The following is a 41,515-nucleotide window of genomic DNA, read 5'->3' on the forward strand; positions in this document are numbered from 1 at the left end:
AGGGTTTCGCGCGCGAGACGCGCCCAGAAGCCTTCGTAATCGCGTTCGGCTTCGGCGCAGAGCGCCTTGTATGCCTCCATGCCGGACACCGTGGCGCCAGCCACCGTTTGCTCGGAAGGCGCAAAGACGCGGCGTTCCTGAAGAACCGATTCAATCGCAGACATCGACAACCCCTTGGTGAAGATGAAACGTCAAACTCGTGGACACGCCCGAGCATCTTCAATGCCCGTGCGCGCCGTCTCCGTGCGCCGCCGCTCATTGCGAACGCGGCGCTGTTTGCTTGCACTGCGCAGCGCCGTTGCGGCGTCGCAGCATGCATGGGCGCTCCTTGCTTCGCCCCGAAGCGATCACGCGTTCGAGGCAAACCACCCATGCGGCAAGGTTAAGCGTAGCAACTTACCAGCCACTTACGCGCGCACGCGCGCATGGCGTTGCCGCGGCACGCAATGGCACCGTGGTAAGCAGACATTTAGAATGCTAACTGAACTGCGCACCTGGATTCCAGCTTGAATCGCTATTCCCTTTTTCTCGTCGCCTCGATGCTGCTCGTGGGCAGCAACGTGGGCATCGGCAAGTCGATCGTCGCCTTTCTTCCCGTTCCGCTCTTCGCGCTGCTGCGCTTCGTGATCGCTCTCGCGGTGCTCGGGCCGCTCCTGCGCCGCACGAAAATGAGGCGTGTGAAGCGCGGCGAATGGCTCAATCTGTTCCTGCAGGCATTGTTCGGCACATTCGGGTTTACGCTGCTGATGCTAGGCGGCGTGCATCGCACGAGCGCGGTCGCGGCCGGCGTCATCACGAGCACGATCCCCGCCGTGGTCGCGCTCTTCTCGTGGCTCTTCCTGCGCGAGCGCCCCGACGCGCGCGCGCTCGCCTCCATCGCGCTCGCGATCGCCGGCATCGCCGTCATCAATCTCGCGCACGCAGGCACGAGCGGCAGCGCCGAGGCGGGCGGCTCCTTCGCCGGCAACCTGATGGTGCTTGGCGCGGTGTGCTGCGAATCGCTCTATGTGATCCTCTCGCGCCGCCTCACGCAAACGCTGCCGCCGCTCGACATCTGCGCGTACACGCATCTGTTCGGCTTTCTGCTGATGTTGCCCGTGGGGCTTCCCGGCGCACTGTCGTTCGATTTTGCGAGCGTGCCCGCCGGCATCTGGTGGCTTGCGCTCTGGTACGGGCTTTCGGCGAGCGTGTTCTCGTTCTGCCTGTGGATGATGGGCATTCGCCACGTGCCGGGCAGCATCGCGGGCGTGTTCACGGCCGTGCTGCCGGTGGCGGCCGCCGTCTACGGCATCGTCTTTCTCGGCGAGCGGCCCACGCCCGCGCACGGCATCGCGCTCGCCTGCGTGGTGGCCGGAATCGCGCTCGCGAGCCTCAAGACCAAACGCCTTCCGCCAGTGGCCTCGTGATCGTTTTGTAATGCTTGTGAAAGCATGGCGGCGCGATCCGCGAGGCGAAACGGCAGAAGCGGCCAAGGCGGTCCATGGCGGACCAGGCCCCGCACTGCCGGAATCCGGGCGAACCCTTGGGCCGACGCTGTACAATAGCGCCCGCCTGGCCCCTCGCGCGCCTCGAGCGCGCCTCGAGTGCGCCATCTGGCCCCGCCTAGACGGCCCTGCCGATTTCGACCGTGATTGCCCATGTCCGCTGCACGCCCCCAGCCGCCTTCCGCCGCCGCCCCGGGTAAAGCCCGTCGCCGCATGCGTCCGCTGCCCAGCATCATCTTCATGAGCCGCTGGCTGCAGGTGCCGCTCTATCTGGGCCTGATCGTCGCGCAGGCCGTGTACTGCGTGCTGTTCGTCAAGGAAGTGTGGCACCTCGTGAGCCACGCCACCACGCTCGACGAAACCAGCATCATGCTGGCCGTGCTCGGTCTGATCGACGTGGTGATGATCTCGAACCTGCTCATCATGGTGATCGTTGGCGGCTACGAAACCTTCGTCTCGCGCATGAATCTCGAAGGCCATCCCGACGAGCCCGAATGGCTCGACCATGTGAACGCCGGCGTGCTCAAGGTAAAGCTCGCCATGGCGCTCATCAGCATTTCATCGATCCACCTGCTCAAGACCTTCATCAATCCCGACGCCGTCTCGGCGCATACGGTGATGTGGCAGGTGAGCATCCACGTGGCGTTCCTCGTTTCCGCGCTCGTGATGGCGTGGATCGACCGCCTCATCACGCATACGCACCCCGAACACTATCTGGAACTCGCCGCGCGCCATCCGACGCCCTGGCGGGCCGCGACCTACTGACTGCGCACGACGCGCGAGACCACGCAGCACACACGATTCAAAACCCCGTCCCCACAGAAGCTAGCCATGACCGTCATCAAACAGGAAGACCTCATCCAGAGCATCGCGGATTCGCTGCAGTACATCAGCTACTACCATCCGCAGGATTACATCGAGGCGCTCGGCCGCGCGTACGAGCTCGAACAGAGCCCGGCCGCGAAGGACGCCATCGCGCAGATCCTCACGAACAGCCGCATGTGCGCCGAAGGCCACCGCCCCATCTGCCAGGACACCGGCATCGTCACGATCTTCGTGAAGGTCGGCATGGACGTGCGTTGGGACGGCGCGACGATGAGCCTGACCGACATGATCAACGAGGGCGTGCGCCGCGGTTATCTGAACCCGGACAACGTGCTGCGCGCGTCGATCGTGAACCCGCCCGAAGGCGCCCGCAAGAACACGAAGGACAACACGCCGGCCGTGATCCACTACGAGATCGTGCCGGGCGACAAGGTCGACGTGCAGGTCGCGGCCAAGGGCGGCGGCTCGGAAAACAAGTCGAAGTTCGTGATGCTGAACCCGTCCGACTCGATCGTCGACTGGGTGCTCAAGACCGTGCCGACGATGGGCGCGGGCTGGTGCCCGCCGGGTATGCTCGGCATCGGCATCGGCGGCACCGCCGAAAAGGCGATGCTGATGGCGAAGGAATCGCTCATGGAGTCGATCGACATCCAGGAGATCATCAAGCGCGGTCCGAAGGACTGGATCGAAGAGCTGCGCGTGGAGCTGCACGAGAAGGTCAACGCGCTCGGCATCGGCGCGCAGGGTCTCGGCGGCCTCGCCACCGTGCTCGACGTGAAGATCATGGCCGCGCCGACGCACGCGGCGTCGAAGCCCGTCGCGATGATCCCGAACTGCGCCGCCACGCGCCACGCGCACTTCGTGCTCGACGGCTCGGGTCCGGCGAAGCTCGAAGCGCCCTCGCTCGACGCCTGGCCGAAGGTCCACTGGGAACCGAACACGCAAACGAGCCAGCGCGTCGACCTGAACACGCTCACGCCCGAAGAAGTCGCTTCGTGGAAGCCGGGCCAGACGCTGCTGCTCTCGGGCAAGATGCTCACGGGCCGCGACGCGGCGCACAAGCGCATCGCCGACATGCTCGCGAAGGGCGAGAAGCTGCCGGTGGATTTCAGGAACCGCGTGATCTACTACGTCGGCCCGGTCGATCCGGTGCGCGACGAAGTGGTCGGCCCGGCGGGCCCCACCACGGCCACGCGCATGGACAAGTTCACGGAAATGATGCTCGCGCAGACGGGCCTCATCTCGATGGTCGGCAAGGCCGAGCGCGGCCCCGTGGCGATCGAGGCGATCAAGAAGCACAAGGCCGCCTACCTGATGGCGGTCGGCGGTGCGGCTTACCTCGTCTCGAAGGCGATCCGCGGCTCGAAGGTCCTCGCGTTCGAAGACCTCGGCATGGAAGCCATCTACGAATTCGACGTGCTCGACATGCCGGTGACGGTCGCCGTCGATTCGTCGGGCACGTCGGTGCATCAGACCGGCCCGAAGGAATGGCAGGCGAAGATCGGCAAGATTCCGGTCGCGACGGCCTGAAGCATGGCTGCGGCCTGTTAGAAAACCGGGGCCTCGCGCTCCGGTTTTTTATTGACGCGCGCAACGCGTATCGAAACCCTTCCCAGCGCCCCGTAAATCGCCGATATATGCCGCAATTCAACGCGGATTTGATCTTGGCTTTTGCGAATTGAGCGTTTATTGTTGGAAACCAGTCCCGCCCCACAAAGAAAGGAAAGATCATGCAAGGCGACAAGAAGGTCATCGAATATCTGAACGCGCAGCTCAAGAACGAGCTTACGGCTATCAATCAGTATTTCCTGCATGCCCGCATGTACAAGCACTGGGGCCTCGAAAAACTCGGCAAGCACGAATATGACGAATCGATCGGCGAAATGAAGCACGCCGATATGCTCATCGAACGCATTTTCATGCTCGACGGCCTGCCGAATCTCCAGGATCTGCACAAGCTGCTCATCGGCGAGGAGACCAGGGAAATCATCGAGTGCGACCTGAAGCTCGAGCAGATTTCGCAGTCCACTTGCAAAGAAGCCATTGCCTGGTGCGAATCGGTGCGCGATTTCGTTTCGCGCGAAATCTTCGTGACGATTCTCGACGACACCGAAGAGCACATCGACTGGCTCGAAACGCAACTCGACCTGATCGACAAGGTCGGCATCCAGAATTACCAGCAGTCGGGGATGGGTTCGGTAGAATCCTGATCGCGCGCCTGGCGCAACGGCGCGTCCGTCCGCCTTGCGGATGCGCCCCCTCACCCTCTCGCCCAATTCCGTGAATCTCCCGGCTTCCTCCAGCGGTGCCCACAGCGGTGCGCCTGTCGGCATCTTCGACTCCGGTCTCGGCGGACTGTCGGTGCTGCGCGCCGTGCGCGCGCTGCTGCCCGCCGAGCGGCTGGTTTATGTCGCCGACTCGCGCTACGCGCCCTACGGCCAGCGCGACGACGACTTCATTGCCGACCGCACGCTCGCGATCGGCGAATGGCTCGTCGCGCAAGGGGCGAAAGCGCTGGTCGTGGCCTGCAATACGGCCACGGCGCAGTCCATCGCGCTCGTGCGCGAACGGCTCTCCATCCCGCTCGTCGGCGTGGAACCGGGGATCAAGCCGGCGGCGCTGGCCTCGAAAACGCGCGTGGCCGGCGTGCTCGCGACCCAGGTCACGCTGCGCAGCGCGCGTTTTCAGGCGCTCGTGGAACGCCACGCGGCCGACCTGCGCGTGCTGTGCCAGCCGGGCCACGGTCTCGTCGAGGCGGTGGAGCGTTGCGACGTGAATTCGCCCGAACTGCTCGCGCTTTTGCGCGCGTACGTCGAGCCCATGCTCGAAGCGGGCGCCGACACGCTCGTGCTCGGCTGCACGCACTACCCCTTTCTCGACGCCGCAATCCGCTCGATCGTCGGCGAACGCATGGCGCTCATCGACACCAGCGTCGCCATTGCCCGGCAGCTGGAACGCGTGCTCGAGCAGCACGGGCTGCGTGCCGACGGTGGCAACGCCGGCGCCGGCCCGGACGACATCCGCTTCTGCTCGACGAGCGACGGCGCCCATTTGCGCGAACTGGCCGCCGCGCTGCTCGGCCTCGACGCCGAGGTCGAACGCGTGGCGATCCCCTCGCGGCGCACGCGCGAACTGGAAGCGAACGCCGCCTGAAGCATCTGCGCGGCGCAATGCCGCAGGCGCGATTGACAGCCAGATTGACAGCCATTGAGGCGCGCCGGAATTTCTGGGCTCGAACCCTGTTTCGACGCCCGCTCTCCACCTCTTTTAAGCCGTTGACGGTCGCCAGAACGCCGCATACGCGCCGCAGCAGAACCGCGTGGCGCATCGGGAAGTATGTGCTCCGCCGAGCGCTGCGTAGACCGCCCACACGCCCCGGCGAGCCCTCTGCGTCCACCGTCGTATTCTGGCTCCAGGCAAAAACCCCTGCTAACCATCCGGTTTTGTTACAAAAATTCCGTCCATGCGCTTGCCAAACCGGTCAAACATAATGATAATAATTCGCATTAACTCTCTCTATCGTGGTCCATCATGATTGTCTGCGTTTGCAAGTCCGTCTCCGACCGGACGATCCGTGCCTCCATCAAGGATGGCATGGACTCCTTCGACGAGTTGCAGTTCGAGCTCGGCGTCGCGACCTGCTGCGGCAAGTGCGAAGAATCCGTTCGCGACGTGATGGCGCAAAGCGGCGTGTGCGCGAGCCGCTGCGGGGTGACGCATCCGGTCCATCCGGTCGCCCCTGCCGTGGCCCCGCAAGTTCTCCCGCTCACGTTTTACGAGCGCAAGGCTGCCTGAAGCCATGGCGCGCATCCCGCAACCGGTGCGCGCCCTCCCCGTCCGCCCGCATCGTGAGGCGCGGCGGACATCGAACCTCCGCCGACAGCAAGCCCGTCTCGCGACCAGCCAGCTACCGCTCGTGATCCTCAAAGGAGATCGTGATGGAACTGCTGATCGGATTCATAACGACGTTGTGCATTTCGCTGTTGATCTTTCGCAAATAAAGCTGCCCGACACGACACGCTGGTCCGCCCGCGTGCCGTCGTCCGCACGGCAGCCACGCTAACATGCAGGCTTTCCAAACCACCGCCGGCACGCTGCCGCCTCCTCCTGTGCGCGTCAATCGCCGTGTTGTCACCGCGAGCGCGATTGTCGTCGCGCTGCATGCCGCGCTCATCGGCGTCGTGCTGATGAAGCGCGAACCCGTGACGCCCGCCGCGCTCCAGTCGCAAACCATCACGGCCGAACTGCTTAAGCCCGAGCCCGTGGCCGCGCCCGCCGCGATCCAGTCGACGCCCGCGCCGACGCCGCCCAAGCCCATCCCGCGCGTGACGCGCGAGAAGCCGAAGGTTCAGCCGAAGCCCAGGCCCACGCCGACTCCGCTGCCGGTGGCAGAAGCGCCTTCGCAGCATACGGCCGACGCGCCCATGCCCGCCGCGCCGACGCCGCCGGCTCCCACATCGCCTGCGCCCGCGCCGCAGGCCGCGGTGCCCGCCGATGCCAGGCCGACCATGGCGCTTTCGGCGCCGAAGAACGTCTCGCACCTCGACTGCCGCATCGTGCAGCCCGACTACCCGGCGCTCTCGCGTCGCCGCGGCGAGACGGGCACGGCCTCCGTGCATTTCGTCGTGGGCCTCACGGGCAAGATCGAGAATATCGAGCTGAGGAAGTCGAGCGGCTACAGCCGCCTCGACGACGCCGCCGTGGACGCCATGCGCCAAAGCGCGTGCAAGCCGTACCTGGAAAACGGCGAGCCCGTGCGCGCGGCCTACACGCAACCATTCGATTTCAGCCTGCACGATTGAGCGGCTGAAGCCACACCGCCTTCATGAGTTGAATAAAGAGGATTGAGAATGCAGAACTACGGTATCGCCCACGTCTGGGCGCAAGGGGATTTCGTGACGCGCGGCATCGCGCTCGCGCTGTTTATCATGTCGGTGCTGTCGTGGTGCGTGATCGTCGTGAAGGGCTGGAACGTCGCGCGCCTGAAGCGCCTCACGAAGAACGCCGAGCAGCAGTTCTGGCACTCCGACGACCTCGCCGACGGCGTGAAGAAGCTCGGCAACGGCACGCGCGAAGACAACCCGTTCCTCGCGCTCGCGCTCTCGGGCCAGGAAGCCGCCGACCACCATCACCAGACGCAACCGCATCTGCACGACCGCATGGACGTGTCGGACTGGGTCACGCGCTGCCTGAAGGACACGATGGACGACTCGGTCGCGAAGATGCAAAGCGGTCTCGCCATCCTCGCTTCGATCGGCAGCACGGCGCCGTTCGTCGGTCTGTTCGGCACGGTGTGGGGCATCTATCACGCACTGCTTACGATCGGCGCGACGGGCCAGACCTCGATCGACGCCGTGGCCGGTCCCGTGGGCGAAGCGCTCATCATGACCGCGTTCGGCCTCTTCGTCGCGATTCCGGCCGTGCTCGGCTATAACGCCCTCACGCGCGCCAACAAGGCGATCGTCACGAAGCTCAACCGCTTCGCGCACGGCCTGCATGCGTTCTTCGTGACGGGTGCGCGCCTCTCGTCGACGGGCCGCGGCCGGACGAAGGACGGCAACGCGGGCAACCTGCGTGTCGCCGCGCGCAGCCACTAAAGAGCGGAGGCAAGCATCATGGCGATGAGCCCCTTTGCCAGCGACGACGACGATGGCCTGATGAACGAAATCAACATGACGCCGCTCGTCGACGTCATGTTGGTTCTCCTGATCGTTTTCATGGTGACGATTCCCGTGATCCGTCATGCCGTGAAGATCGACCTGCCCCATGCGAGCAGCCAGAAGGAAGATACCAAGCCCGCGCAGATCAACGTATCGATCGAAGCGGACGGCACGGTGCTATGGGACGGCGCGAAAGTCGACGACGCCGCGCTGCACCAGAAGATCGCGGCCGCGGCGCAAACAACGCCGCAGCCGGAACTGCATCTGAACGCGGACCGCAAGGTGCAATACGAACGCGTCGCGCAGGTGATGTCGGCGGCGCAAAGCGGCGGCCTCACGAAGCTCGGTTTCGTCACCGATCCCGCGCATCATTGATGTCCGCCCGGTTTTAATTGGCAGCACAAAGTAAAAGGCCTTCATCGTCAGATGAAGGCCTTTTTTCGTGCGCACGCGGCGCATTCGGGCGGTGGCGGCACTCCCCGACAATCGATCGGTTCATGCCGGCACATGCGACTGCCGTGGGCAACACGGACTGCGCTTTCGGCCCTGAAGGCTCGCTATGATAGCGGCCATCAATTCCCGCTCAAGACCGGTGCTTGGCGAGAAGGACTTCAATATATTCCTCTCGCCCCGGGCCTTCAAGAGCCAGGCCATTGAAAGTAGCGATTGCCGGCGCTGCTTGAATGCCTAAAAACAAATAGCGCCCACGGTTCTCGCGCACTTGTCTCGCGTAAGTACCCAGATTCATACAAGCGCACGCACGTGCAGGTTCGCAAAGCTTCACGCGGCTTCGATCTTGCTTGCGGCCTTCGCGGGCGGCAGTGCGCCCGGCGCGCCCCGCTCGTCGCCGCGCGCCGCCAGCGCCGCGATCTCGCTCCTCAACGGACATTCCTGCTGCAGGCTCTTGTCGGCGTCGAGCACTTCCACGAGGTAGTCGACGAACGCGCGCACGGCGGGAACCATGCCCTGGCGCGAGAGAAACACCGCATAGAGCTGCGGCACCGGCAGCGTCCAGCCCGGCATGACTGGCGAAAGCTTGCCCGAGCGCAGCGCGGCGCCATACATCATCTCCGGCATCGCCGCGATGCCAAGCCCTTGCAGAGCCGCCTCGCGTATCGTGGTCAGGTCTGCGGTGATAAGGCGCGGCTCATGTTCGTGCGAATGGCGCGAGCCGTCCGGCGCGATCAGCTGGAACACGTGGCGGCCGTCGCTCGTGGGCGTATCGAGCGTTTCGAAGCGTGAAAGGTCGTCGGGCGTGAGCGGCGGCGCGTTCTGCGCGAGCAGGCTCGGCGCGCCCACCAGCATCTGCTCGGTGCGCCACAGCGGCCGCACCACGATATTGGCGTTTTGCGGAGGCTCAGAACGCACGCGCAGCGCGATATCCACGGAATCCTCGAACAGGTCGATCACCCGGTTCGTCACGCGCATCACCACGCGCACCTCGGGGTAGCGATGCATGAATTCCGGAATGATCTGCGAAAAGATGGTCTGCGACAGCGTGACCGGCACGCTCACGCGCACCGTGCCGCGCGGCGACGAGCGCAACGACTGAACGACGTTCACCGCCGCCTGCGCCTCGGAGAGCATCGCGCGGCAGTGCTCGTAGAACAGTTCGCCCGCCTCCGTGAGCGCGAGCTTGCGCGTGGAACGCTGCAACAGGCGCACGCCGAGCGAGGCCTCGAGTTCGCTCACCCGCCGCGACAGACGCGACTTCGAGATGCCGAGCACGCGTTCGGCGGCGGAGAAACCGCCATGCTCGATCACCTGCGAGAAGTACATGAGGTCGTTCAGGTTGTGCGAATCGATTTTCATGTCGTCGTTCCAGCGATGGGACAATCCATTGCGATGGGGCCGTAAAACAGCCCGAATGGGCTACCTATAATAGCGGCTTGTTTCATATACAACGCAATTCCCCCAATTCGAGGTGATATCCATGACCACGACCCGCACGATCGAACGCGTTTATCCCGCGGTTCGCACCACCGAGGGTGGCGGATTCGTCGTTCATCGGCCGTTTCCCACCCGCCAGCTGATGGACTTCGATCCGTTCCTGCTGCTCGACGAAATGGGCCCCGTCGACTATGCGCCGGGCGAAGCCAAGGGCGCGCCCGATCACCCGCATCGCGGCTTCGAAACGGTCACCTATATGGTCGAAGGCCGCTTCGGCCACAAGGACTCGGCGGGCCATTCGGGCACGCTACGCCCCGGCGACGTGCAGTGGATGACGGCCGGTGCGGGCGTGATCCACAGCGAAATGCCCGACCCCGAATTCACGCGCACAGGCGGCCGCATTCACGGCCTGCAGCTCTGGGTGAACCTGCCCGCACGCGACAAGATGATGACCCCGCGCTATCAGGAACTGCCCACGGAGCGGATTCCGGTGGGCCGCTCGGAGGACGGCAAGGTGTCCGTGAAGGTGATCGCGGGCGAGGCGCTGGGCGCGAAGGCCGCGATCGAGACGCGCACGCCCATCCTCTATCAGCACTTCACGCTCGCGCCCGGCGCGCGCTTCGAGCAGCCGGTGCCGCGCGAGTATCGCGTGTTCGCCTATGCCCTTTCGGGCATCGGCCTCTACGGCCCGCAGGCGCAGGCGGTCGAAGCCCAGCAGATGGTGACGTTCGCGAGCGACGGCGACACGGTCGCGATCGCCTCTCCCGCCGATGCGCATGCGCCGCTCGACGTGCTGCTGATCGGCGGCGTGCCGCTGAACGAACCGGTCGTGCGCTATGGCCCGTTCGTGATGAACACCGAACAGGAGATTCGCCAGGCCGTGCTCGACTATCAGGCCGGGCGCATGGGGCGCATCGCTCACTGATGAGGCAGGTCGCCGGGCGGGTTCCGAAGCGTCTCCGCAGGGCCGCCCGCTTTCCGTCACAATAAGGTTTCCCGGGCGCGCACTCCGGTGCGCGCCCGTCCCTCTTTAACCGTCCCGCCCGCGAGGAGCGCATGGCCGAACCCGTAGTCACCGCACACATTGGCTCGACGAACTACCAGGTCCAGTTCGACGACGGCACTCACACCTGGATCGCCGACGAACCCGCCTCGCTCGGCGGCGGCGACCGCGGACCGTCGCCCTTTTCGCTGCTGCTCTCGAGCCTCGGCGCCTGCACCTCCATCACGCTGAAGATGTACGCGCAGCGCAAAGCGTGGCCGCTCGAAGGCGTGCGCGTGACGCTCTCGATGGAAACCGGCAGCGAAGGTACGACGATCGATCGCCAGATCGCGCTCGAAGGCGCGCTCACCGGCGAGCAGCGCGAGCGCCTCCTGCAGATCGCCAATGCCTGCCCGGTCCACAAGATCCTCACGAACACGATCACGATCCGCTCGGGCCTCGTCGCCGCGTAAGCGCCGGCGGACGGACACAGACACAGGAAGGCGCCGCCTTGAATTTCGAACACCTCATCCAGATCAACGATCCGCTGAACCCGCTCGTCGAAGCCATGACGCGCGAGCAGCTCTGGGAAGGACTCGTGCTGCGCGCTGAGCAGCCGCAACTCTTCGTGATCGGGCTCGACAGCTGCACGATCCTCTCGCGCACCGATAGCACGATGGAGCGCGAGCTGCACTACGGCCACGCCACGGTACGCGACCGCGTCACGCTGACGACCAACGAAAGCGTGCGCTACGACATTCTCGCGACGGCCGAACACGTGGGCGGCTCGCTCATCATGACGATCGAGCAGCCCGATCCGCTGCAGCTCTTTCTGCGCTTCGAGTACCGCACGACCCTGCCGACCGCCGACACCGAGGACGATCGACAGACCTCGGAGATCGTGAAGTCGGCGTATCGCGAATCGGACATCGACACCGTGCGTCTGATCCGCCAGTTCGTGCAAGGCGACGGCAATCCGCCGAACGCGTTGCATTGAAGTCCCCTGCGTTCGGCGGCCACTTCCTCATGGGCCGCCGAACGCCACGGCGTTTCGGTTCAGGCTATCGACGGTGGATTCCGATGAATATCTCTCAGTTGAAAATAGGAACGATTATCATTTAGAATTCATCCATCGAATCGAGACAAGACGTCACGTTCATGACCGAACTCAACCGCACATCCACTCTCAGCTTGCGCCGCGCTGGCGGCTCGGCGCTGACCGCCGCGCGGCCGAAACCCGCTGCCGCACAGCCCAATCCGGGCAAGGGCGCCGCACCGGCGGGCGCCGCGGCAAGCGGCGAGCGGACGCTGGACAGCGCGGCGCTGCTGCAGGGGCGCAGCCACGTGAGCATCATGCACAACGGCGAAACGTATCAGTTGCGGGCCACACGGCTCGGCAAGCTGATCCTGACGAAATAGGTTTCAACCGGGTATTGTGGGGACCGCCTCCACCGGGAGGCGTTGGGCATTAGCCAGCAACGACGGCTTGCACGCGAGATCTAGACCCCTTCGTGCAGACATCCTTCAAGCCAGCCGTCGCAGCAAGCCACGCCATTTTTTTGTTCCCATCCTGTGATCGGGGCGGCGCGCGAAGCGTGAGCCGCCCGAGGCGAAAGCCGCGGCGTACGTCCGCGGCTTTCGTTTTTCCGGCGTAGCCGAAGTCGCCGCGGCGCTCCATCCGCTATTCGGCACCGAGCGCCGCAATGCCTGCCCGCGCAATGGCCGCATCCTGATCCGACTTCACGCCCGAGACGCCCAGCGCGCCGATCACGTCGCCATTCACGATCACGGGCACGCCGCCTTCGAGCATGCCCGTGAGCGGCGCGCTGAGAAATGCGGTCCGGCCCTGCTTGATGACGTCCTCGTAGAGCTTGCTCTCGCGGCGGCCCAGCGCGGCGGTGCGCGCCTTCGCCATGGCGATTTCGCTGGTGATGGGCGAAGCGCCGTCGAGCCGGCGCAGAAACAGCAGATGCGCGCCCTCGTCGACGATGGCGATCGTCACGTTCCACTGGCTGGCGCGCGCATGCGCCACGGCCGCTTCGGCCATCCTCAGGACGTCTTCGTCGGTTAATACCGCGCGAGTTCGCATGGGTCTCTCCTCCATCTGGCCGCGCCGGAATCGCCCGGCGCGGCGGCCTCGAATCGATGGTTGGAGATTAGAACGGATTGGGACGCGCGTGCGTCATGAAAGCCGGCGCGAAGCTCAGCGCGTCCAGCCCCAGAACATCAGCCACCAGGCGCTGTCCACCACGGCGAGCGCCACGGCAAAGCCCGCGAGCGCGAGCGCGCGCTGCCAGAAGCGCTTGCTGTAGCGCCCCGTTACGCGCCATGCGAGCCAGGCGCTCCAGAGGTTCGTGACGACGAGAATCGCGATCCGCACTTCCGCCGCCCAGTCGAGCGGTACATGCTCGGCGCGCAGCAGCGAAAGCGTCGTGGCCGAAAGGCCGAGGAATACGCCCGCGCCCGCCAGCGGAATCAGCGACTGCACGAAGTGATGCAGACGCCGCATCTCGAAACGCCCGAGCACGGCCGTCGAGCCCGCCAGGATTGCAAAGAGCGCCGTGCCGTACACGAGCCCCGTCGCGACGATGTAGCCGACGATCATCGCGCCGTCGAGCCACGAGAACACGTCGTTCTGCGCGGGGTAATGCGTGAGCAGGAACCACGGCGCGCTGGTGTCGAGCGGCCAGGTGATGTCGCGGTCGATGAGCCAGCCGGCGAGCCACTGCTTCATGCCGATGAACCACGGCGAGCCGGTCCAGTGAAACGCGCCGATCGCCACGCCGAGCAGGCCGTAGAGAATCAGCGCGGTGTCCCAGGCGCTCGCCTGGCTGTCGCCGAGTTCGACCACTTCTTGCGCCGGCGAGCGCCACGAAAGCGCGATCGCGTCGCGGTGGCCGCTGCAGCGTCCGCACATATGGCACTGCGCGGCGCCCTTCATGCTGCGCAGCGGCACGAGCGGCGCGCAGTTCACGGGTATCACGCGATGCCCGCCGTGCTCGCCATGCGTATAGGAGTTGCGCCAGGCGTCTTCGTCGACCTTGTAGTGAAACGGCGCGAGACGCGCCAGAAGCGCAAAAACCCCGTTCACGGGGCACAGATACTTGCACCAGACGCGCTTCTCGCGCCCGTACAGAAAGCCGATCACCATCGCGCCGGCCGTCGAGCCGCCCAGCACCAGCAGCACCGCCTTGGGATACTGGTAGACGCTCACCATCTGTCCGTAGATCGTGGTGAGGCCGAACGCCACGAAAGGCCAGCCGCCCCAGCGCATCCAGTGCGGAATCGCCTTGCCGCGCCCGAACCGGCTCGCGAACTCCGTGAGCGCGCCTTCGGGGCAGAGCACGCCGCACCATACGCGGCCGAGCATCACCATCGAAAGCAGCACGAACGGCCACCAGATGCCCCAGAACACGAACTGCGCCGCGAGCGTGAGGTTGTTCCAGAGGTGCGCGGCGTCGCCGGGCAGCGGCATGACGGCCGGCACGAGAATCAGGAAGGCATAGACGGCGACCACGACCCACTGCACGGCACGGATCACCGCGCCGTGGCGTTGCATCCACTGGCCCGCCTGGGCGAGCTTGCCGCGGCGCGCCGTTGCCTCAGTCGGGCGGGCGGAGGCACAACTCATGCTGCCTTCCTCTTCGCGACCGCCGCGGCGCGGCCGGTGGCGCGCCGCACGAGGAACCACACCACGAGCCAGTAAACGGCGTACGCGATCAGGTTCATGAGCGCGGGATGCGCGCGGTAGCCCGTGAGCGTCGCGACGAGCGAGCCGAAGGTGCTCGAGTCGTCGAGGATCGCCGAGGAGTTCCATACCTGATCGATCACCGTCGGCAGGATTTCCTTGTCGATCAGCTTGTCGACGCCGGTCTGGAACAGGCCCGCGCCGAGGAACAGCAGCATGATCTCGGTGATGCGGAAGAAGTGCCGCCACGAGAACACCTTGCCGCCGAGTTGCAGGATGTAGAACGTGAGAAACGCGAGCGCGAGGCCGATCAGCACGGCGACGTACTGGCTCGCGCCTACATGGCCCGACTGGCCGAAACCGAGGCCGTAGAGAAAGATCACCGTCTCGCTGCCTTCGCGCGCGATGGCGAGCGCGACGAGCACGAGCACGCCCCACCAGTTCGAATCGCGCGTGCTCACTTCGAGCGACTGCTCCATTTCGCGCTTGAGCGTGCGGCCGTGCCGCTTCATCCACAGCACCATCTGCACGATCAGCACGCACGCCACCAGCACCATCGCGGTCTGGAAGTAATCCTGTGCGTCGCCCGAAAGCACTTCGGTGAAGCCGACCAGCGCCGCGCCGAGCGCGATCGCGGCAAGAATGCCCAGCGCCACGCCGGCCCACAGATACGGCAAGCCGCGCCGCGCATCCGCGTCGCCGTTCTTCAGCCACGCATAGAGAATCCCGACGACGAGCAGCGCCTCGACGCTCTCCCGCCATACGATGAACACCACCTGACCCATTCCACACCTCCCGCCGCCGGCGCCACGCGCCGCCGGCCTACATCGCGACGCCTCACCTGGCGACGATCACACCCTGCGCCTGCTGGTGGAAATCGTCGAAGAACTTGTATTCGCCCGGATCGAGCGGCGCGATCACGACGAACGAGTCCGCGCCGGGTGCGAGCACCTTCTCCTTGCGCAGTTGAACGCTCTCGAACTCCACCGCGCCCTTGCCCGTGTTGCGCACCTCGATCTTGATGCGCTTGCCCGCCGGCACCTCGATGCGCGCGGGGTTGAGCTTGCCGTCGGCCATTTCGAGCTTGAACGTCGGCAGATCTTCGGCGCGCGCCGCCGTGGCCATGCCGGCCAGCGACACGGCAAAAGACGCGCTGAGCGCGAGCGCCGCAAACTTCCGGATTCCAGTCATTGGTCTTACCTGCTCCTTCCTGCTTTTCATGCAGCGGCGGCGCCTTCGCGCGCGCCGCTGCCGCCTCACCTGCGCAAATGGCTTAGTAGCCGCCCTTCTTGCCGATGCCCGCGAACGGGAAATCGTATTCGAGCGTGAACGGCTTGAACCACGGACCCACGCCCGTTTCCTTGTCGACGTGGCGGCCGAACGCCATGTGGCCCGTCTGCATCGGCGGTTCCACGATGAGCTTCAGGTGATACTTGCCCGGGCCGGCCAGCTTGACGTTGTCGCCGTAGTGCGGGCCGTCGTTCGCGACCATCGGCATCAGATCGCCCTTCTGCACATAGCTCGAACCCGGTTTGGTCAGCTCGTAATGCACCTGCAGATACGGCATCCAGTCGCCTTCGGCGAAACCGGTCGGGTTGTTCTTGACGGCATGGATGTCCGACTCGAGGTGAATGTCGGAATCCGATGCCTTGCGCATCATGCCTTCGGGCTCCATCGTGATCGGCTGCAGATAGACCGCGCCGATTTCCATGCCGCCCTGGATTTGCTGCTTGCCGATCGGGTATTCGGCCGCGTGCGCCGCGAACGCAGCCGTGGCGGCCGCGATGACGGCGGTGCCGCGCAAGAGAGTGTGGATCCGCATCGAAACTCCTGATTTTTATTTAGAGGGTTACATCCCACTGGGTCAGTCCGCATGCACCTAAAAACGTTAATGCGAACAATTCTCAATAATAGCGAAGTTTAACACCGATGCGGATGAGGGACAAATTCGGCGACACGAAAAGCCTTAACGGAACAGGGTTTTAGCTGCGTTTTGTTAACACCGCCTTACGGGTCTTCGCAGGCGGGTTTCAGGGCCGGAAATGCACGAAAGGCAATCGAAGGATTCAGCAGGGCCGCTGGCGCCCTGCCCGCCCGGAGCGTCAGGACGCTCAGGCCGGATGATCGCCCACGTTCGCCCCGAACACGCGCTGGCGCAGCACGGCGAGCTGGTCGCGCGCCTGCGCGGCCTTCTCGAATTCGAGGTTCTTCGCGTAGTCCATCATCTGCTTTTCGAGCTTCTTGATTTCCTTCGCGATCTGCTTCTCGGACATGTCCTCGAGCTTCGCGCGCTCCTGCTCCTCGCGCAGCTCGGCGCGCGCTTCGTCCACGTTGTAGACGCCGTCGATGATGTCCTTGATGCGCTTGACCACCCCGCGCGGCACGATGCCGTGCTCCTCGTTGAAGGCGATCTGCCTGGCGCGGCGGCGCTCGGTCTCGTCGATCGCGCGGCGCATCGAGTCGGTGATGCGGTCGCCATACAGAATCGCCTTGCCGTTCACGTTGCGCGCCGCACGGCCGATGGTCTGGATCAGCGAGCGCTCGGCGCGCAGGAAGCCTTCCTTGTCGGCGTCGAGAATCGCCACGAGCGAGACCTCGGGAATGTCGAGGCCCTCGCGCAGCAGGTTGATCCCGACGAGCACGTCGAAGGTGCCCAGACGCAGGTCGCGGATGATTTCCACGCGCTCGACCGTGTCGATGTCGCTGTGCAGATAGCGCACCTTCACGCCGTGGTCGGCGAGGAACTCGGTGAGCTGCTCGGCCATGCGCTTGGTGAGCGTGGTGACGAGCACGCGCTCGCCCGCGGCCACGCGCTCGTTGATCTCGCCGAGCACGTCGTCGACCTGCGTCGAGGCCGGGCGCACCTCGATCACTGGATCGACGAGACCCGTGGGCCGCACGACCTGCTCGGCGATCTGGCCCGTCACCTTCTTCTCGTAGTCGGCGGGCGTGGCCGAGACGAACACCACCTGGCGCATCTTGCGCTCGAACTCGTTGAACTTGAGCGGCCGGTTGTCGAGCGCCGAAGGCAACCGGAACCCGTAATCGACGAGATTCTCCTTGCGCGCGCGGTCGCCGTTGTACATGCCGTTGAACTGGCCGATCAGCACGTGCGATTCGTCGAGGAACATCATGGCGTCGGCCGGCAGGTAATCGACGAGCGTAGGCGGCGGCTCGCCGGGCAGCGCGCCCGAAAAGTGCCGCGAGTAGTTCTCGATGCCCTTGCAGAAGCCCAGTTCCTGGAGCATTTCCAGGTCGAAGCGCGTGCGCTGTTCGAGGCGCTGCGCCTCCACGAGCTTGCCCTCGGCGTGAAAGAATTCGAGCCGCTCGCGCAACTCGGCCTTGATCGTTTCGACGGCGCGCAGCACGGTTTCGCGCGGCGTCACGTAGTGCGACGACGGATAGACGGTAAAGCGCGGAATCTTCTGGCGCACGCGGCCCGTGAGCGGGTCGAAGAGTTGCAGCGTCTCCACCTCGTCGTCGAACAGTTCCACGCGCACGGCCATTTCGGCGTGCTCGGCCGGGAAGATGTCGATGGTGTCGCCGCGCACGCGGAACGTGCCGCGCTGGAAGTCCTGCTCGTTGCGCGTGTACTGCATGGCAATGAGACGCGCGATGATGTCGCGCTGGCCGAGCCTGTCGCCCTGACGCAGCGTGAGAATCATCTGGTGGTACTCGGACGGATTGCCGATACCGTAGATCGCCGAAACGGTCGCGACGATCACCACGTCGCGCCGCTCCATCAGGCTTTTCGTCGCGGAGAGGCGCATCTGCTCGATATGCTCGTTGATCGACGAGTCCTTCTCGATGAACAGGTCGCGCTGCGGCACGTAGGCCTCGGGCTGGTAATAGTCGTAGTACGAGACGAAGTACTCGACCGCGTTGCGCGGAAAAAACTCGCGGAACTCGGCGTAGAGCTGCGCGGCGAGCGTCTTGTTCGGCGCGAACACGATGGCCGGGCGGCCGAGCCGCGCAATGGTGTTCGCCATCGTATAGGTCTTGCCCGAACCCGTCACGCCCAGCAGCGTCTGGAACGAAAGGCCGTCCTCCACGCCCTCGACGAGCGTTTCGATCGCGGTCGGCTGGTCGCCGGCCGGCGAGTACGGCTGGTAGAGCTGGAACGGCGAGCCTTCGTACTGGACGAATTTCGACTCGTCGAGCGCGGGCGCGTCGGCGACGATGTGGTCGGACATGGGGGCATCCTGTGCGCGGAGCAAACAACTATTCTAGCGTCTCGCGCTTTGGCGAGACGGGGCGGGCCAAGGCGGCCTCCAGCGCAGATGGGGCGTGAAAGCCGGACTGCAAGGCCGGTGCGCCGCGACGCGAAAATCGTCCGTTCGTGCCGGAAAATCGCCCGCAAACCTGTGCGGCCGATGCCAATTCGGCGGAAACCCCGCTTGAGGATTCGTTACAATAGCGAGTTGCGTGGCCTGCGCAAGCGCGTCCACCGAGCTTCTTCCCTCACTTTTGCCGAACGATCATGTCCCTCTTTTCCGCTGTCGAACTCGCCCCTCGCGACCCGATCCTGGGTCTGAACGAAGCCTATAACGCCGATGCTCGCGCGACCAAGGTGAACCTCGGTGTGGGCGTGTACACCAACGAGGAAGGCAAGATTCCGCTGCTGCGCGCGGTGCGCGAAGCGGAAAAGGCCCGCGTGGAAGCCGGTCTGCCGCGCGGTTATCTGCCGATCGAAGGTCTCGCCGCCTACGACGTCGCCGTGCAGAAGCTGCTGCTCGGCGACGACTCGCCGCTGATCGCGGCGGGCCGGGTCGTCACGGCACAAGCGCTGGGCGGCACGGGCGCGTTGAAGATCGGCGCAGACTTTCTCAAGCGCGTGAACCCGAACGCCAAGGTCGCGATCAGCGACCCGAGCTGGGAAAACCACCGTGCGCTGTTCGAAAGCGCAGGCTTCGAGGTGATCGCGTACCCGTACTACGACGCGCTGACCAACGGCGTGAACTTCGAAGGCATGCTCGCCGCGCTGAACGGCTACGCGGCCGGCACCATCATCGTGCTGCACGCGTGCTGCCACAACCCGACCGGCGTCGACCTCACGATCGATCAGTGGAAGCAGGTCGTCGAAGTCGTGAAGGCGCGCGGCCTCGTGCCGTTCCTCGACATCGCCTACCAGGGCTTCGGCGACGGCATCGCCGAAGACGGCGAAGCCGTGCGCCTCTTCGCCGCTTCGGAACTCAACGTGTTCGTTTCGTCGTCGTTCTCGAAGTCGTTCTCGCTGTATGGCGAACGCGTGGGCGCGCTGTCGATCATCACGAACAGCAAGGAAGAGTCGGCGCGCGTGCTCTCGCAGCTCAAGCGCGTGATCCGCACGAACTACTCGAACCCGCCCACGCACGGCGGCTCGGTGGTCGCAGCCGTGCTCGGCTCGGCCGACCTGCGCGCGATGTGGGAAACGGAGCTCGGCGAAATGCGCAACCGCATCCGCGCGATGCGCACGGGCCTCGTCGAGCGCCTTGCGGCCGCCGGCGTGGACCGCGATTTCAACTTCATCAACCTGCAGCGCGGCATGTTCTCGTACTCCGGCCTGACCGCGGCACAAGTCGATCGCCTGCGCGAAGAGTTCGGGATCTACGCCGTGAGCACGGGCCGCATCTGCGTGGCCGCGTTGAACACGCGCAACCTCGACGTCGTCGCGAACGCAATCGCGCAAGTGCTGAAGTAAGGTCGTTCGCGAACCACGGGAAGCGCTGCGAAGCGGCGCACCGAAGCGCTAAAAAGGCGTCCGTTCTCGCGAATGGACGCCTTTTGCCTTGGCGGACGAGCCAGGAAACCCGGCGGAAACTCAGCCGCCGTGGCCGCGCATGTCGCGATGGATATCGTGCGTGACGAAACCCGAGTCGTTGTCGGGCTTGTCGAGCCAACCCGGCTGCACGAGCGAGGCACGGATGTCCTGCAAGCCGCTGGCCCAATGCTCGCGCATCGTCGAAATGCCGAACTGGTAGTCCTTGAAATGCCCCTCGTACTCCTTCTGCCGGTAGATGAGGTGGATGACGTTGTATTTCCTCGAGCACGAGAGCTCGTCCGCCAGCGCGATCCACGGGTCGTCGCGATGCTCGGGCGCGACGCGATCGAGCACTTCGCGCAACACGTGGCGAAACCGTTGCGAACGCTGCAGCATGTCGGTCACGAGACGCGTGCGGCTCGAATACTGAATATCCTTCACGCGGCCCTGCACGTCGATGATGTTGTCGGGCACCGGCCCGCGCGCACTCCACAAATCGACCTGGAACGCGAGCGTGTCGCGCCTCGGCGTGGTCTGTATCACCTCGTAGAGCGGCGTATTCGACATCAGACCGCCGTCCCAGTAATACTCGCCGTCGATCTCCACCGCCGCGAAGCCCGGCGGCAGCGCGCCCGAGGCGATGAAGTGCTCGGGCCGCAACGCAGTGGTCGTGGTGTCGAAATAGACGAAGTTGCCGCTACCCACGTTGACCGCGCCCACGGACACGCGCGTTTCGCCCGAGTTGATGCGATCGAAATCGCAGAGCCGCTCGAGCGTGGCCTTGAGGGGTTTCGTGTCGTAGTAGCTGGCTCTTTCCGGCGAGCCCGAGTCGGTAGGCAGCGGCGGCGGAAAGCGCGGCACGAAAAAGCCCTTCTGGCCTTCGACGACCGCACCCGCCGCCTGCAAGGCCGTGAAGGTCTTGCGCACGGAAGCGTTGGCATTGAAAAGCGCGTGCTCGATGAACGGCGGCAGCGGCGGGCTGTAGGCCGGCTGGCAGATCGTCTCCCAGAACTCGCGCAGCCTCGCCACGCGATGCTCGGGCGCATTGCCCGCGATGATCGCGGTATTGAGCGCGCCGATCGAAATACCCGCGATCCAGTTGGGCACGATGCCGGCCTCGAATAGCCCTTCGTACACGCCCGCCTGATACGCGCCGAGCGCGCCGCCGCCCTGCAGCGTGAGCGCGACGGTTTCCCACTGCTGCGTCTCCCCGCCGCACTGCGAAATACGCGGACGCGGCGCCGCAGCCGCGTGCATGCCGGCCTCTTCGCCGACCGCGCTCGACTGGACCTGTCCCTTCTTGCGTTGCGCCATGGCCGCGCCTCCTCCGCTCGATGCGTGCGTTATTGCATGAACCAGCCGTGGCTCACCACGAAGGACTGGCCCGTGAACGCAGCGCTCGGAAAGGCCGAGAGGAACAGCACCGTTTGCGCGACGTCCTCGACGGTCGTGAAGATGCCGTCAACGGTGCCGCCCAGCATCACGCGCTTGACGACTTCCTCCTCGGAAATGCCGAGTTCCTTCGCCTGCTCGGGAATCTGCTTTTCCACGAGCGGCGTGCGCACAAACCCCGGACACACGACGTGCGAGCGCACGTTGTGCTTGCCGCCTTCCTTCGCGAGCACGCGCGCGAGCCCCAGAAGCGCGTGCTTGGCCGCGACGTACGCCGACTTGAGCGGCGAGGCTTCGTGCGAATGCACCGAACCCATGTAGATCACGACGCCGCCGCGGTCGTCCTTGTACATGTGCTTGAGCACCGCTTTGGTCGTGAGGAAGGCGCCGTCCACGTGGATGGCCTGCATCTTCTTCCAGTCGGAGAACGCGTAGTTCTCGATCGGGTTCACGATCTGGATGCCGGCATTCGAAACGAGAATGTCGACCGGACCGAACTCAGCCGCGACTCGGTCGATGCCCTGATTCACCGCCTCCTCGCTCGTGACGTCCATGGCGACGCCGATGGCCTTGCCGCCTGCGCCCTTGATCTCTTCCGCCACGGCGTCCGCGCCGCTCTGGTTGAGGTCGGCAATGGCGACCGCTGCGCCCGCCTGCGCGAGCGTGAGCGCGATCTGCTTGCCGATGCCGCTGGCCGCGCCGGTAACGACTGCGACCTTGCCATCGAGTTTCGTGTTCAGAGAGAGAGACGACATCCGACACCTCCAGGTTAGTGAACCGCGACCACGTTGCATGGAACCAGGGCATGGCGCTCGAGCGCCGACTCTGGTTCGACAGGATGAGACCTCGGCACGCGCGCCGTCAAACCTGACGAATGGCTTATGCCATCCGGCCAGATGTTGCGTCGCGGCCAACGGCGCTATTGTGCATGAAGGCGCTTGCACGGAGCACCAAGCCGGACTGGCAAAGCGTTTTCCGCCGCACGGCGCGAGGCGCTGTCCCGTTCAGCGCCAACGACGAAGTCGTGCTAGTTTTGCGAACTCGACAGCAGACTTCTTTCATTGAACAGCAGGAAGCGCTATGAGACCGGAGTCGGTGCCAGGGCACCCACTTCGGCCAACGCGCTAACTGCGTCGACAGGAGGCGTTCATGAACTATCGGCGACTGGGCCGCTCAGGCTTGCAGGTAAGCGAACTGTCCATCGGCTCGTGGGTGACCTATGGCAATCAGGTCGACGCGAAGCTCGCGCGCGAATCTCTCGCGGCCGCGCGCGACGCCGGCGTCAACTTCTTCGACAACGCCGAGGTCTACGCCGCCGGCAAGTCGGAAGAACTCATGGGCCAGGCCCTCAAGGAACTGGCGTGGCCGCGCGTGAGCTACGTGATCTCGACCAAGTTCTTCTGGGGTTTGAACGAAGCGCCCAACCAGTACCACACGCTCAACCGCAAATACCTGATGAACGCCATCGACGGCTCGCTCAAGCGGCTGCAGCTCGATTACGTCGATCTCGTGTTCTGCCACCGCCCCGACCCGAACACGCCGGTCGAGGAAACCGTCTGGGCCATGAGCGACATGATTACGCGCGGCAAGGCGCTTTACTGGGGCACGTCGGAATGGAGCGCCGACGAAATCCGCGGCGCATGGGAAATTGCTGAGCGCCATCACCTTCACAAACCCGTCATGGAGCAGCCGCAATACAACCTGTTCCATCGCAAGCGTGTGGAAGACGAATACCGTCGACTCTACGAGGACATCGGGCTTGGCCTCACCACCTGGAGCCCGCTCGCCTCGGGACTCCTCACCGGCAAATACCGCAGCGGCGTGCCCTCCGGCAGTCGCGCTGAACTGCAGGGCTACGACTGGCTGCGCAAGAACGTCACGGACGTGGCCAAGAATGAGATCGTCGGGAGGCTCGCCGGGTTCGCGAAGCAGCTCGACTGCTCGGCGGGGCAACTGGCGCTCGCGTGGATCCTGAAAAATCCGCATGTGAGCACGGTCATCACGGGGGCGTCGCGCGTGGAGCAGATCGGCGAGAACATGAAGGCGCGCGAGGTGGCGGAAAAGATCACACCGGACATCAAGACGCAGATCGGGGCGATCGTCGGCGACGCTTACGACTGAGCATCCGGGCGCGCTACGCGGTAAGGCATCTGCAGTGGCGCACCGGTGGTGGCGTACCGGCGGTGGCGTACCGGTGGTGGCGTACCGGTGGTGGCGTACAATACGCGGCCTCGCCGCTCGATCCACGCTCTCGTCATTCGGTCGGCGCATGTCGCAGGCGGCGCGCCTAACGCGCCGCCACTACCGTATTCCCCGTTCTCACCGGACCCCGTGTCCCGCCCATCATGCTGAGCTACCGTCACGCCTTCCACGCCGGCAATCATGCCGACGTTCTCAAACACACCGTCGTCGTGCAACTGCTGCATTACCTCGGCAAGAAGGACAAGGCGTACTGGTATATCGACACGCATGCCGGCGCTGGCGCCTACGCGCTGCGCGAAGGCTACGCAACGAAGAACGCCGAATTCGACACGGGTATCGGCAAGCTGTGGGGCCGCGACGACCTGCCTGCGGCGCTCGCGGACTACGTCGACGAGGTGGCGGCACTAAACCCCGACGGCAACTTGCGCTTCTACCCAGGTTCGCCCTATCTGGCGTGGCGGCTCATGCGCGAACAAGACCGCATGCGGCTCTTCGAGCTGCACAGTACGGAAATCGAAGTTCTGCGCCACCGCTTTCACGACGCGGGGCGGCGCGTGATGATCTATGCCGGCGACGGGTTCGACGGCATCAAGGCGCTGCTGCCCCCGCCGCCGCGCCGGGCGCTCGTGCTGATCGACCCATCCTTCGAGGACAAGCGCGATTACGCGCGCACGCTCACTTGCGTGGAGGAAAGCCTCAAGCGCTTCGCGAACGGCACGTATGCGGTGTGGTATCCGCAGGTCGCGCGCCCCGAGGCGCAGCGCTTCCCCGAACAGCTCAAGCGCCTTCAGCAGAAAAACTGGCTGCATCTCACACTTTCGGTGAGCAAGGCGCCCGAAGACGGCTTCGGCCTTTACGGCAGCGGCATGTTCATCCTGAATCCGCCCTACACGCTCGAAGCGACCATGAAAGATGCGCTGCCGTGGCTCGTGAAAACGCTCGGTCAGGACGCCGGCGCGCAATTCGGGATCGAGTCGCGCGGCGACTGATCCGCGCGGTCCGAGTCGGCCCGCGCAAGCCGCATTACTGCGGCGCGGGTAGTGGCTGTGGACGCGGCGACGACGGACGGTGAGGAGAATGAGGCGGGCGCGGCGGATTCGGCCGCCCGCTGCTGCCGGGGACCTCCACATACGGCGCAACGATGTAAGGCTGGGACGAATCCGGCGCCAGTCCGGCCGGCTGTGCCGCATGGACCATCGGTTCGTGCGAAAGCGGCGCGTTCTGCAGCACCAGCCCCGATTGGCCATCGCTGATGCCCCTCTGCGTATCCAGCACAAGCGGCTGCCCCGCATGCGCGCTGGCGCTCGCCCACGCCATGGCAACGGCGATCAGACCGGCCCGTGCAACAGAACAACGACGCAACGCACGGTCAGGCAGACGAAAAACGCGGTGGGAAATACGGTCTTGCACCATGGACACCCCCGGATAGAAAGCGATGCCAATGCTATGACGGCTTGTCGCAAAAAGACTTTACCTTACCGCGGTGGGAAGGCTCAGACTCTGTTCGGTTGACGGTGCAGAAATGACAAAGCCCCGCCAATGCGGGGCTTGCGATAGTGCTTTTGAAACCAGCTTACAGCGAGTTATAGCCGTTCGTTTCGATCGAACGAATACGCTGTTCGAGTTGCACGATATCGGTCGACGAAGCGAGATACGCTTCGCGGCGGCGACGTTCGGCAGTTTCAAACCAGGTGCTCAGCTTTTCAAGAAGGTACGCAAACATGACGGTGTGCTCCAAGGATTCGGCGATCCCCGGTGAATTCGCATCAGGGATAACCCTAGTAAGGGATAACCCGCATTATAGCGCCTGCACCGGTCTTTGCCAGTGAATTGCCCGAATGCAGTGCATTCCGTTTTGGAATGGACACCGAACAAGAATTGGCAACATCATGTTTTATCGGCACATTTCTTAGCAAACTCGTAGACGCCACGGCCGCACCGCAAATAAACGCACCGAATTGGTGCGAGAAGCCAGAGGAGTTGCGTCAATTTGCCCGCAGCGGTTGCGCCTGTGCTCAGTGCGCACGGGTGCTCTGGTGACAGTCCGGCGTCGCACTGTCGGCGAGCCGCTCGATGATCGGGCAGTCGGGCCGATCATCGCCGTGGCAATGCGCGGCGAGGTGGGCGAGCGTGTCGCGCATCTGCGTCAGTTCGGCGATGCGCTGGTCGAGTTCCGAGACATGCTCGAGCGCAATCGACTTGACCTCGGCGCTAGTACGCGAGCGGTCGCGCCAGAGCGCCAGCAGGCGCCGGATGTCGTCAACGAGGAAGCCCAGTCGGCGCGCCTGGCGGATGAAGCGCAGCGAATGCACTTCCTCCGTGCCATACACGCGATACCCGGACTCCGTGCGCCCCTTGGGCGCCAGCAATCCGACGCTTTCGTAGTAGCGAATCATTTTTGCCGTGACGCCCGATGCGCGCGCCGCTTCGCCGATGTTCACGCCGTTCTCCTGCCGTTTGGTCAATTGCTCGATCGTACACGTTCCCATAATGGGAAGGTCCAGCGCGACAACAAGCCCCGGCTGGCATAATCCGGCGACGGCCTCATCCAGTGGTAACAAGTCTCAATTTCTGAAAAAGGAAGACACGATGATCCAGTTCAACGTCGAAGGCATGAGTTGCCAGCATTGCGTGGGTGCCGTCACGCGCGCGATTCACGAGCATGACGCGCAGGCCCTGGTCGAGGTCGATCTGGCCGCCGGCCGCGTAAAGGTCGAATCAAACCAGAGCGCCGACGTGCTGAAGTCCGCGATCGACGAAGCCGGCTATACCGTGGTCGGCACGTCCAGCGTCTAACGGCCGCGCCATGTTCAAGGTTGCCGTGATCGGTGCTTCGGGGCTGCTCGGGCGCGCCGTGGTCCGCGAACTCGCCGCGGAAACCGCCTGGCAGGTCGTGCCGACCGCGTTCCGTCACGGCGGTCCGCAGCAGGCCGTGCTCGACGTGCGCGATGCGCAGGCCGTGAGCGCGTTCGTCGAGCGCGAGGCGCCCGATGCGATCGTGCTGGCCGCCGCCGAACGCCGTCCCGACGTCTGCGAGCATGACCCGGCGGCAGCGCGTGCGCTCAATGTCGATGCAGTACGCAGCATCGCCGCGGCGGCGCGGCGGCGCGGCGCGTGGGTGCTCTCGATTTCCACCGATTACGTTTTCGACGGCACCCGGCCGCCCTACCGGATCGAGGACGCGCCGAACCCGCTCAACGCCTATGGCCATAGCAAGCTCGAAGGCGAGCGAGTGCTGCTCGAGACCAGCGACAACGCTCTCGTGCTGCGGCTGCCCTTGCTGTACGGGCCGATCGTCGGCTGGCACGAGTCGGCGGTGAGGAGCCTCGTGCCGGCCATCGTCGCCTCGGCACAGCCCGGGGCGCAGGCGGCGCCGATGGATGCGTGGGCCACGCGCTATCCCACGTTCACGCCCGACGTGGCGTTCGTGATCCGCGAACTGCTGCTGCGCTGCGCGGACGGCGAGCCCGTGCGCGGCATCGCGCAATGGTCCGGCGACGAGCCGATGACGAAGTCCGACATCGCCGGGCGGCTCGCGCAGGCGCTGGGCGTGGAGGCGCGGCTCCTCGCCCAGCCCACGCCGACGGACGCCACACCGCGTCCGCGCGACTGCCACCTCGATTCGAGCCGCCTCGAGGCGCTGGGCATGGGCCGCCGCACATCGTTCGACGCCGCGATTCGTGCGGTGCTCGACGCTTTCACGAACCGCGCCGCGCCGGGCAACGCGTAACGACAAGCGGCGTCGCTACATCAAATGGTCAGGCTGTTGCACGCTCGCCCCTCGGTGAAAATCTCAGTGGAAATTCCGGCTCTCCGTCGCGAGCCGCCCGAGCAGCCGGCTGTGATCCTCCAGCCGCTGCGCGACCAGATGCACGACCTCGCCTTCGCGCTGCACCACGCCCGCCACCGCCAGCAGCGACGCCCCTAACAGCTCCTTGCGCTGCGACTCGACGAGCGCCGCGTGCACGATCACGTTGACGCTGCCGGTCTCGTCTTCGAGCGACACGAAGATCGTGCCGTTCGCCGTGCCGGGCCGCTGCCGCACCGTCACGATCCCGCATACGCGCGCGAGCATGCCGTGCCGGCAGTGCGCCAGTTGCTCCGCTGTGCGAAAGCGCTGCTTCGCCAGACCGCGACGCAGCAGTTCGAGCGGATGACGATTCAGCGTGAGCCGCAGGCTCGCATAATCGGCGACGATCTCCGCGCCTTCGGAAGCGCGCGGCAGCGCGAGCGGCGCCTCGGCGACGGGGGCATCGCGCAGCAGCGCGGGAACCGCGTGCTGCGCGGTCACGGCCCACCACGCCTCGCGCCGGTGGCCCGCGATGCTCGCGAGCGCGTTCGCCGCCGCCAGCGCCTCCAGCTCGCGCCGCGTGAGCGCCGCGCGCCGCGCGAGGTCGTCGACATCGGTGAACGGTGCGCGCTCGCGTGCCTCCATCACACGCCGCGCGGCATCTTCGGAAAAGCCCTTGATGAGGCTGAAGCCGAGGCGCACGGCCGGGCCGCCGCGCCCATAACGCCGCGGTGCGATCGCAATGCGCGCGCGCACGACGCGCTTGAGGCCATCCATGAACCTGCGCCGCCGCCTGCCGCGCTTGAGCGTGCCCCTTTGCGCCAATGCGGCTGCGTCGAGCAGCGCGCGATAACGCCCCGCTTCGTCGCGGCGCGCGCGGACCGCCTCGGCGTCGAAGCGCTGACCGGGTACGCCGCGCCTTTCCAGCACCGACTCCCAGTCGCTCAGCGCGATATCGGGCGCGCGCACCTGCACGCCGTGACGTTTCGCATCCTGCACGAGCTGCGAAGGCGAATAAAACCCGAGCGGCTGGCTGTTCAGCAGCCCTGCCAGAAACGCCGCGGGCTCGTAGCGCTTGAGCCACGAGCTCGTGTAGACGAGCAGCGCGAAACTCGCCGCATGGCTTTCCGGAAAGCCGTAGTCGCCGAAACCCTCGATCTGCTTGCAGATGCGGTCGGCAAAATCCTGCGTGTAGCCGTTCTTGCACATGCGCTTCGTAAGATCGTCCTGATACGGACGCAAATCGCCGTCGCGCCGCCATGCGGCCATCGCGCGGCGCAGCTTGTCGGCTTCCTCGGCGGTGTAGTCGGCGGCGACCATCGCGAGATGCATCACCTGCTCCTGGAAGATCGGCACGCCGAGCGTGCGTTCGAGCACCGGACGCAATGCTTCCTTCGCGTACACCACCTCCTCGTCCCCGCGCCTGCGCTTCAGGTACGGATGCACCATGTTCCCCTGAATCGGCCCAGGGCGCACGATCGCCACCTGGATCACGAGGTCGTAATAGGTGCGCGGGCGCAAACGCGGCAACATGCTCTGCTGCGCGCGCGACTCGATCTGGAACACGCCGACCGTATCGGCCTTGGCGCACATGCGATACACCGCCGGGTCCTCCACCGGAATGTCCTGCACGCGCATTTCGGGCAGGCCGCGCCGCAGCGCCACGAATTCGAGCGAGCGCCGGATCGCCGAGAGCATGCCGAGCGCGAGCACGTCCATCTTCAGAAGGCGCAGCGCGTCGATATCGTCCTTGTCCCACTCGATCACGTAGCGGTCCTTCATCGCCGCGTTTTCGATCGGCACGAGACGCGAAAGCTTGTCGCGCGCGATCACGAAGCCGCCCACGTGCTGCGAAAGATGGCGCGGAAAACCGCGCAGTTCGCGCGTGAGCCGGATGAGTTGCTGCGTGACATGCGAATCCGGCGAGAAACCCGCCTCCTCCAGATGGCGCGCGATCGAATCGGGACCGTCCCACCACTGGTGCGCGCCCGACAGCTTTTCGACAAGCGCATTGTCGAGGCCGAGCGCCTTGCCGACGTCGCGCAGCGCGCTGCGCGAACGATAGGTGATGAGCGTCGCGGCCAGCGCGGCGCGGCGTGTGCCGTACTTGCGGTAGATGTACTGGATGACTTCCTCGCGACGCTGATGCTCGAAGTCCACGTCGATGTCGGGCGGCTCGTTGCGCGCGCGGGACAGAAAGCGCGCGACGAGCATGTTCATGCGCACCGGATCGATTTCCGTGATCTTCAGGCAGTAGCAGACCACCGAGTTCGCCGCCGAGCCGCGCCCCTGGCACAGGATCTTCTGCTCGCGAGCGTAGCGGACGATGTCGTGCACGGTCAGGAAGTACTTCTCGTATTTCAGCTCGGTGATGAGCTCGAGTTCCTGCTCGATCTGCTCGCGACGCTTCTCGTTCAGGCCGTCGGGCCAGCGCTCCAGCGCGCCCTTCATCACGAGCTCGCGCAGCCACGAAGCAGGCGTCTCGCCGGACGGCACCAGTTCCTCGGGATATTCGTAGGCCAGCTCGCCGAGCGAGAACGTGCAGCGGCGCGCGACGTCGAGCGTGGCGTCGAGGGCATCGCGCGGATAAATCGCGCCAAGCCGCACGCGCGAGCGCAGATGACGCTCCGCATTCGCCTCCAGCACGCGTCCGCACTTGGCGAGCGGCTTGCCGGCGCGGATCGCGCTCAGCGTGTCCTGCAGCGGCTTGCGCGAGCGCGCGTGCATGAGCACGCCACCCGCCGCGACGAGCGGCAGACCACTCTCCTGCGAGACGTGGCGCAACACTTCGATCTGCGTGTCGTCGCCGCCCGTTTGCCAGAGTTCGAGCGCGAGCCAGGCGCGCTCGGCCGCGAAGCCCGCTAGCCAGTGCGCGGCGCGCAAGGTTTGCGCAAGCGTGGCCGTTCGCTGCGGCACGAGCAGCAGCACGCAGTCGCGCAGATGCTTCAGATGCTCGAAGCCCGGCGCGGGTCCGGTGAAATCGGCGGGATGCACGCGATAGCTGCCTTTCTCCGCACGCGACCGCGCGAGCGTGATCAGTTCGCAAAGATTGCCGTAGCCTTCGCGGTTCATGGCGAGCGCAACGAGCGTGCAGAACGGCGAGCCATGTTCGTCGACGAGATTCAGCTCGCTGCCGATCAGCAGATGCAGCGACGGCTCGAACGGCGCTGGCGTCACTGCGGCCATTGCGGCCGCGTTGCCGCCGCGCGTGCGGACCTCGCGCATGGCCTCGTCGTGCGCTTTTTTGCGCGGCTCATCGTACTCGTTGAGCGCGCTGTAAGCACGCACGACGCCCGCGAACGAGCATTCGTCGGTGATCGCGAGCGCGCGGTAGCCGTGACGGATCGCCTGCTCGACCAGCTCGCCCGGGCGCGACGCGCCGCGCAGGAAGGTGAAGTTGGTGAGGCAGTGCAGCTCCGCGTAATCGGGTAGCTGCGTACTCGAAGAAAGTTGTGCCGGCACCGATGTGGCCGCCCCGCTGATCGACATGATTCCTGAAACGAACAAGCGCTAACCGAAAAGTCCCTGCAGATACCACTGACCGCCAATGCGCTCGCGATACAGCCAGAACATGCGGCCCCGGTCGTCGGCGGCGACATAGTAGTCGCGCCCGACGCCCTCGCCGTCCCACCAGCCGGACTCGATGCGCTCGGTGCGCGTGAGCGTCTTGAGCGGACGCCGATAGACGGGCCGGTCGCCTCGCATCGCGAGCTTGAGCGGCTTTTCGAGCAGCCACGCCGGGCGCGGCTGCGCCGGCAGCGGCACCTCGGGCAGATCGAAGGCGCTCTGCGCGCTCGCGCCGGCTTCCTGCTGCATATCGCGCTCCTTGCGCGGCTTGCGCGAGCGCTTCGCTTCGCTCTCGCGGTAAGGCCGCGCCGACATCGCCAGCTCGGGCCGATGATCGTCCTCGACGAAAAGCTGCAGCACGTTCTGCTCGCCGAGCCGCGCGCCGATGCGCTCGAAGAGCTGCCCGAGCGACGCCTCGGCAGCCTCGTGCATGGGAAAGAGCGCGTCGGTGGGCGCCTCGTACTCGCTCACCTGCGAGGCGACGAGCGCAAGACCGATCACGGGCGCGGCGAGTTCGGTCTGATTGAGGCGCTCGCGCAACAGCCACAGCAAATGATCGGCGTCGCGCGAGGGCGACGCCCAGGCGATCGTGAGGCTAGAAGTGCGCGGCGCGTGGCGCGAAGCCAGTTCGTGCTCCAGACGCAACTCGAAACCGCTCAGCGCCGTGTGTTGTGCGGCGAGCCAGCCGGCCAGCAGCATCACGAGACGGCGCGCGGCAAAGAGCAGCGCCTCGGCGCTCTCCACGCGCGCCTGCAATTCGAGCGACGCGTGAAACGACGGCGGCGCGGCGAACCAGACGCGCGGATCGGGCGCTTCGCCGCGCGCCTGCGCGAGCCAGCCGAGCACGCCGTCGCCGAAGCGCCGCACGATGCCGTCGCGCGGCAGCCGCCGCAGATCGCCGAGCGTCGCGCAACCGATTTGCGTGAGCGCATGATCGTGCTGCGCGGCGAACGGCGCGAGCGTGACCGGCAGCGCGTCGAGCACGCGCGAAAGCGTCGTGTTCTTGAGCGCATGCCAGCGACGCGAGGCATGCGTGGCGCGGGCCTGCGCGAGCGTCCACGCACCCCACGCGGTGGGCGCGCAGGCAATGCGCGCGACGTGCCCGCAGTTGGCCACCGTCGCCGCGACCTTGGCGAGCAGCGCGCGCACGCCGCCGAAAAGACGCAAGCCCGAGCCGACTTCGAGCAACAGCGTGTGCGACTGCGCGAGCGACACCCTGGGCGTATAGGCGAGCAACGCGAGCGCGAGCGCCTCGGACGCGCGGGTTTCGCGCGCCGGATCGGGTTCGAGCAGCACGAGCCCCGGCGCGAGCGCGAGCGCATGGGAGCGCGCGTTGCCGGGCTGGACGCCGAGGCGCAGCGCGTCGAGATCGGCGATCAGGATGCGCGTGTGGTCGGCGAGCGCGTAGCAGCGCGGCGCGCTCGCGCCACCGGAATCCGCATCGACGCCGGCGTCTTCAGACAGGGACGACGTTGACAGCACCAGCGGCCTCACGGCCTCCAGCGGCAACAGCGGCAAGGTGACGGCGATCCACAGCATGATTGGCCCCGGGCCACGGCATGACGGCGGAAGCTGCGTCCGGCTGGGGCAGCACCGCATCCTGCAGCGGCAATGTGATGACGAGTGGTTGAGCGGGCGGCGGCCCGCGGCGCTTGAAGATGTCCACGGAAAGCGCGGCGAGTTGCATCCATTGCCGCCGGTTCAGGTTCGCGTCGGCGGGCGGGGGCACCGGCGAGCAGGTCATGCGCAGCGGCGCCGGCGACGACTGGTTGCGCGCGGCGAGCGGCCGCACGAAAAACGCGAGCGCCTGCGAATCCTGGGCGGCGACCTGCAGGCGGCGCACCGCATCGGCGCGCGCCTTCGCCTGCCAGAGCAGCACGGCGCCGATGCCTTCCTGCTTGAGCGCCTGTTCGGCTACCCACGCGGCCTCGCCCTCGGCCGCGCGAACCCAGATCACGCGCTCCAGCGCGAGCCCCCATGCTTTGAGCGCGCAGGCGTACGGGCGCCAAGGCGGCGCGACGAGCAGCACGTGCCGGCCAGCCTGCGCGGTGAGCGCACGCAACGCCGGCGCGACGAGCCGCATCTCGCCAACGCCGCCCTGCTCGACGAGCAGTTCGGTCAGGCTGCCCGCGGGCCAGCCGGCGCCTGGGAGCTGGGCGTCCAGCGTGGCGTGACCGCTCGGCACCGTGCGCTCGCTTGCATGGGCGAGCTGATCGCCTTGCCAGACACGGCTTTGCAGCCTGGACGGCAAGTGCGCGGCGAGCTGCGCGGCGGATTGCGCAATGGACTGGAGTGCTGCTGCCATGATTCGTGCCTGGTTGATGGGAATACTTCGCCCTGCCCGACGGAAATGGGGCATGGTTGGGAAGCGATCAGATCTCCTCTTCCTGTATATTTATACAGTATTTTGTGGGGGAAAAGGAAGGCGGGAAATGGGGGGCGGAGACTTGGCGGCGATCTGCCGTGGGTGGTGGGGGCCCCAGGGTGGCGTGCTTGCTAACGGCTCCCGCGGATACCCCGACGGAAACCGTAGCTGGACATTATCGTCTTCGACGGAAAACCCAATGCGTGCGCAATGACCTCTTATTCGGACTTCTGGGAGATGACGCCGTACCAGCCAAGCCCCCGATAGGTCTCATAGCCCGGCGTCGCTGCGAACGACACGATCGACCCGTCAACGTCACGGTAGGATCCCGAAGATTTTCCGCTGGTCTGCAAGCGAAAGCGCTCGTCCAGAATACCCTTGCCGTCCGAAGCAGCGATGACCCGGAATGACGAATCCACGATCATGCAACGCGAACGCCGCCATTCTTCCTCGCTCAGGCGAACGCCTTTGACCACGGTCTCGGCTTGCGGAGCCCAGTCGAAGAAAATGACGAGTGCGCCAAGCACGCGCCCGTCGAGGGCACCGCCCTCGCGGATCGCCGTTGAATAGGTTGCGACCTGCGCATTGCGCAGCAGCGCGAGTGTCTCGACGTCCGACGCAACGTACTGCGAACCCGAAGCAGTCTTCATTGCGGACTTGTACCACTCGGCACCCGCCACGTTTTGCCCCCGCACCGCATAGGTCGAGTGACGACCGTTTGCGACGACCACGCCGTTCGCGTCGACGACCCAAAGGTCGCGGTAAACCGTATAGCTTTCCAGTATGACTTCAAGGCGGCTGCATGCGTGGCTGGCCGCCCCGGCGCTCCCATCCGCGAGACATTCGACCACTGCGGAATCCGTTGCCCACCAACGCACATCGCACGAGCGCTCATACAGGTTGCGATCGATGATATCGATCATATTCAGTGCAAGGTCCGTACAGCGCTGGCCATCCAGGGAACGCATTCTCTCGATCATGTTGTCACCAAGTTCTGTCAGCTTCGACAGCGAGCCGGCGAGTTCCTTGTTAAGCCCGGTAGTGATATCGGAGATACGCGTTGAGACATGCTTCACCTGGCTGGCCACGACCGCGAAGCCCTTGCCCGCGTCACCGGCCCTGGCAGCTTCGATCAGGGCGTTTAGTGCGAGGAAGGTGGTTTCCCGATTGATATCGTTGATGTCATTGATCTTCCCGGACGCGAGACGTTTGACCTCATGCGTCAGATCGACGATGGCTTGCGGATTGGACATGCGAAACTCCCCATCTGATGAACTTGTTCTGCGAGTGTCCTATGCAAGCTTCGCGCCTAATTACGCGACTACAGAACTGGATGGAGAAAACGTTTGCTAACCATTATGGGTGCGGATTTCGGCCACGATGCACGTTTGAAAGCACCAGCAATGAGCAAAGACGCACCGATTTGAGGATTGCATTTCTGAGGACACGAAGACCCTCTTAAAATAAAAAGAGGGTTTTCTGCCTATCAGCAAGCTTGGTCATTACGTGGAAAGTATCCCTTCAACCAGAACTTCGCACCCTCGGTTGCTCGATCCACAGGCCCAGGACATCACGCTGGCCATCCGCCTGGATACCTAGTGCCAGATAGACCGCCTTGTTGCTGACCACGCCGTCGTCGCGGACCCCGTAACATCCGGGGGGCTTCCTCATCGTCGACAGCATGGCAGGCATCGAGCACGTGCCCCGTCCGCCGCCGGCCGGACCCGACTCACAGCGGATCCCCAGCCAGGCGTCCGTCGCCCCTAAATCCTGAAAACCGCAACCCCCGCGTGCAGCTTCGTCGCCTGGTCGTCCAGCGACTGCGCCGCCGCGGCCGCCTGTTCCACGAGCGCCGCGTTCTGCTGGGTCACTTCGTCCATCTGCGTAACCGCCTGTCCCACCTGGTCGATTCCCTTGCTTTGTTCGTCGGTGGCCGCCGCGATCTCGCCCATGATGTCCGTCACGCGCTTGATGCTCGCCACAACCTCGCCCATCGTGCTGCCCGCCTGATCGACGAGCTTCGTCCCGGCCGCGATGTTGCTCACCGAGGTTTCGATCAGCGTCTTGATTTCCTTGGCCGCCGCGGCCGAGCGTTGCGCGAGCGTGCGCACCTCGGTGGCCACCACGGCGAAACCGCGGCCGTGCTCGCCCGCGCGCGCCGCTTCCACGGCGGCGTTCAGCGCGAGGATGTTGGTCTGGAACGCGATGCCGTCGATCACGCCGATGATGTCGGCAATCTTCTCCGAACTGCCGTTAATGGTCTCCATGGTCGAGACCACGTCGCCCACCACGTTGCCGCCCTTCACGGCGATGGCCGCCGACGCCTGAGCGAGCCCGTTGGCCTGGCGCGCGTTCTCCGCGTTCTGCCGCACCGTGCCGGTCAGTTGCTCCATGCTCGCCGCCGTCTCCTGAAGCGAGGCGGCCTGCTCCTCGGTGCGGCTCGACAGGTCGACGTTGCCGGCGGCGATCTGCTTCGAGGCCGTACTCACCGCTTCCACCGAATCCCGCACGGCCGTCATCACGTCCGCGATGCGGGACATCAGATGGTTGAAGGCGTTGGCGGTCTGGCTGATTTCGTCGTTGCCCAGAGCGGGGGCGCGCTTCGTCAGGTCGAGCGATTCGCTCGCCTGCTGCAGGGTCCCCTGGATGCCGGCCAGCGCGCGCTGGATCGAGCGGGACAGGAACAGGTTCCAGCCGACCACCACCGCCATCGCCACCAGCAACACCGCAATCACGGTCCACACCGCGTTCGTGCTGGTGCGGCTGGCGAGTTCATCGGCTTTCGCGGCCCGATTGTCCGCTTCGCGGATGATCTCTTCGATCGAGACGCTCAGCGGCTGGAAGTCGGAGTGGTAGAGCGCGACGATCTGCGTGTTGGCCGCCTTGGGATCCTGGGCGGCCAGTTCGATCAGTTGCCGTGACTTCTGGTCGTATGCGTGCCACCGGGAGCGCACCGCGGCGAGCCGCGCCTGCTGATCCGGGGAATTGAACAGCGGCGCAATGATCTCGGCCCATTTGTCGATGTTGTGTTCCGCGTCGGTGAAGATATTTTTGGTGTCGTCGGAAGTCGGATCGAGTTCCACCGTGGAGAGCGCGCTCGCCTTGATTTCGGTCAGGCCGCGTATCTGCTTTTCCCGGCGGTGCGAGGACGCCTGCGCGTCGTTCACCGCATTGAATCCGAACGCCGTCACGACGATGCCGCCTCCGATGGCGATCAGTGTGACGAGCAGCATAATCCGGAGCTTTAACTTGATTGACATGATGAGCCGACGCGAAGCCTTGACAAATTGCAGACAAAAATACCCAAATGCAGGCTTTGTTAACGGCTTATGTAACACGCATCTTTAGCTGGAAATGGCCGAGGCTGTGTAAAAACGTCGAGGCCGACAGGTCAATAGCGCACCTGCGAGGGCGCGTCTTCCTGGCGCCACGTTTCCCGCAACCAGCCTTATGTCGTCATGCCAGCGGATGTGGAAGACGCGAGATCACGCGCCTGCCAATTTCATCGCCAGCATCGCCTTCGCGAATCCCATAATCCTGATGACATGCCGATCGCCGGGATTGCCGGTATAGGTGACGACGGGGTGATGCGTTTTCCCGCTCGTCGCGACGACTTCGGGATCGTTGATCTTCAGCATCGCGAGCGAGTAGCCAGGCATGGAGTCGGCGTGGCCGTCGAGCTTCCGGCCGAACGTTGCAAGTTGCACCCGTTCGAGCTGTAGCTGCCATAGGAAAACAGGTACTCGGAGAATGTCTGATCGGTATCGGACATGGTGAGTGTGGTAACGGATGCGGAGGTAGCCGGGTCTGCAATCGCGTATGCTCCGACTGAGGAGGCAGCCCGACTCGGACTACTCATGGAGTGCAGGGATGGCTCAGAAATCTTTGAATCGATGCTGAGAATGCGCGCGGGCTCTCGATCATCATGAGGTGACCGCAGCGATCAAGCTTCTCGTGACCGGCGCACTGTCTTAAGGCCCAGTCCGGAACATTCCACCCATCGCGGGAACGCTCTCCTGAAAGCAGATACACCGGTCGACTCTGGAAAACCTGGTTTAAAGCGGCGAGATAGTCCGCGCTGCCGGTTACCTCCACAACGGATCGCCCCATCGCGCGCAGAGTTGAAGCAGGTTGATGTTTCAGCCAGCGTGTCGCCACTTCCTCCATATCGGGTGTGGCATCGGCGATGGCGCCGCGCAGCCATCGAAGCGGGTCGGCCCTGAAACTTTCCAGCATCACATCTGCCTCGCCTGGTGTCATCCGTCCCACCGACGCAGACCAGAATGCATCATCCAGCGTGAAGTTTCCTTCGACATTGACAATTCGACGAACACGTTCGGGATAAGCGTGCGCGAATAGCATCGCGATTGCGCCTCCAACGGAATGCCCGACGAGATCAACGACCGTCGCACCGATGTGAGCGTCTATGAACGCCCGGATATGCTCAACCTGCGCAGGAAGAGAAATCTGGTCGAATGGAACGGATCGATGGCCGCCATACCCCAGCAAATCCGGAGCAGCGTATGCAGCTTCGAACGCGCTTACGTCAAGTGTGCCGATGAAGCCATGTACGAAGATAACGGGTGGACAGCGGCTCATGCGGTTCCCCTTTTTGTTGGCCCATACCTGGGAGCAACGTCAGTTCAGCGAAGCTCGTCAAGTTCGAGATTGCCACTCATTTTAAGAATGATGACTTTAATTATCCATGTAATATCTTAATAAAGTTGAGCCAGTCAACATCGCTCGTGTGGCACCCATTTCCCGCCAGGATGAGGTTGACCTGAGACGGATCGTGTAGCCAAACGGCAAGTGAGTTCCCTTATCCTGGCGGCAAGGAGAACTCGATGAAGAAGCGCCACACCGACGAACAGATCATCCGCATCCTGCGGGAAGGCACTTGCCACCGCGACCGTCTGCCAGCGTTCGCATCTCCGCCAGCCTTACGGCGCGGCGTTCCTGTTTCGAGCAGGCAGCACACCAGATGCCGTTGCGCACCCTCGCGGGGGACGTGACCCATTCGTGCCCCGCCGCGCAGCTTGCCTGTGATTTTGGCGTAACTGCTGGAAAGGCACTGCCCGCCATACCGCGCAGCCAGGGCCTGCATGTCGTCCATGGTCCGCCTGCGGCTGTCATGCCCACACGCCAGACACCACGAACCGCAAACGCGAATGCTGGCGGGCGCGGCCTCCCACATATGACTTTGCTCACATTGCCAGCGCAGTTTGCTGCGGCTGTTCACGTAGGTATCGGAGAAGCATCTGCCGCCGCGTTCACGGGCGAGTGCGCGCATTGCTGGGAGCCACGCCTCGCCATGCTTCTCGCGGGCGCAAGTCGCACACCACTTGCCCTGACCCACATTAAACGGCGTTGCCTCCCACTCGTGGCCTCGCGCGCACCGCCAGCGCAGCTTCGTGCGTGCGCTCGCATATTCCGCAGACAGGCAACACCCGTTATGTGCCTGCGCCATCACATGCATGTCCTCGATGCTCAGGCGCATTCCTTTCGCGCGCAAACCGGACACCTGCCATCAACAACTCCTTTCGATATTTCTGGAATCGCCCAGCCCGGGCAGGGCACTTGATGCTTGAGGTCGGCTGCCCCCCCAAGGGTGCCATGACAGCCTTGTCTCACAGTCAAAGGGAACACAAGCGCGCTAATCCCCAACGCTCGCCGGAACACTCGCGATCAACGTACAGCCGCATTCCGAATGATGTCCATGCAGCGCGACCTGTTTGCCCCCGATCGTGAACGTTGGATGGGCCTCGATGATTTTATTCACCCCATGCGGGCGGACGTCAGGATACTTTTCCAGGCAATCGACTAGATCATGGAGGCGAGCTGTTTTTCTTCCGTCAATCGTATGAAGCTCTGATCCCGTAATGACCTTGCCGCCATGCGAGGTCGAATCCTCAACAACGATGATCTGTAAACGCCACATTAGCAAATGTTTAGATTCGCCTTAATTTTAAATAACTACGCCACGAATGCCAGGTATGGTGTCACGCTGATCAATCGCCGTCTTGATCTGGCTCCTGCGCTGGATACGATGGATATGCGATCGATATCCGGCTCTTGATAAAGCGAATGCGCGAACTGTATGCATCGAATAGACATGCCCGCGTCTCGCATTTATTGCGCACGTTCTTTAGCCAGTCCAGTTGCCCCTTTCTCACAGAGTCCTCATAAGAAATCTCCTTGGAATCGGTGAGCAGCATGCCGACATAGCCGCGATTGACTGTCGCATCCAGCTTAACAAGTTCCGGGTTATTGCAAATCAGGTGTTCAACTTTCATGCTTGCCATTTTGCAATCAAAATTCTGCTCGGTATTCGCTGGAGCATGTGTTTGACGCTCAAACAGGTATGCCCAGGAGCCGTCGAGCAACACCATTTCGTCTGGCGACTTATAGACAGTGGCGTAGCGCAGCCCCAGGCAGAGCGGTTCGTCGGCGTCGGCGAGAAGGTAGGTATCGGTCAGCATACCGCCATTCGCATGGAACTTAGCACTCAGGAACGCATTGAATTTATCGCGCGAGCCAAACGAGTGCGAGATGATCGGATCGACATAAAAGCTTATTCGTTTGTTGACCTTCACGCTGCAACTGCTACCCGTCTCGTGATAAACGAATATGTTGCCATCGAATGTGAGGAATCCAGCCGTCACCGGATTAACTGGAAACGATAGGTGGTGAAAATCGCGTCCCTGCTCGAATTGCGCTGCGCCGGTCATTCGAAAAACATCTTCGGCTGCTGAGCAAGTTGGCAGCAAGAGCGCAGATATCAGAATAGCCAACCACGACTTGAGTAGTTTGATTGCGCGAATATACATATTTAGTTCAGTGATTCGAATTGTAAATATTTTGACAGAACATGTCGTGCTCCCGTTCACGACGGGTCTTGTTTTCAATATCCAAGAATTCAACGGGGGCCCCTGTGTAGTCACCGCTGTTCAGTTTGCGACATAGACTGGGAGCTTTGCCGAGACCGCCCATGTTATAGGCGAGCGATACCAGCGCATCGTATTCGTTCTGATAGAGAGGTACGCTGATCGCGTTCTTTACGCGGCCCTCGAACACTGCAACATCTTGGTCGAACAGCGCCCGCGCTTCCGTAACAGTGATCATGCTTGACATCGCGACGTAGCCGTTTGCCTTGCAACTGCTTTCGCCGATTAGATGACCCCAGCCGACGGTGCAATAGCCCTTGCTGTCGTCATAATAATAGGTGTGTATTTTACTGCCGTCATAATAGACTCCTTCCCAACCCTTGATAAACTCCTTGCCCGGCTCAGAGATATGCAATTGCGCAATAGGAATCCGCTGGCCAGTGGGCTGCAACGGGAGCGCGTCAAGGAAGGTCGCCCTGTACCCTTCCTGCAGAATCGATAGCGAATCAATCAGGTCCGCGCGTCGCTGAAATGGCGCAGCCATCGAGGATCCGTTCAGCCTCGAATGAACATCGAATCCGAGGGAGCCCGAATATGCATTCGAAATGCAGCATGGACACATTTTGACTCCCTACTACGTGTAGCGGCGTGCCGTTTGGCTTTAGCAGTGTGCCGCTTAGAGCAAGGATCTGCCCTTGGCTAACTGTGTCTCCAACTTTCACCGTGATCGACGATTGCTTAACTTCGCCATACAGGGCAATGAATTCACGACCGTCGAAGGTCTTGTGGTGGATGCTGATCTGCCACGTATCGCAGTAGAAAAATTCGCACTTTATGACAATACCAGGCGCAATTGAGACGATCGGCGTAGCGGCCTTCACATACAGGTCTCGCGCGGCATGTTTGCGGCCTCCCGCTCTGTTCGCACCGAATCTTGCCTGGTCGTGTCCTCCACTGTGCAGTTGCTTGGTCCACGTGTAATCGCACGACTGAGTGCCGTAGATGCCGCCTTCGTCATTGAGCGGCCGGGTCTGGATCGGGAAGAT

41 protein-coding genes and 1 pseudogene are annotated in these 41,515 nt (G+C 64.2%); 18 read left to right on the top strand and 24 right to left on the bottom strand.

The genetic code is table 11. The features are described 5' to 3' along the window. Positions 1-506 precede the first annotated feature (506 nt). The 9 genes from BLU17_RS30060 to BLU17_RS30100 all read left to right on the top strand — a co-directional run bounded on the left by BLU17_RS30060 (position 507) and on the right by BLU17_RS30100 (position 8,344). Positions 507-1,406, top strand: coding sequence for a DMT family transporter (locus tag BLU17_RS30060; protein ID WP_092005717.1), 900 nt, complete (start codon positions 507-509; stop codon positions 1,404-1,406). 231 nt (positions 1,407-1,637) lie between these two features. Continuing rightward, positions 1,638-2,249, top strand: coding sequence for a TIGR00645 family protein (locus BLU17_RS30065; RefSeq protein ID WP_092005720.1), 612 nt, complete (start codon positions 1,638-1,640; stop codon positions 2,247-2,249). A 66-nt stretch (positions 2,250-2,315) separates the two neighbouring features. Continuing rightward, positions 2,316-3,839, top strand: coding sequence for a fumarate hydratase (locus BLU17_RS30070; RefSeq protein ID WP_092005723.1), 1,524 nt, complete (start codon positions 2,316-2,318; stop codon positions 3,837-3,839). Positions 3,840-4,039: 200 nt separating this feature from the next. Continuing rightward, complete coding sequence (gene bfr, locus BLU17_RS30075) at positions 4,040-4,519, top strand: bacterioferritin (RefSeq protein WP_092005726.1); 480 nt, start codon at positions 4,040-4,042, stop codon at positions 4,517-4,519. Positions 4,520-4,559: 40 nt separating this feature from the next. Further along, positions 4,560-5,462, top strand: coding sequence for a glutamate racemase (gene murI / locus BLU17_RS30080; RefSeq protein WP_092005729.1), 903 nt, complete (start codon positions 4,560-4,562; stop codon positions 5,460-5,462). A gap of 378 nt (positions 5,463-5,840) precedes the next feature. Beyond that, complete coding sequence (locus BLU17_RS30085; protein ID WP_092005731.1) at positions 5,841-6,104, top strand: (2Fe-2S)-binding protein; 264 nt, start codon at positions 5,841-5,843, stop codon at positions 6,102-6,104. A 269-nt stretch (positions 6,105-6,373) separates the two neighbouring features. Then, positions 6,374-7,111, top strand: coding sequence for an energy transducer TonB (locus BLU17_RS30090; RefSeq protein WP_092005734.1), 738 nt, complete (start codon positions 6,374-6,376; stop codon positions 7,109-7,111). A gap of 48 nt (positions 7,112-7,159) precedes the next feature. Then, positions 7,160-7,906: a MotA/TolQ/ExbB proton channel family protein gene (locus tag BLU17_RS30095; RefSeq protein WP_092005737.1), complete on the top strand. Its 747-nt coding sequence runs from the start codon at positions 7,160-7,162 to the stop codon at positions 7,904-7,906. 18 nt (positions 7,907-7,924) lie between these two features. Beyond that, the gene (locus BLU17_RS30100; RefSeq protein ID WP_092005740.1) at positions 7,925-8,344 is read left to right on the top strand and encodes an ExbD/TolR family protein; all 420 of its coding nucleotides are present in this window, start codon (positions 7,925-7,927) and stop codon (positions 8,342-8,344) included. A 405-nt stretch (positions 8,345-8,749) separates the two neighbouring features. Here the strand turns inward: BLU17_RS30100 and BLU17_RS30105 are convergent, their stop codons facing one another. After that, on the bottom strand, positions 8,750-9,781 hold the full coding sequence (locus tag BLU17_RS30105; RefSeq protein ID WP_092005743.1) for a LysR family transcriptional regulator: 1,032 nt from the start codon (positions 9,779-9,781) through the stop codon (positions 8,750-8,752). Positions 9,782-9,902: 121 nt separating this feature from the next. Between BLU17_RS30105 and BLU17_RS30110 the strand changes: the two genes are divergently transcribed. The 4 genes from BLU17_RS30110 (at position 9,903) to hemP (ending at position 12,260) form a co-directional block, all read left to right on the top strand. Further along, complete coding sequence (locus BLU17_RS30110) at positions 9,903-10,784, top strand: pirin family protein (RefSeq protein WP_092005746.1); 882 nt, start codon at positions 9,903-9,905, stop codon at positions 10,782-10,784. 131 nt (positions 10,785-10,915) lie between these two features. Next, the gene (locus tag BLU17_RS30115; RefSeq protein WP_092005749.1) at positions 10,916-11,314 is read left to right on the top strand and encodes an OsmC family protein; all 399 of its coding nucleotides are present in this window, start codon (positions 10,916-10,918) and stop codon (positions 11,312-11,314) included. A gap of 38 nt (positions 11,315-11,352) precedes the next feature. After that, the gene (locus tag BLU17_RS30120) at positions 11,353-11,838 is read left to right on the top strand and encodes an SRPBCC family protein (protein ID WP_092005753.1); all 486 of its coding nucleotides are present in this window, start codon (positions 11,353-11,355) and stop codon (positions 11,836-11,838) included. A 161-nt stretch (positions 11,839-11,999) separates the two neighbouring features. Beyond that, positions 12,000-12,260 carry a hemin uptake protein HemP gene (gene hemP, locus BLU17_RS30125; RefSeq protein WP_092005756.1) on the top strand — a complete coding sequence of 87 codons (261 nt, stop codon included), beginning with the start codon at positions 12,000-12,002 and terminating at the stop codon, positions 12,258-12,260. Between the two features lie 262 nt (positions 12,261-12,522). On the opposite strand, the gene BLU17_RS30130 is transcribed toward hemP, so the two are convergent. From BLU17_RS30130 to uvrB, 6 genes are all read right to left on the bottom strand, one after another. Next, positions 12,523-12,930 (bottom strand): GlcG/HbpS family heme-binding protein, encoded by a 408-nt coding sequence (locus tag BLU17_RS30130; protein ID WP_092005759.1) that lies wholly within the window; start codon positions 12,928-12,930, stop codon positions 12,523-12,525. Between the two features lie 114 nt (positions 12,931-13,044). Further along, positions 13,045-14,472: a 4Fe-4S binding protein gene (locus tag BLU17_RS30135; protein ID WP_092005762.1), complete on the bottom strand. Its 1,428-nt coding sequence runs from the start codon at positions 14,470-14,472 to the stop codon at positions 13,045-13,047. Continuing rightward, positions 14,469-15,314 (bottom strand): FTR1 family iron permease, encoded by an 846-nt coding sequence (locus BLU17_RS30140; protein ID WP_092005765.1) that lies wholly within the window; start codon positions 15,312-15,314, stop codon positions 14,469-14,471. The genes BLU17_RS30135 and BLU17_RS30140 overlap by 4 nt, the downstream gene beginning before the upstream one ends. Before the next feature lie 52 nt (positions 15,315-15,366). Then, the gene (locus BLU17_RS30145) at positions 15,367-15,720 is read right to left on the bottom strand and encodes a cupredoxin domain-containing protein (protein ID WP_092005769.1); all 354 of its coding nucleotides are present in this window, start codon (positions 15,718-15,720) and stop codon (positions 15,367-15,369) included. A gap of 82 nt (positions 15,721-15,802) precedes the next feature. Next, positions 15,803-16,351, bottom strand: coding sequence for an iron transporter (locus tag BLU17_RS30150; protein ID WP_092005772.1), 549 nt, complete (start codon positions 16,349-16,351; stop codon positions 15,803-15,805). A gap of 289 nt (positions 16,352-16,640) precedes the next feature. Beyond that, a complete protein-coding gene (gene uvrB, locus BLU17_RS30155) occupies positions 16,641-18,722 on the bottom strand; it encodes an excinuclease ABC subunit UvrB (RefSeq protein ID WP_092005775.1) in 2,082 nt (693 codons plus the stop codon). Positions 18,723-19,009: 287 nt separating this feature from the next. On the opposite strand from uvrB, the gene BLU17_RS30160 reads away from it, so the two are divergent. Continuing rightward, positions 19,010-20,209, top strand: a complete 1,200-nt coding sequence (locus BLU17_RS30160; RefSeq protein WP_092005778.1) for an amino acid aminotransferase — start codon at positions 19,010-19,012, stop codon at positions 20,207-20,209. 120 nt (positions 20,210-20,329) lie between these two features. Here the strand turns inward: BLU17_RS30160 and BLU17_RS30165 are convergent, their stop codons facing one another. Beyond that, a complete protein-coding gene (locus tag BLU17_RS30165; protein WP_092005781.1) occupies positions 20,330-21,583 on the bottom strand; it encodes a DUF3734 domain-containing protein in 1,254 nt (417 codons plus the stop codon). Positions 21,584-21,612: 29 nt separating this feature from the next. Then, positions 21,613-22,416, bottom strand: coding sequence for a 3-hydroxybutyrate dehydrogenase (locus BLU17_RS30170; RefSeq protein ID WP_092005784.1), 804 nt, complete (start codon positions 22,414-22,416; stop codon positions 21,613-21,615). 394 nt (positions 22,417-22,810) lie between these two features. Here BLU17_RS30170 and BLU17_RS30175 point away from each other — a divergent pair, with 394 nt between their 5' ends. Beyond that, positions 22,811-23,782 (top strand): potassium channel beta subunit family protein, encoded by a 972-nt coding sequence (locus BLU17_RS30175; RefSeq protein WP_092005787.1) that lies wholly within the window; start codon positions 22,811-22,813, stop codon positions 23,780-23,782. A gap of 224 nt (positions 23,783-24,006) precedes the next feature. Beyond that, positions 24,007-24,852 (top strand): 23S rRNA (adenine(2030)-N(6))-methyltransferase RlmJ, encoded by an 846-nt coding sequence (locus BLU17_RS30180; RefSeq protein WP_092005790.1) that lies wholly within the window; start codon positions 24,007-24,009, stop codon positions 24,850-24,852. A gap of 584 nt (positions 24,853-25,436) precedes the next feature. Here BLU17_RS30180 and BLU17_RS30190 read toward each other — a convergent pair. Next, a complete protein-coding gene (locus tag BLU17_RS30190; protein WP_092005793.1) occupies positions 25,437-25,586 on the bottom strand; it encodes a DUF3563 family protein in 150 nt (49 codons plus the stop codon). A 292-nt stretch (positions 25,587-25,878) separates the two neighbouring features. Then, positions 25,879-26,304: a Cu(I)-responsive transcriptional regulator gene (cueR, locus tag BLU17_RS30195; RefSeq protein ID WP_092005826.1), complete on the bottom strand. Its 426-nt coding sequence runs from the start codon at positions 26,302-26,304 to the stop codon at positions 25,879-25,881. Positions 26,305-26,452: 148 nt separating this feature from the next. On the opposite strand from cueR, the gene BLU17_RS30200 reads away from it, so the two are divergent. Both BLU17_RS30200 and BLU17_RS30205 read left to right on the top strand, forming a co-directional pair. After that, positions 26,453-26,659, top strand: a complete 207-nt coding sequence (locus BLU17_RS30200; RefSeq protein WP_092005796.1) for a heavy-metal-associated domain-containing protein — start codon at positions 26,453-26,455, stop codon at positions 26,657-26,659. 10 nt (positions 26,660-26,669) lie between these two features. After that, positions 26,670-27,593 (top strand): dTDP-4-dehydrorhamnose reductase family protein, encoded by a 924-nt coding sequence (locus tag BLU17_RS30205; RefSeq protein ID WP_092005799.1) that lies wholly within the window; start codon positions 26,670-26,672, stop codon positions 27,591-27,593. 63 nt (positions 27,594-27,656) lie between these two features. On the opposite strand, the gene BLU17_RS30210 is transcribed toward BLU17_RS30205, so the two are convergent. The 13 genes and pseudogenes from BLU17_RS30210 to BLU17_RS34090 all read right to left on the bottom strand — a co-directional run. Continuing rightward, a complete protein-coding gene (locus BLU17_RS30210; protein WP_092005802.1) occupies positions 27,657-31,142 on the bottom strand; it encodes an error-prone DNA polymerase in 3,486 nt (1,161 codons plus the stop codon). Positions 31,143-31,163: 21 nt separating this feature from the next. Continuing rightward, a complete protein-coding gene (locus BLU17_RS30215) occupies positions 31,164-32,759 on the bottom strand; it encodes a Y-family DNA polymerase (RefSeq protein ID WP_092005805.1) in 1,596 nt (531 codons plus the stop codon). After that, a complete protein-coding gene (imuA, locus tag BLU17_RS30220) occupies positions 32,677-33,525 on the bottom strand; it encodes a translesion DNA synthesis-associated protein ImuA (RefSeq protein ID WP_092005808.1) in 849 nt (282 codons plus the stop codon). The genes BLU17_RS30215 and imuA overlap by 83 nt, the downstream gene beginning before the upstream one ends. Positions 33,526-33,803: 278 nt before the next feature. Next, positions 33,804-34,838, bottom strand: a complete 1,035-nt coding sequence (locus BLU17_RS34335) for a methyl-accepting chemotaxis protein (RefSeq protein ID WP_092005812.1) — start codon at positions 34,836-34,838, stop codon at positions 33,804-33,806. Between the two features lie 266 nt (positions 34,839-35,104). Then, a pseudogene (locus BLU17_RS32795) lies at positions 35,105-35,229 on the bottom strand (transposase); the annotation flags it as partial. A gap of 119 nt (positions 35,230-35,348) precedes the next feature. Continuing rightward, a complete protein-coding gene (locus BLU17_RS34340) occupies positions 35,349-36,818 on the bottom strand; it encodes a methyl-accepting chemotaxis protein (RefSeq protein WP_281247874.1) in 1,470 nt (489 codons plus the stop codon). 252 nt (positions 36,819-37,070) lie between these two features. Next, positions 37,071-37,244 (bottom strand): hypothetical protein, encoded by a 174-nt coding sequence (locus tag BLU17_RS34480; RefSeq protein WP_342713884.1) that lies wholly within the window; start codon positions 37,242-37,244, stop codon positions 37,071-37,073. A gap of 196 nt (positions 37,245-37,440) precedes the next feature. Continuing rightward, complete coding sequence (locus BLU17_RS30240) at positions 37,441-38,184, bottom strand: alpha/beta fold hydrolase (RefSeq protein WP_092005817.1); 744 nt, start codon at positions 38,182-38,184, stop codon at positions 37,441-37,443. A gap of 220 nt (positions 38,185-38,404) precedes the next feature. Continuing rightward, the gene (locus BLU17_RS33395; RefSeq protein WP_176929236.1) at positions 38,405-38,698 is read right to left on the bottom strand and encodes a hypothetical protein; all 294 of its coding nucleotides are present in this window, start codon (positions 38,696-38,698) and stop codon (positions 38,405-38,407) included. A 540-nt stretch (positions 38,699-39,238) separates the two neighbouring features. Beyond that, positions 39,239-39,523: a PAAR domain-containing protein gene (locus tag BLU17_RS30245; RefSeq protein ID WP_092005820.1), complete on the bottom strand. Its 285-nt coding sequence runs from the start codon at positions 39,521-39,523 to the stop codon at positions 39,239-39,241. A gap of 70 nt (positions 39,524-39,593) precedes the next feature. After that, positions 39,594-40,412 carry a lysozyme inhibitor LprI family protein gene (locus BLU17_RS30250; protein ID WP_092005823.1) on the bottom strand — a complete coding sequence of 273 codons (819 nt, stop codon included), beginning with the start codon at positions 40,410-40,412 and terminating at the stop codon, positions 39,594-39,596. A 7-nt stretch (positions 40,413-40,419) separates the two neighbouring features. Then, positions 40,420-41,013: a lysozyme gene (locus tag BLU17_RS34085; RefSeq protein ID WP_245747083.1), complete on the bottom strand. Its 594-nt coding sequence runs from the start codon at positions 41,011-41,013 to the stop codon at positions 40,420-40,422. Then, on the bottom strand, positions 40,976-41,515 hold a 540-nt coding region (locus BLU17_RS34090), incomplete at its 5' end, for a M23 family metallopeptidase (protein WP_245747084.1). The genes BLU17_RS34090 and BLU17_RS34085, both read right to left, overlap by 38 nt.

Origin of the sequence: Paraburkholderia lycopersici, from assembly GCF_900096975.1 — a bacterium.
Taxonomy (GTDB): domain Bacteria; phylum Pseudomonadota; class Gammaproteobacteria; order Burkholderiales; family Burkholderiaceae; genus Paraburkholderia; species Paraburkholderia lycopersici.

Bases quoted from the DNA above. Each gene is read 5' to 3' on its own strand.
- BLU17_RS30105 (WP_092005743.1), bottom strand. From the start codon at position 9,781: ATGAAAATCGATTCGCACAACCTGAACGACCTCATGTACTTCTCGCAG.
- BLU17_RS34480 (WP_342713884.1), bottom strand. From the start codon at position 37,244: ATGCCTGGCTACTCGCTCGCGATGCTGAAGATCAACGATCCCGAAGTC.
- BLU17_RS30085 (WP_092005731.1), top strand. From the start codon at position 5,841: ATGATTGTCTGCGTTTGCAAGTCCGTCTCCGACCGGACGATCCGTGCC.
- BLU17_RS34340 (WP_281247874.1), bottom strand. From the start codon at position 36,818: ATGCTGCTCGTCACACTGATCGCCATCGGAGGCGGCATCGTCGTGACG.
- BLU17_RS30070 (WP_092005723.1), top strand. From the start codon at position 2,316: ATGACCGTCATCAAACAGGAAGACCTCATCCAGAGCATCGCGGATTCG.
- BLU17_RS30190 (WP_092005793.1), bottom strand. From the start codon at position 25,586: ATGTTTGCGTACCTTCTTGAAAAGCTGAGCACCTGGTTTGAAACTGCC.
- uvrB (WP_092005775.1), bottom strand. From the start codon at position 18,722: ATGTCCGACCACATCGTCGCCGACGCGCCCGCGCTCGACGAGTCGAAA.
- murI (WP_092005729.1), top strand. From the start codon at position 4,560: ATGCGCCCCCTCACCCTCTCGCCCAATTCCGTGAATCTCCCGGCTTCC.
- BLU17_RS30160 (WP_092005778.1), top strand. From the start codon at position 19,010: ATGTCCCTCTTTTCCGCTGTCGAACTCGCCCCTCGCGACCCGATCCTG.
- BLU17_RS30140 (WP_092005765.1), bottom strand. From the start codon at position 15,314: ATGGGTCAGGTGGTGTTCATCGTATGGCGGGAGAGCGTCGAGGCGCTG.
- BLU17_RS30240 (WP_092005817.1), bottom strand. From the start codon at position 38,184: ATGAGCCGCTGTCCACCCGTTATCTTCGTACATGGCTTCATCGGCACA.
- BLU17_RS30245 (WP_092005820.1), bottom strand. From the start codon at position 39,523: ATGTGGCGTTTACAGATCATCGTTGTTGAGGATTCGACCTCGCATGGC.
- BLU17_RS30210 (WP_092005802.1), bottom strand. From the start codon at position 31,142: ATGTCGATCAGCGGGGCGGCCACATCGGTGCCGGCACAACTTTCTTCG.
- BLU17_RS30170 (WP_092005784.1), bottom strand. From the start codon at position 22,416: ATGTCGTCTCTCTCTCTGAACACGAAACTCGATGGCAAGGTCGCAGTC.
- BLU17_RS30110 (WP_092005746.1), top strand. From the start codon at position 9,903: ATGACCACGACCCGCACGATCGAACGCGTTTATCCCGCGGTTCGCACC.
- BLU17_RS30175 (WP_092005787.1), top strand. From the start codon at position 22,811: ATGAACTATCGGCGACTGGGCCGCTCAGGCTTGCAGGTAAGCGAACTG.
- imuA (WP_092005808.1), bottom strand. From the start codon at position 33,525: ATGGCAGCAGCACTCCAGTCCATTGCGCAATCCGCCGCGCAGCTCGCC.
- hemP (WP_092005756.1), top strand. From the start codon at position 12,000: ATGACCGAACTCAACCGCACATCCACTCTCAGCTTGCGCCGCGCTGGC.
- bfr (WP_092005726.1), top strand. From the start codon at position 4,040: ATGCAAGGCGACAAGAAGGTCATCGAATATCTGAACGCGCAGCTCAAG.
- BLU17_RS34085 (WP_245747083.1), bottom strand. From the start codon at position 41,013: ATGGCTGCGCCATTTCAGCGACGCGCGGACCTGATTGATTCGCTATCG.
- BLU17_RS30100 (WP_092005740.1), top strand. From the start codon at position 7,925: ATGGCGATGAGCCCCTTTGCCAGCGACGACGACGATGGCCTGATGAAC.
- BLU17_RS30065 (WP_092005720.1), top strand. From the start codon at position 1,638: ATGTCCGCTGCACGCCCCCAGCCGCCTTCCGCCGCCGCCCCGGGTAAA.
- BLU17_RS30145 (WP_092005769.1), bottom strand. From the start codon at position 15,720: ATGACTGGAATCCGGAAGTTTGCGGCGCTCGCGCTCAGCGCGTCTTTT.
- BLU17_RS30090 (WP_092005734.1), top strand. From the start codon at position 6,374: ATGCAGGCTTTCCAAACCACCGCCGGCACGCTGCCGCCTCCTCCTGTG.
- BLU17_RS30165 (WP_092005781.1), bottom strand. From the start codon at position 21,583: ATGGCGCAACGCAAGAAGGGACAGGTCCAGTCGAGCGCGGTCGGCGAA.
- BLU17_RS30200 (WP_092005796.1), top strand. From the start codon at position 26,453: ATGATCCAGTTCAACGTCGAAGGCATGAGTTGCCAGCATTGCGTGGGT.
- BLU17_RS30095 (WP_092005737.1), top strand. From the start codon at position 7,160: ATGCAGAACTACGGTATCGCCCACGTCTGGGCGCAAGGGGATTTCGTG.
- BLU17_RS30150 (WP_092005772.1), bottom strand. From the start codon at position 16,351: ATGCGGATCCACACTCTCTTGCGCGGCACCGCCGTCATCGCGGCCGCC.
- BLU17_RS30180 (WP_092005790.1), top strand. From the start codon at position 24,007: ATGCTGAGCTACCGTCACGCCTTCCACGCCGGCAATCATGCCGACGTT.
- BLU17_RS30135 (WP_092005762.1), bottom strand. From the start codon at position 14,472: ATGAGTTGTGCCTCCGCCCGCCCGACTGAGGCAACGGCGCGCCGCGGC.
- BLU17_RS33395 (WP_176929236.1), bottom strand. From the start codon at position 38,698: ATGGACGACATGCAGGCCCTGGCTGCGCGGTATGGCGGGCAGTGCCTT.
- BLU17_RS30205 (WP_092005799.1), top strand. From the start codon at position 26,670: ATGTTCAAGGTTGCCGTGATCGGTGCTTCGGGGCTGCTCGGGCGCGCC.
- BLU17_RS30215 (WP_092005805.1), bottom strand. From the start codon at position 32,759: ATGCTGTGGATCGCCGTCACCTTGCCGCTGTTGCCGCTGGAGGCCGTG.
- BLU17_RS30250 (WP_092005823.1), bottom strand. From the start codon at position 40,412: ATGTATATTCGCGCAATCAAACTACTCAAGTCGTGGTTGGCTATTCTG.
- BLU17_RS30115 (WP_092005749.1), top strand. From the start codon at position 10,916: ATGGCCGAACCCGTAGTCACCGCACACATTGGCTCGACGAACTACCAG.
- BLU17_RS30130 (WP_092005759.1), bottom strand. From the start codon at position 12,930: ATGCGAACTCGCGCGGTATTAACCGACGAAGACGTCCTGAGGATGGCC.
- BLU17_RS34335 (WP_092005812.1), bottom strand. From the start codon at position 34,838: ATGTCCAATCCGCAAGCCATCGTCGATCTGACGCATGAGGTCAAACGT.